58 protein-coding genes (1 of these 58 cut by a window edge) are annotated in these 54,553 nt (G+C 68.7%); 24 read left to right on the top strand and 34 right to left on the bottom strand.

Annotated features, from left to right (window positions below; translation table 11 throughout):
* From flhA to EKE94_RS16190, 5 genes are all read left to right on the top strand, one after another.
* Window positions 1-1,539: the 3' portion of a flagellar biosynthesis protein FlhA gene (flhA, locus tag EKE94_RS16210; protein ID WP_407940927.1), read on the top strand. It extends 564 nt beyond the left edge of the window; 1,539 of the gene's 2,103 nt are visible here — the last part of the coding sequence; the start codon falls outside the window, past its left edge; it ends in the stop codon at window positions 1,537-1,539.
* Window positions 1,539-2,291, top strand: coding sequence for a flagellar biosynthetic protein FliR (locus EKE94_RS16205; RefSeq protein WP_127907679.1), 753 nt, complete (start codon window positions 1,539-1,541; stop codon window positions 2,289-2,291). Before flhA ends, EKE94_RS16205 begins: the two co-directional genes overlap by 1 nt.
* 1 nt (window position 2,292) lies before the next feature.
* On the top strand, window positions 2,293-3,417 hold the full coding sequence (gene flhB, locus EKE94_RS16200) for a flagellar biosynthesis protein FlhB (protein ID WP_127907678.1): 1,125 nt from the start codon (window positions 2,293-2,295) through the stop codon (window positions 3,415-3,417).
* Window positions 3,418-3,580: 163 nt separating this feature from the next.
* On the top strand, window positions 3,581-4,345 hold the full coding sequence (locus EKE94_RS16195) for a DeoR/GlpR family DNA-binding transcription regulator (protein ID WP_127907677.1): 765 nt from the start codon (window positions 3,581-3,583) through the stop codon (window positions 4,343-4,345).
* Entirely contained in the window at window positions 4,338-5,495 is a 1,158-nt protein-coding gene (locus tag EKE94_RS16190) for an MFS transporter (RefSeq protein WP_127907676.1), read from the top strand. The genes EKE94_RS16195 and EKE94_RS16190 overlap by 8 nt, the downstream gene beginning before the upstream one ends.
* A 140-nt stretch (window positions 5,496-5,635) precedes the next feature.
* On the opposite strand, the gene EKE94_RS16185 is transcribed toward EKE94_RS16190, so the two are convergent.
* The 4 genes from EKE94_RS16185 to EKE94_RS16170 are packed head-to-tail and all read right to left on the bottom strand — an operon-like array spanning window position 5,636 to window position 8,174.
* Complete coding sequence (locus EKE94_RS16185; RefSeq protein ID WP_127907675.1) at window positions 5,636-6,274, bottom strand: MotE family protein; 639 nt, start codon at window positions 6,272-6,274, stop codon at window positions 5,636-5,638.
* Complete coding sequence (locus EKE94_RS16180; RefSeq protein ID WP_235856067.1) at window positions 6,271-6,618, bottom strand: NUDIX hydrolase; 348 nt, start codon at window positions 6,616-6,618, stop codon at window positions 6,271-6,273. The genes EKE94_RS16185 and EKE94_RS16180 overlap by 4 nt, the downstream gene beginning before the upstream one ends.
* A complete protein-coding gene (locus tag EKE94_RS16175; protein ID WP_127907673.1) occupies window positions 6,608-7,552 on the bottom strand; it encodes a FliM/FliN family flagellar motor switch protein in 945 nt (314 codons plus the stop codon). The genes EKE94_RS16180 and EKE94_RS16175 overlap by 11 nt, the downstream gene beginning before the upstream one ends.
* A gap of 7 nt (window positions 7,553-7,559) precedes the next feature.
* Complete coding sequence (locus EKE94_RS16170; RefSeq protein ID WP_235856066.1) at window positions 7,560-8,174, bottom strand: flagellar basal body-associated FliL family protein; 615 nt, start codon at window positions 8,172-8,174, stop codon at window positions 7,560-7,562.
* 144 nt (window positions 8,175-8,318) lie between these two features.
* Here EKE94_RS16170 and fliF point away from each other — a divergent pair, with 144 nt between their 5' ends.
* The 7 genes from fliF to EKE94_RS16135 are packed head-to-tail and all read left to right on the top strand — an operon-like array spanning window position 8,319 to window position 14,430.
* A complete protein-coding gene (gene fliF, locus EKE94_RS16165; protein ID WP_127907672.1) occupies window positions 8,319-9,992 on the top strand; it encodes a flagellar basal-body MS-ring/collar protein FliF in 1,674 nt (557 codons plus the stop codon).
* Window positions 9,992-10,663 (top strand): FliH/SctL family protein, encoded by a 672-nt coding sequence (locus EKE94_RS16160; protein WP_127907671.1) that lies wholly within the window; start codon window positions 9,992-9,994, stop codon window positions 10,661-10,663. The genes fliF and EKE94_RS16160 overlap by 1 nt, the downstream gene beginning before the upstream one ends.
* Window positions 10,656-11,120: a FliM/FliN family flagellar motor switch protein gene (locus EKE94_RS16155; protein WP_127907670.1), complete on the top strand. Its 465-nt coding sequence runs from the start codon at window positions 10,656-10,658 to the stop codon at window positions 11,118-11,120. Before EKE94_RS16160 ends, EKE94_RS16155 begins: the two co-directional genes overlap by 8 nt.
* The gene (gene fliP / locus EKE94_RS16150) at window positions 11,104-11,979 is read left to right on the top strand and encodes a flagellar type III secretion system pore protein FliP (protein WP_127907669.1); all 876 of its coding nucleotides are present in this window, start codon (window positions 11,104-11,106) and stop codon (window positions 11,977-11,979) included. The genes EKE94_RS16155 and fliP overlap by 17 nt, the downstream gene beginning before the upstream one ends.
* Entirely contained in the window at window positions 11,979-12,473 is a 495-nt protein-coding gene (locus tag EKE94_RS16145) for a hypothetical protein (RefSeq protein WP_127907668.1), read from the top strand. The genes fliP and EKE94_RS16145 overlap by 1 nt, the downstream gene beginning before the upstream one ends.
* Complete coding sequence (locus tag EKE94_RS16140; protein ID WP_127907667.1) at window positions 12,455-13,492, top strand: flagellar motor switch protein FliG; 1,038 nt, start codon at window positions 12,455-12,457, stop codon at window positions 13,490-13,492. The genes EKE94_RS16145 and EKE94_RS16140 overlap by 19 nt, the downstream gene beginning before the upstream one ends.
* Window positions 13,489-14,430, top strand: a complete 942-nt coding sequence (locus tag EKE94_RS16135; RefSeq protein ID WP_127907666.1) for a hypothetical protein — start codon at window positions 13,489-13,491, stop codon at window positions 14,428-14,430. The genes EKE94_RS16140 and EKE94_RS16135 overlap by 4 nt, the downstream gene beginning before the upstream one ends.
* On the opposite strand, the gene EKE94_RS16130 is transcribed toward EKE94_RS16135, so the two are convergent.
* The 11 genes from EKE94_RS16130 to EKE94_RS16080 all read right to left on the bottom strand — a co-directional run bounded on the left by EKE94_RS16130 (window position 14,421) and on the right by EKE94_RS16080 (window position 24,886).
* Window positions 14,421-15,242: a DUF1217 domain-containing protein gene (locus EKE94_RS16130; RefSeq protein ID WP_127907665.1), complete on the bottom strand. Its 822-nt coding sequence runs from the start codon at window positions 15,240-15,242 to the stop codon at window positions 14,421-14,423. The two genes, EKE94_RS16135 and EKE94_RS16130, sit on opposite strands and share 10 nt — an antisense overlap.
* The gene (locus tag EKE94_RS16125) at window positions 15,239-15,721 is read right to left on the bottom strand and encodes a flagellar biosynthesis repressor FlbT (protein ID WP_127907664.1); all 483 of its coding nucleotides are present in this window, start codon (window positions 15,719-15,721) and stop codon (window positions 15,239-15,241) included. Before EKE94_RS16125 ends, EKE94_RS16130 begins: the two co-directional genes overlap by 4 nt.
* Before the next feature lie 9 nt (window positions 15,722-15,730).
* Entirely contained in the window at window positions 15,731-16,132 is a 402-nt protein-coding gene (locus tag EKE94_RS16120; protein ID WP_127907663.1) for a flagellar biosynthesis regulator FlaF, read from the bottom strand.
* A 123-nt stretch (window positions 16,133-16,255) separates the two neighbouring features.
* On the bottom strand, window positions 16,256-17,095 hold the full coding sequence (locus EKE94_RS16115) for a flagellin N-terminal helical domain-containing protein (RefSeq protein ID WP_127907662.1): 840 nt from the start codon (window positions 17,093-17,095) through the stop codon (window positions 16,256-16,258).
* A gap of 108 nt (window positions 17,096-17,203) precedes the next feature.
* Window positions 17,204-17,614, bottom strand: coding sequence for a hypothetical protein (locus EKE94_RS16110; RefSeq protein ID WP_127907661.1), 411 nt, complete (start codon window positions 17,612-17,614; stop codon window positions 17,204-17,206).
* A complete protein-coding gene (locus EKE94_RS16105) occupies window positions 17,611-17,955 on the bottom strand; it encodes a hypothetical protein (RefSeq protein ID WP_206615102.1) in 345 nt (114 codons plus the stop codon). Before EKE94_RS16105 ends, EKE94_RS16110 begins: the two co-directional genes overlap by 4 nt.
* A gap of 17 nt (window positions 17,956-17,972) precedes the next feature.
* On the bottom strand, window positions 17,973-19,085 hold the full coding sequence (locus EKE94_RS16100) for a flagellar basal body P-ring protein FlgI (protein WP_127907660.1): 1,113 nt from the start codon (window positions 19,083-19,085) through the stop codon (window positions 17,973-17,975).
* Between the two features lie 128 nt (window positions 19,086-19,213).
* Window positions 19,214-20,272, bottom strand: coding sequence for a flagellin (locus tag EKE94_RS16095; RefSeq protein WP_127907659.1), 1,059 nt, complete (start codon window positions 20,270-20,272; stop codon window positions 19,214-19,216).
* 8 nt (window positions 20,273-20,280) lie between these two features.
* Window positions 20,281-21,690 (bottom strand): flagellar hook-associated protein FlgK, encoded by a 1,410-nt coding sequence (gene flgK / locus EKE94_RS16090; protein ID WP_127907658.1) that lies wholly within the window; start codon window positions 21,688-21,690, stop codon window positions 20,281-20,283.
* A 21-nt stretch (window positions 21,691-21,711) separates the two neighbouring features.
* The gene (locus EKE94_RS16085; protein WP_127907657.1) at window positions 21,712-23,010 is read right to left on the bottom strand and encodes a flagellar hook protein FlgE; all 1,299 of its coding nucleotides are present in this window, start codon (window positions 23,008-23,010) and stop codon (window positions 21,712-21,714) included.
* A 115-nt stretch (window positions 23,011-23,125) separates the two neighbouring features.
* Complete coding sequence (locus EKE94_RS16080; protein WP_206615101.1) at window positions 23,126-24,886, bottom strand: hypothetical protein; 1,761 nt, start codon at window positions 24,884-24,886, stop codon at window positions 23,126-23,128.
* Window positions 24,887-25,223: 337 nt separating this feature from the next.
* On the opposite strand from EKE94_RS16080, the gene flgF reads away from it, so the two are divergent.
* From flgF to EKE94_RS16055, 5 genes are all read left to right on the top strand, one after another.
* A complete protein-coding gene (gene flgF / locus EKE94_RS16075; RefSeq protein WP_127907655.1) occupies window positions 25,224-25,970 on the top strand; it encodes a flagellar basal-body rod protein FlgF in 747 nt (248 codons plus the stop codon).
* Window positions 25,971-26,007: 37 nt separating this feature from the next.
* A complete protein-coding gene (gene flgG, locus EKE94_RS16070) occupies window positions 26,008-26,793 on the top strand; it encodes a flagellar basal-body rod protein FlgG (protein ID WP_127907654.1) in 786 nt (261 codons plus the stop codon).
* Window positions 26,793-27,464 carry a flagellar basal body P-ring formation chaperone FlgA gene (gene flgA, locus EKE94_RS16065; RefSeq protein WP_127907653.1) on the top strand — a complete coding sequence of 224 codons (672 nt, stop codon included), beginning with the start codon at window positions 26,793-26,795 and terminating at the stop codon, window positions 27,462-27,464. The genes flgG and flgA overlap by 1 nt, the downstream gene beginning before the upstream one ends.
* On the top strand, window positions 27,461-28,213 hold the full coding sequence (locus EKE94_RS16060; RefSeq protein ID WP_127907652.1) for a flagellar basal body L-ring protein FlgH: 753 nt from the start codon (window positions 27,461-27,463) through the stop codon (window positions 28,211-28,213). The genes flgA and EKE94_RS16060 overlap by 4 nt, the downstream gene beginning before the upstream one ends.
* Window positions 28,214-28,277: 64 nt before the next feature.
* Window positions 28,278-29,024 carry a hypothetical protein gene (locus EKE94_RS16055; RefSeq protein ID WP_127907651.1) on the top strand — a complete coding sequence of 249 codons (747 nt, stop codon included), beginning with the start codon at window positions 28,278-28,280 and terminating at the stop codon, window positions 29,022-29,024.
* On the opposite strand, the gene EKE94_RS18725 is transcribed toward EKE94_RS16055, so the two are convergent.
* The 7 genes from EKE94_RS18725 to EKE94_RS16020 form a co-directional block, all read right to left on the bottom strand.
* Complete coding sequence (locus tag EKE94_RS18725) at window positions 29,021-29,725, bottom strand: flagellar hook assembly protein FlgD (RefSeq protein ID WP_164870991.1); 705 nt, start codon at window positions 29,723-29,725, stop codon at window positions 29,021-29,023. The genes EKE94_RS16055 and EKE94_RS18725 overlap by 4 nt on opposite strands.
* Window positions 29,726-29,745: 20 nt before the next feature.
* On the bottom strand, window positions 29,746-31,530 hold the full coding sequence (locus tag EKE94_RS16045; protein WP_127907650.1) for a flagellar hook-length control protein FliK: 1,785 nt from the start codon (window positions 31,528-31,530) through the stop codon (window positions 29,746-29,748).
* A 90-nt stretch (window positions 31,531-31,620) separates the two neighbouring features.
* Entirely contained in the window at window positions 31,621-32,295 is a 675-nt protein-coding gene (locus tag EKE94_RS16040) for a hypothetical protein (RefSeq protein WP_127907649.1), read from the bottom strand.
* A gap of 279 nt (window positions 32,296-32,574) precedes the next feature.
* Window positions 32,575-33,657 (bottom strand): flagellar motor protein MotB, encoded by a 1,083-nt coding sequence (locus EKE94_RS16035; protein WP_127907648.1) that lies wholly within the window; start codon window positions 33,655-33,657, stop codon window positions 32,575-32,577.
* 66 nt (window positions 33,658-33,723) lie between these two features.
* Window positions 33,724-34,188, bottom strand: a complete 465-nt coding sequence (locus tag EKE94_RS16030) for a MucR family transcriptional regulator (protein ID WP_127907647.1) — start codon at window positions 34,186-34,188, stop codon at window positions 33,724-33,726.
* Window positions 34,189-34,322: 134 nt separating this feature from the next.
* Entirely contained in the window at window positions 34,323-34,628 is a 306-nt protein-coding gene (locus tag EKE94_RS16025) for a MucR family transcriptional regulator (protein WP_127907646.1), read from the bottom strand.
* 94 nt (window positions 34,629-34,722) lie between these two features.
* Complete coding sequence (locus EKE94_RS16020) at window positions 34,723-35,637, bottom strand: hypothetical protein (RefSeq protein ID WP_127907645.1); 915 nt, start codon at window positions 35,635-35,637, stop codon at window positions 34,723-34,725.
* 153 nt (window positions 35,638-35,790) lie between these two features.
* On the opposite strand from EKE94_RS16020, the gene motA reads away from it, so the two are divergent.
* From motA to EKE94_RS16005, 3 genes are read left to right on the top strand one after another with little or no spacing between them, the layout of a single operon-like run.
* On the top strand, window positions 35,791-36,657 hold the full coding sequence (motA, locus tag EKE94_RS16015) for a flagellar motor stator protein MotA (RefSeq protein ID WP_127907644.1): 867 nt from the start codon (window positions 35,791-35,793) through the stop codon (window positions 36,655-36,657).
* 3 nt (window positions 36,658-36,660) lie between these two features.
* Window positions 36,661-36,903 carry a hypothetical protein gene (locus EKE94_RS16010; protein ID WP_127907643.1) on the top strand — a complete coding sequence of 81 codons (243 nt, stop codon included), beginning with the start codon at window positions 36,661-36,663 and terminating at the stop codon, window positions 36,901-36,903.
* On the top strand, window positions 36,900-37,340 hold the full coding sequence (locus EKE94_RS16005; protein ID WP_127907642.1) for a flagellar FliJ family protein: 441 nt from the start codon (window positions 36,900-36,902) through the stop codon (window positions 37,338-37,340). Before EKE94_RS16010 ends, EKE94_RS16005 begins: the two co-directional genes overlap by 4 nt.
* A gap of 33 nt (window positions 37,341-37,373) precedes the next feature.
* Here EKE94_RS16005 and EKE94_RS16000 read toward each other — a convergent pair whose 3' ends face one another.
* Both EKE94_RS16000 and EKE94_RS15995 read right to left on the bottom strand, forming a co-directional pair.
* Entirely contained in the window at window positions 37,374-37,610 is a 237-nt protein-coding gene (locus EKE94_RS16000; RefSeq protein WP_127907641.1) for an Lrp/AsnC family transcriptional regulator, read from the bottom strand.
* 98 nt (window positions 37,611-37,708) lie between these two features.
* Window positions 37,709-38,191: an Lrp/AsnC family transcriptional regulator gene (locus EKE94_RS15995; protein WP_206615100.1), complete on the bottom strand. Its 483-nt coding sequence runs from the start codon at window positions 38,189-38,191 to the stop codon at window positions 37,709-37,711.
* Window positions 38,192-38,348: 157 nt separating this feature from the next.
* Here EKE94_RS15995 and hppD point away from each other — a divergent pair, with 157 nt between their 5' ends.
* Window positions 38,349-39,461 (top strand): 4-hydroxyphenylpyruvate dioxygenase, encoded by a 1,113-nt coding sequence (hppD, locus tag EKE94_RS15990; protein WP_127907639.1) that lies wholly within the window; start codon window positions 38,349-38,351, stop codon window positions 39,459-39,461.
* 43 nt (window positions 39,462-39,504) lie between these two features.
* Window positions 39,505-39,882, top strand: a complete 378-nt coding sequence (locus tag EKE94_RS15985; protein ID WP_127907638.1) for a Rieske (2Fe-2S) protein — start codon at window positions 39,505-39,507, stop codon at window positions 39,880-39,882.
* Between the two features lie 151 nt (window positions 39,883-40,033).
* Here EKE94_RS15985 and EKE94_RS15980 read toward each other — a convergent pair whose 3' ends face one another.
* From EKE94_RS15980 to EKE94_RS15940, 9 genes are all read right to left on the bottom strand, one after another.
* The gene (locus tag EKE94_RS15980) at window positions 40,034-42,529 is read right to left on the bottom strand and encodes a cation:proton antiporter (RefSeq protein ID WP_127907637.1); all 2,496 of its coding nucleotides are present in this window, start codon (window positions 42,527-42,529) and stop codon (window positions 40,034-40,036) included.
* 413 nt (window positions 42,530-42,942) lie between these two features.
* Window positions 42,943-43,281, bottom strand: coding sequence for a RidA family protein (locus EKE94_RS15975; RefSeq protein ID WP_127907636.1), 339 nt, complete (start codon window positions 43,279-43,281; stop codon window positions 42,943-42,945).
* A gap of 65 nt (window positions 43,282-43,346) precedes the next feature.
* Window positions 43,347-44,237, bottom strand: coding sequence for a dihydrodipicolinate synthase family protein (locus EKE94_RS15970; RefSeq protein WP_127907635.1), 891 nt, complete (start codon window positions 44,235-44,237; stop codon window positions 43,347-43,349).
* Between the two features lie 20 nt (window positions 44,238-44,257).
* Window positions 44,258-45,634 (bottom strand): MmgE/PrpD family protein, encoded by a 1,377-nt coding sequence (locus tag EKE94_RS15965; RefSeq protein WP_127907634.1) that lies wholly within the window; start codon window positions 45,632-45,634, stop codon window positions 44,258-44,260.
* Between the two features lie 23 nt (window positions 45,635-45,657).
* Window positions 45,658-47,019, bottom strand: coding sequence for an adenylosuccinate lyase (gene purB, locus EKE94_RS15960; protein ID WP_127907633.1), 1,362 nt, complete (start codon window positions 47,017-47,019; stop codon window positions 45,658-45,660).
* Window positions 47,020-47,087: 68 nt separating this feature from the next.
* Window positions 47,088-48,242, bottom strand: coding sequence for a cystathionine beta-lyase (gene metC, locus EKE94_RS15955; RefSeq protein ID WP_235856065.1), 1,155 nt, complete (start codon window positions 48,240-48,242; stop codon window positions 47,088-47,090).
* Window positions 48,239-49,801, bottom strand: a complete 1,563-nt coding sequence (locus EKE94_RS15950; RefSeq protein ID WP_127907632.1) for a tripartite tricarboxylate transporter permease — start codon at window positions 49,799-49,801, stop codon at window positions 48,239-48,241. The genes metC and EKE94_RS15950 overlap by 4 nt, the downstream gene beginning before the upstream one ends.
* A gap of 9 nt (window positions 49,802-49,810) precedes the next feature.
* Window positions 49,811-50,275, bottom strand: coding sequence for a tripartite tricarboxylate transporter TctB family protein (locus EKE94_RS15945; protein ID WP_127907631.1), 465 nt, complete (start codon window positions 50,273-50,275; stop codon window positions 49,811-49,813).
* A gap of 63 nt (window positions 50,276-50,338) precedes the next feature.
* A complete protein-coding gene (locus tag EKE94_RS15940) occupies window positions 50,339-51,292 on the bottom strand; it encodes a Bug family tripartite tricarboxylate transporter substrate binding protein (RefSeq protein WP_127907630.1) in 954 nt (317 codons plus the stop codon).
* A 153-nt stretch (window positions 51,293-51,445) separates the two neighbouring features.
* Here EKE94_RS15940 and EKE94_RS15935 point away from each other — a divergent pair, with 153 nt between their 5' ends.
* Window positions 51,446-52,321 carry a LysR family transcriptional regulator gene (locus EKE94_RS15935; RefSeq protein ID WP_127907629.1) on the top strand — a complete coding sequence of 292 codons (876 nt, stop codon included), beginning with the start codon at window positions 51,446-51,448 and terminating at the stop codon, window positions 52,319-52,321.
* Between the two features lie 61 nt (window positions 52,322-52,382).
* On the opposite strand, the gene EKE94_RS15930 is transcribed toward EKE94_RS15935, so the two are convergent.
* Window positions 52,383-52,790: a DUF983 domain-containing protein gene (locus EKE94_RS15930; protein WP_127907628.1), complete on the bottom strand. Its 408-nt coding sequence runs from the start codon at window positions 52,788-52,790 to the stop codon at window positions 52,383-52,385.
* A 564-nt stretch (window positions 52,791-53,354) separates the two neighbouring features.
* On the opposite strand from EKE94_RS15930, the gene EKE94_RS15925 reads away from it, so the two are divergent.
* On the top strand, window positions 53,355-54,553 hold a 1,199-nt coding region (locus EKE94_RS15925), incomplete at its 3' end, for a choice-of-anchor D domain-containing protein (RefSeq protein WP_456237828.1).

Below are 54,553 nucleotides of genomic sequence, written 5' to 3'. Positions count from 1 at the left end.
CGCAAGGAGCTCGAGGACGAAAGCGGGTTCTTCGGCGCGATGGACGGCGCCTCGAAATTCGTGCGCGGCGACGCGGTGGCGGGCATCATCATCACGCTGATCAATGTCGTGGGCGGCATCCTGATCGGGGTCGTGCAGCGCGGCATGGGCGTGGGCGAGGCAGCGAGCGTCTTCACCACGCTCACCATCGGCGACGGGCTGGTCAGCCAGATCCCCGCGCTGATCGTGTCGCTGGCCGCGGGCCTGATCGTCACCAAGGGCGGCACCGAGGGCGCGGCCAACGAAGCGGTGCTGAGCCAGCTGGGCAAGTTTCCCAAGGCGCTCTGGATGGCGGCCGCGCTGCTTCTGGGCATCGGCCTGCTGCCCGGTTTCCCTCTGATGATCTTCCTGACCCTCGCCGCGATGATGGCGGGGCTGGGGCTCGTGATGAAGCGCAGCGCGGACGCGGCCGAGGCCGCCGAGAGGCGCCGCGCCGCGCAGGCCGAAGCCGGCCCCACCGCGGCCGAGGAGACGGTGCAGGACAAGCTGAAGCTCGACGACCTGCGGCTTGACATGGGCGACGCGCTGGTGCCGCTCATCACCAGCCGCGAGGCGGCGCTGCCGGGCAAGATCAAAAGCCTGCGCAACCTCTTTGCCACGGACTACGGCTTTGTCCTGCCCTCGGTGCGGATCAAGGACGACCTGACCCTGCCCGGCAACACCTACACGCTGGTCGTGCACGGGGTCGAGGCCGCGCGCGGCGAGATCAGGCCCACCGGCATGATGGTCATCAACCCCGCCGATGCCCCGCTCGACCTGCCGGGCGAGCGCACGAAGGAGCCGACCTTCGGGCTGGATGCGCTTTGGGTCGACACCCAGACCGCCGCCGAGGCCGAGCGCCGCGGCTATACCGTGGTCGACCCCGAAAGCGTGATCACCACCCACCTCACCGAGGTCATCAAGGAGCACATGCCCGAGCTCCTGACCTACGGCGCGACACGCGACCTGATGGACGGGCTCGACAAGAACTACCAGAAGCTGATTACCGACCTGTCGGCCGCCTCGCCCGCGATCCTGTTGCAGCAGGTGCTGCAGACCCTGCTGGCCGAGCGTGTGTCGATCCGCAACCTGCCCCTGATCGTCGAGGCCATCGCCGAGATCGGGCGGGCGACCACGAATGTCGCGCGGGTCACCGAACACGTGCGCAAGCGGCTGGCGACGCAGATCTGCCAGACCCTGACCGATGGCGGCGGCTTCGTCCCGGTCATCACGCTCAGCCCCGCGTGGGAGGCCGAGTTCACCGACGCGGTGCGGGTGAACGGCGACGACCGCAATTTCCTGATGTCGCCCAAGCGGGTGCAGGAATTCGTGCTGCAGGCCCGGCAGGAGATCCAGAAATTCGCCGCCCGCGACGAATGGCCGGCGCTGATGGTGGCGCCCGAGGTCCGCGCCTATGTCCGGTCGATGCTGGAGCGCGTCAGCCCGATGACGCAGGTGATCGCGCATACCGAAATCCACCGCAAGGCGGCGCTGCGCACGGTCGCGACGGTCGGAAGCTGATGCTGGGCGGGCTGCTGACCGCCGAGGTTCTGGGCTATACCCTTGTCTTCGCGCGGCTGGGCTCGGCGATGATCTTCCTGCCGGCCTTTGGCGAAACCGGCGTGCCGATGCGCCACCGGCTGTTCCTCGCCCTGCTCGTCAGCCTCGCCCTTTACCCCGCGACGGGGGTGGGGCCGGTCGACCTCGAACAGCCTTTGGCCCTGCTGGTCCTTCTGGGGATCGAGATCACCATCGGCCTCTGGATCGGCCTGACGGCCCGCATCCTGATGAGCGCACTGCAATTCGCGGGCTACCAGGTCGGGCTTGTCTCCGGCCTCGCCAATGCCTTCGCGCCCTCGATGGGGGCGTTCGAGGGCGCGACGCTGATCGCCACCGCGATGATGCTGGCCGCGACCGCGCTGATCTTTGCCACCGACCTGCATCACGTCATCATCCGCGCGCTGCTGATGTCCTACGAGGTCTTTCCCCCGGGCGGCCTCATGCCCGGCGACATGGCCCGTCAGACGGTCGCCGCGGCAAGCGCGAGCTTCTACATCGGGCTGTCGCTGGCGGCGCCCTTCTACCTCATGGGCCTCGTGCTGAACGTGGGCATGGGGCTGGCCAACCGGATGATGCCAACCCTGCCCGTCTTCTTCGTGGCGCAGCCGGTGCTGATCGCGGCGGGGTTCGCGGTGCTGTTGCTGGCCGCGCCGTCGATGCTGACCGGGTTCCTGGACCGCTTCGCCGACTGGCTGGGCCGGCTGGTGCTCTGACATGGCCGACGAGGACAAGAGCAACAAGACAGAGGAACCGACCGAGCAGCGCCTGCGCAAGGCGCGGCAGAAGGGCGACGTGCCCTCCTCGCGCGAGGTCGGCACGATGATGACGGTGTTCTCGCTCTTCGTGCTGACGGTCTTCGTGATCCCCTCGATTATCCCGGACCTATCGCGCGCCCTGTCCGGGCCCTTCGTGTCGGCCGGGCAAATCGAGATCGGCGCCGGGGCCGCGGGGCTGGCCGACGCGGGCCAGGTCATGGGCGGGCTCGGACGCAGCGTGGCGGTCGCGGTTGCGCCGCTTTTTCTGATCATGGTGATCGCCGCGCTTTTCGGCGTGCTGATCCAGGGCGAAACCGTTGTCGCCACCGAACGGATCCGGCCGAAATTCTCGAAGCTCAACCCGGCCAGCGGGCTGAAACGCCTGTTCTCGGCCGATGCGCTGGTCGAGTTCGCCAAGAGCGTGGGAAAGGTTCTGGTGATCGGCGCGATCACCGGGATCGTGGCGCAGCGCTACCTGGGCGGGGTCGTCACGGGCGAAGGCATGCTGCCTGAAAGCCTGCCGGACTATGCCCGCCGGGCGATCGCCGTGATCCTGATCGCGGCGACGATCTTCCTTGTTCCCATCGCGATCTTCGACATCATCTGGAAGCGGTCGCAATGGATCAAGAAACAGCGGATGACGCTGCAGGAGGTCCGCGACGAGCACAAGGAAAGCGAGGGCAACCCGCAGGTCCGCGCCCGCCGCGCCGACATCCGCCGCCGCATGGCCCGCCAGCGCATCGCCCAGGCGGTGCCCACGGCCAGCGTGATCCTGACCAACCCCACCCATTTCGCCGTGGCCCTGCGCTATACCCCCGGTGCCGATACCGCGCCCGTTTGCGTGGCCAAGGGCGCCGACCTGATGGCCCGGCAGATCCGCGAGATCGCGCGCGACAACGAGGTGCCGATCGTCGAGAACAAGCCCCTGGCACGGGCGCTGCACGACACGGTCGAGGTCGACGACCAGGTGCCGATGCAATACTGGCAGGCGGTGGCCGAGATCATCGGCTATGTCATGGATCTGCAACGCGATATCCGTAGATCCCCGCCCAAGGGTTCCGAGCTGAGGCTCGACGACGACTGACCCCCCGAACGGTGTCGACGTGCCCCGATGGCCTGCGCGCCACGCGGCGGCCGATCGGTCATCCCCCGCGCGCAAGCCGCGGGCGGCGCCTGTGTCGGCGCGGTCGGGGACTTTCGACTTGCAGTACGGCGTTTTGCAATATAATGCGTCTTTGTGCAATAATATGCGGCTTTATGCAATGGACCTGAACAACCCCGATGTGCGGCAGGATCTGATCCGGTCCCGGCTGGCCCAGACCGGTCGCCTTGTCGCGGCCGAGCTTGCGGCCGAGTTCGACATCTCTCTCGACACCGTCCGCCGCGACCTGATCCGGCTTGAGGAGGACGGCGCAGCCCGTCGCGTCCGCGGCGGCGCGGTGCCGGCAGCCGTCCCCGCCGCGCCGCTGGCCGAGCGCGTGGGCAGCGCCGCCGCCGACCGCATCGCCGAGGCCGCCCTGCCCCTGATCGCCGGCGCCTCGACCCTGGCGCTGGATGGGGGGACGACCGTCCTTGCGCTGGCCCGGCGGCTACCGCCGCACCCGGGGCGACTGGTCGTCACGCCTTCGCCGCACGTCGCCGTTGCCTGCCAGTCCCGCGGGGTCGAGGTGATGCTGCTTGGCGGCCATCTCAGCCTGCGCGGCGGCATTGCCGTGGGCGAGCCCTGCGAGGCCGCGCTGCAGGCGCTGGCGGTCGAGGTCACGGTGCTGGGGGCCTGCGGTCTCGACCCCGATTTCGGCCTGTCGAGCGACGATCTGCTCGAAAGCCGGGTCAAGCAGGCGCTGTGTTTCTCGGCGCAGCGCACGCTGGTGCTGGCCGATGCTACCAAGCTGGGCCGCCGCGCCCGGCACCGCACCCTGCCGCTGCGGGCCCTTGCCGGGCTCGTCACCGATGCGACGGCCGAAGCCGCCGCGCCGCTTTCCTCCTCCGGACTGGACATCACCCATGCCTGACCTGCGATCCCCGCGCTTTGCCGTCTCGGCGATGTTCCTGCTTAACGGGGGGCTTTTCGGCATCTGGGCGTCGCGCATTCCCGCGATCGTCGACCGGCTGGAGCTGTCCGAGGACAGGCTGGGCCTCTTGCTGCTGTGCCTCGCGGGCGGTGCGATCCTCGCCTTCCCCTTTGCCGGGCAGGCCAGCGACCGGCTGGGCGCCGCCGCCACCTCGCGCATTGCGGCGGTGGCCTACCCGGTGCTTCTGGCCTGCGTCTGCGCGGCGCCCAGCTTTCCCCTTGCGGCGCTGGGGCTCTTGCTGTTCGGCGCGGCGCATGGCGGGCTCGACGTGGCGATGAACGCGTGGGGGGCCGAGGTCGAGCGGCAGGTGAAGCGCCACCTGATGCCCGTCTTCCACGCGATGTACAGCCTGGGCGCGGGCCTGGGGGCTGCATCGGGCTATGCCGCGGTGAACGCGGGGCTGGGGCCGCTGCCGCATGCGGTGATCCTGGGCACCCTGCTTGCGGCGGTGGCGCTGGCGATGGCCTCGCGCCCATGGGAGTCGGCGCGCACCGCGCCGGCGCCGGGTGGGGTGCTGTTCACCCTGCCCCGCGGGGCGCTGGCTCTGGTGGGCCTCGTCGCCGCCGCGGGGTCTGTGGGCGAAGGCGCGATGGCCGACTGGTCGGCGGTCTTCATCGACCGGGTGCTCGGCGCCAGCCGGGCCGAGGCCGCGCTGGGATACGCCGTGTTCTCGGTCGCGATGGTCGCGACGCGGCTGTCGGGCGCGGTGATGATCGCCCGGCTGGGCGCCGCCGGGGCGACGCGCGCCTCGGGCCTGGCCGCGGCGGGGGGCGTGGCGCTGGTGATCGCCAGCCCGGCCTTCGGTCCCGCCGGGCTGGGCGTGGCGTTGTCCGGGTTCCTGCTGGCGGGGGTGGGCTATGCCGTGGTGATGCCGCTGGCGTTTTCGCGCGCGGCCGCCGAGCCCGGCACCGGGGCGGGCCGCGCCATCGCGGGCGTCGCGACGCTGGGCTATGGCGGCATGCTGCTGGGCCCGCCGGTGATCGGCTTTGCCGCCGACATGACCTCGCTGCGGGCGGCCTTCGGCATCCTCGTGGCCCTGGCCTGCGTCATCGTCGCGATGAGCCGGGCGATGGCCCCCGCCGAGGGCTGAGGCCCGCGCGCCGGGTCGGGCGCCGTGATGGGCGCCTTGACGGGCGGGCCTGTCAGATTGAAGGGGCTCCCCCGTGGGCGGGCTTCGGCGAGACGGCAGGTGGCGGGGAGGGGCCGGACCGCAGGACGAGAGGCGCGCGGTTATTGCAGCCGCACGCCTTCGAGCTTCTGGTCACCGGGCAGTTTAGAGCGTTCGAGGATGATCTTCGAGATCGCGCGCACCCGCACCGGGTTCATCGCGGCCAGGATATCCGCCGCGTCGCGTTCGGCCATGGTGCCGAAGATCATCACGGTCGCCTCGATGTCGAGCTCGTTCATGATGCCGGCCGCCTCCTTGGGCTTCATCGCGCGGTAAAGCTGCACCAGCCGGTCGAGATCGGCGGTATGCGCGGCCTCGACCCGCGCCAAGAGGCCCTCGAGCTCGCCCTTCAGCGCGTCGAGCCGGGCGGTTTCGGTCGCCACGCTTTCGGCCGTCAGGTCAAGCTCGGTCTGCCGGCTGGTGATCCGCTCTTTCTGCTCGTCCAGCAGCACGCGCTCTGCCTCGATCGCGGCCAGCATCTCCTCCGGCGTCTCGCACTGGGCGGGCGCGGCTGTGGGGATCGGCTGCGCGGCGGCAGCGACAGGGTCGGGCGCCGGATCCGGGGCCGAGGCGACGGCGGCCTGCACGAAGCTGAGCGCCTGGGCGCCGCCGGTCACGTCGCCCCATTCGGCGACCGCGACCGCCCCCTTGGCGACACCGGCCAGCGCCAGCGCGCCGATGACCAGGCGCAGGCGGCTCATGTCTGGCCGCCGCGGGTGGCTTCGAAGAAGCTGCGCACCAGATCGGCCTTGCCGTTCACGCGGGTGACGCCGGGCGGCACGATGCGCCGCTCGGCCCTGTCGGCGGCAGGCGCGGGACTTGCGGGGGCCGCGCCCGCGCGGGCCTGGCGTTCGGCCATCTCCCGCGCGACCGAGCGGAGGTGATCGACCGAGCTTTCGGACTTATCCACCGCGGCCGAGAACTCGCCGACCATCGGCTGCAGGTCGCGCAGCGTCTGCATCAGCACCCGCACCCGCCGGTCGACCAGCCACGCATAGGCCAGCGTGCCCGCGAGGAGGGCGAGGATCAGTCCGTCAATCAGCATGTTCATCATCATGTCCCTCGTTCAGTTGGGCCAGTTCCTCGGTGATCTTGAGCGCGATGGCGCCGTTGCGGCGGCGCCCCATCTCGCCGCGGAACATCACCATTCCGTTGCAGCTGACCGTCGCCGCCTGGTCGGCCAGAATGCCGAGGTCGAGCGTCTGGCCCGGCGCCCAGTCCAGCACCTGCGTCAGCGGCACGTGCACCTCGTGCAGCACCGCGGCCAGCGTGACCTCGGTTTCCTGCAGCTTGTCGGTCAGCAGGGCGCGCCAGCTGGAATCACCGCCAAGCTGGCCGCCCAGAAAGCTTTGCGTGAAGAGGGGGCGCACGGATTCGAAGGCGTTGTAGGGCAGGACAAAGGACATCCGCCCGCCGCGATCCTCAAGCCGCACGTTCAGCGTGACGCGCACGCAGGGGGTCGACGGCGCGGCCAGCATCGTCGACTGCGGCAGGCTTTCCAGCCGGTCGATGCGGAAATCGACCTTGTTCAGCTGGGCAAAGCTTTCGGACAGCGCGGAAAGCGCGGTTTCGCACAGCCGGGTGCCGATCCGTTTCTCGATCGCGGTAAAGCTGCGCGGCGTCCATTCGCGCGCCCGGGCGGACCGGCCGCCCAGCAGGATTTCGAGGACCGAGAACAGCAGCTCGGGTTCGACGGCCAGAAGCACCGGCCCGTCCCAGCTGTCCGTCTCGGTCACGGCGAGGAAGCTGGGCGAGGCCAGACCCTCCAGCGCCTCACCGCAGGAGAGATAGGCGAAATCGTCCAGAGTCACCTCGGTCGCGGCGGCGCACAGGCTCTTGATCGCGGGGGCAAGCGTCAGCAGGTAGCGTTCGAACACCACCTCCATCATCGGCAGGCGCTCGTAGCTGAGCTTCGACAGCCGGATGATGTGCTCTTCGACGCTTTCGCCTTCGGCGTTCAGGGTGGTTTGCACGCTCATCCCCGCCTCACTGGATTATCAGGTCCGAGATCAGGATCTCGGACGGCGCCTCGCTGCCCGAGATCGCCCGGGCGCGGCGCAGAAGTTCGGATTTCAGATCGTAGAGCCCGGCCGAGCCCTGCAGGTCGCGCACGGTGAGCTGGCGCAGGTAGTCCTGGAACGCGTCACGCATATAGACCTGCCGCGCCGCCACATGACCGGCGCCGTCGACCGTTTCGTCGTAGACGAGGACGGCGTCGAGCTTCAGGAACCGGCTTGTGCGGCGGCCGGTGGCGGTGACGTCCGTGACGTTCACGATGATCTCGTCGAACGGCATCAGCGTCAGCGGCGCGGGTCCTGCGGCGGCACCATGGCCGTCGGTGTGACCTGCGGCATGGCTATCCCCAGGGGCGGCGTCTGCGTCCGTGGCCTGCCCTGCGGCCGCTTCGGCGGCGGGATTGCCGCCGCCCAGACCCAGCAGTCCCAGCGCGGCCTGCGGCCCGAGTGCCGCGGCCAGACCACCCGCCAGCGCGGCGAGGCTGAGCAGCACGACCAGTGCCAGCATCCCCGCACGACGCAGCCCGCCACCCCCCGCAGGGGCCGCCGTGGGGCCGGATGTCATGTCCTCGGAGGCGACGCTCATGGCTGCTCAAGAATTGTCATGGATCGATGCTGGCAATATCGCAACGTTGATTTTTCGTGGCAAGTACTAACCAAACTATTCTTGCCTTTCCATGAAGTGTGTCCCTAGGTTCATACAAAACGGTCCATAGAAACCGGGGCAGGCGTGAAATCACTGATCGATAACCTCATGGGCCTGGGGCGTGGCCGGCTGATCGCGCTCGGCGCGACCGGGGCGGGGCTGATGCTGGCGCTTCTGGTCGGGCTCAACACCGTGCTGGCGCCGACCTACGTGCCGCTTTATTCGCAGCTGAGCCCCTCCAGCGCGTCCGAGATCCTGTCCTCGCTGGAACAGGCGGGGATGACGGCGCAGCTTTCGGCGGACGGCAGCTCGATCTCGGTGGCGCAGGACGACCTGGCGCGCGCCCGGATGGCGCTGGCCGACCGTGGCCTGCCCAACGAAGGCGTCCCGGGGTGGGAGCTTTTCGACGACTCGACCGGCCTGGGGATGAACACCTTCTTGCAGCGGGTGAACCGCCTGCGCGCGCTCGAGGGCGAGCTGGCGCGGTCGATCCAGACGATCGAGGGTATCGACGCCGCGCGCGTCCACCTTGTCCTGCCCGAGCGCGAGGCGTTTTCGCGCAACCGGCCCGAACCCTCGGCCTCGGTCATCGTGCGGGGGAGCGCCAGCCACGACATCTCGATGCGGCAGGCGATGTCGATCCGCGCGCTCGTCGCTTCGGCGGTGGCCGATCTCAGCGGCAACCGGGTGACGGTCCTGTCGGCCAGCGGCGAAACGATCCTGGCCGAGGACGGCGTCGGCGCCGCCGAGGTCACGCTGCAATCGACCCGCGCGTCGATCGAAGAGCGGCTGGCGCGCAACATCAACCAGATCCTGACGGCGCGGGTCGGCGCGGGCAACGCGCGCGTTCAGGTCAGCGTCGATCTGAACACCGAACGCCAGCGCACGGTGTCGCGCAGCTTCGACCCCGACCAGCAGGTCGCCCGCTCGGTCGAGACCCGCGAGGAAGAGATCGAGGATCGCGATGCGGCGGCGGGCAGTGTCGACGTGGGCCAGAACCTGCCCGAGGCGCTGGCCGAGCCCGCAGGCGCGGGCGCCAGCAATTCGCGCAACCGCACCGACGAGATCGTCAACTACGAGATCGGCAGCACCGAACGCGAAAGCACCCGCGAACCCGGCGAGATCGAGCGTGTGTCGGTCGCGGTGCTGGTCAACGGCATCTACAACGTCGCGCAGGGCGGCGACGTCGCCTACGAGGAGCGCGCGCCCGAAGAGCTGGAGCGGCTCGCGGCGCTGGTCCGCTCGGCCATCGGGTTCGACGAGACGCGCGGCGACACGGTGTCGATCGATAGCCTGCGCTTCATCGACTACTCGATGGATGTGGGCGACCCGGTGGGTCGGTCGGTGTCGCAGATCCTGACCGACAACCTGATGACCATCCTGCGGTCGCTCTTTGCCCTGGCGGTGATCGCGCTGATCATGGCCTTCGGCTCGAAACCCCTGCGCGCGCTGGCCAGCAGCGCCGGAGGCGGGCATCTGGCGCTGGCCGGCGCCCCGGTCGAGGCGCTGGAAGGCGGCGCGCAACGCTCGCAGCTTGCCGCACCCGAACGGACGGGCGCCGGCGGCCCGGCCGCCCTCCCCTCGCCCGCGCCGCGGCAGACCGTGCTCGACCCGGAAACGCCGGGCGGCGAGACCGTTCGGCTGGCCTCGGTCGCGGGCGACGTGGCGGCCGGACGGATCGAGGAGATGGGCGAGCTTGCCGAACGCAATCCCGATGAAGCGCTGCGCGTGCTGCGCAGCTGGCTGGCGGAGGACTGATGACGCATCCCGTATTCCAACGCGATTTCGATCTGGAGCGCGCCGAGGAGGAAGCCCGGCGCGTCCACGACGCCCGCGCCCGCCACACGCCCGAAGAGCTGGAAGAGGCCGTGGCCCGCGCCTATCGGGCCGGCCACGCGGCGGGCAAGGAGGTCGGCCGGACCGAGGGACGCGACGAGACACGCCAGACGCTGCTGGCCCGGCACGCGGAGGCGATTTCGGCAATCCAGCCGCAGGTCGACGCGCTTCTGGCCGGAACGGCCGAACATCGCGCCGCGCTCGAGGCGCAGGTGCTCGATTTCACGGTCTCGGTCTGTGAAAAGGTGTTCCCCGAACTGATCGACCACCGCGCCCGTGACCGGGCGCTGCAGCAGATCGAACGCACGATCCGCTACGCCCTGGGCTCGCCCGTGCTGCGCATCACACTGGCCCCCGCCGCGCGCGACGCGCTGGGTCCGCAGATCGAGGCGATAGTGGCCGAGACGCTCATCGGCACGCTCGACCTCTCTGCCGACCCGGACCTGGCCGAGGGCGATGCGCGGATGACCTGGGACAACGGCTTCATGGAATACAGCTTTGCCGAGATCTGCGACCGCATCCTCGATGCCGTGCGCGACCGGCAGGAGAGTTTCGAGACGACACGCGCGGCGCGGAGACAAGAACATGCCTGACGACAAGACCCCCTCGCCCGCCGACGGCGCCCCCGGCACCACGGACAAGGCCGCGACGCCCGCCGCCCGGACCGGCGGCAGCGACACCAGCGTCTTTCCCGATCTCGACGCCCCCACCAGCCCCGCGACCGGAGCGGCCGGCGAAGAGCCCACGGTAATCGAAAGCCTGACCGCGGGCCACGCCGCGGGCCAGTCCGCGGCAGGGCGCAACATCAACGCGATGCTGAACGTGGGCCTCAACGTGCAGATCGTGCTGGGCCATGCCCGCATGCCGATTTCGCAGCTGCTGGAGCTATCGCGCGGGTCGGTCATCGAGCTGGACAAGAAGATCGGCGCGCCCGTCGACCTTGTGATCAACGACCGGCTGATCGCGCGCGGCGATCTCGTCAAGGTGGGCGAGGACCGTCTGGGCGTGACCCTGACCGAAATCGTGAAGGACTATGTCTCGGAGATCTGACGTCCCGGCACTGCTGCACATCCGCGCCCCCCGTCGGTTTGCCGGCGGGGCGTTTTGTGTTGCGCTGGGTCTGATCGCCGCGCCCGCGCTGGCGCAGGAGGCGGGCGGCGATTTCCTGGGCGCGCTGTCGGACGGGCTGTCGCAGCTGGCCGACGGAAGCGGCGGCGGTGGTGACGGCGGCCCGTCCCTCTCGGGCCGGATCCTGCAGCTTCTGGCGTTGATGACGATCCTGTCGATCGCGCCGGGGCTTCTGGTGGTGATGACCAGCTTCACGCGCTTCGTCATCGTCTTCTCGATGCTGCGCTCGGCGCTGGGGCTGAACCAGACGCCGCCCAACATGGTGCTGAACGCGATGGCGCTGTTCATGACCTTCTTCGTCATGCAGCCGGTATTCGAGGACGCCTGGACCAACGGCATGGCGCCGCTGATCGACAATGCCATCGCCGAAGACGACGCGCTGGTCGAGATCGCGGAGCCTTTCAAAACCTTCATGTTCGTCAATACCCGCCCGCGCGACTATGCCCTGTTCCAGGGCATCGCCCAACGCGCCGGCGGGGATGCAGAGGCCGAGCTCGTGGCGCCCGAGACGGCGGCCGAAGCCGGGTGGCGCGAACTGGTCCCCGCCTTCATGATCTCGGAGCTGCGCCGCGCCTTCACCATCGGGTTTCTGATCTACCTGCCCTTCGTGGCGATCGACCTGATCGTCGCCAGCGTGCTGATGAGCGCGGGCATGATGATGCTGCCGCCGGTCCTGATTTCGCTGCCGTTCAAGGTGATTTTCTTCGTGCTGATCGACGGCTGGTACATGCTGGCCGGCAGCCTGATGGAAAGCTACCTGCCGCTGGGCGGAGGCGGGTGATGGCCGAGCCCGCAATCGACGATCTGCTGGCGGCCGAACTGCGCCACCACCCGCTGGGGGCCGAGATCATGGCCCGCGCGCAGGCCAGCGGCGTCGCGCTGACCGACCTTGCGGCGATGGCCCGCCTGGTCGCGGCCCTGGGCAACCCGGCCGCCCCGGGACCGCAGGCTGGCGGCCGCGCCGCACCCGATCCGGCCGAGGCGGCGCCCTTGATCCTGACGCTCGCCACGCTGCTGCAGGACGTTGCCCGCCACACGGCCCGGAAACCGGCTGGCGCGCCCCCGGACGACACGTGCGCCGACATGGACTCCGGCATGAACTCCGGCACGGACTTTGGCAGGAACCTTGGCAGCGACGCCTTCGGCGCCGACGGCGCAGGCGCGGCCACCTCCGACGCCGTGGCCCCCACCGCGACCGCCCCCCACCCCGACACACCCGCCCCGGGCCGAACCGCCCCCGACGAAGGAGACGCCGCATGGCCCTATCCAGCCTGAGACGCCCCGAGCGCCAGAAGGAACGCCGCCTGTCCGGGGCCGAGAAGGCCGCGATCGTCTTTCTCTGCCTGGGCGAAAAGCGCGGCTCCGAACTGATGAAGCGGCTGGACGAGCGCGAGATCCAGCGCATCACCCGGGCGATGACCTCGCTTGGCGTGATCGAGGCCGGGAAGGTCGAGGCGGTGATGGGTGCGTTTTCGGACGCGGTGCGCAACGGGTCGGGCGTGGTGGGGTCGGCGGCGACGGCCGAGACGCTGCTGCGCGGCTTCCTGCCCGAGGACCAGGTGACCCAGCTTCTGGCCGACGCCCGCGGGCCGGCCAAGGAAACCAACATGTGGGCCGAGTTCAGCGCGCTGAACGAAACGGTGATCGCGAACTACCTGCGCGGGGAGCACGATCAGACCGCCGCCGCGATCCTGTCCAACGTCGCCCCCGACGTGGCGGCCCGGGTGCTGCCGCTTCTCGGACCGCAGCGGATGGAGGACATCATCGAGCGCATGATCTCGATGGAGGCGGTGCCGCAGGCGATGATGCGCCAGATCGAGGAAACGCTGAAGTCCGACATCATGGCCGATGCCTCGCAGCCGACCTCGGCCGAGTTGCAGCAGCGCATGGCCGACCTCTTCAACCGGCTCGACCGGGACTTGTTCGACACGCTCTCGACCTCGCTGGAAGAGCGGGTGCCCGAGCCCTTCAACGCGATCAAGCAGCGCATGTTCACCTTCGACGACCTGAGCAAGCTGGACCCCTCGGCGCTGGCGCAGATCATGCGGCAGGCCGATGGCGACACGCTGCCCCTGGCACTGCGCGGGGCCAAGAAGGAGCTGCGCGACCAGTTCCTGCAGGCCCTGCCGCAGCGCTCGCGCGACATGCTGGTCGAGGAGATGGGCATCATGGGCCCGGTCCGCGGCCGCGACGTGCGGCAGGCGCAGTCGGTGCTGGTCGACCTGGCCAAGGACCTGGCCGAGCAGGAGATCATCCGACTGCCCGACAGCGAAGACGACGAGCTGATCGAATGACCTCGGCGCCCGAGGGCGGCGGCGTTGCGGGGGCGCGACTGATCTCGGCCCTGTCGCCGCAGCATCCCGCCCGGCAGGGCTGGGTCACGGGGCGGGTGATCGAAAGCTTTCCCGGCGGCGTGATCCGACTGGCGACGCCGCAGGGATCGCTGCTGATCTCCGCGCCCGGCGCCACGGCGGATATCGGCGCGGTGGTACGCCTGCGGCTGGACGGGACACAGGCGAATTTCGCCCCCGCCACCGCGACCGACCCCGCCACGCGGGCCGCCGACCCGCACCCCCCTGCCCCGCCGCAGATCACCGCCGCGGCGCGGGGGGTGGGCGACGCGGCCCCGCCGCTGCCGCGACTGGCCCCCTCAGAGCTGCCGCCGCCGGTGCCGATCGCGCCCTACGGCGCGCCTGCACCCGCGCTCGCCGCGCTCTTTCCCGCAACGACTTCGCCCGCCTTCGCGCTGATCGCGGGGCTCTTTCCCGTGGCCGCCGCGCAATGCCACCTCCGCCGGCTGGCCGCTGGACGGGGCCCCCGCGCACGCACCGGCGTGGCGCCCGCGGGACGGGTGGCCGAGGCCGCGGCGCTGGCGCTGGCCCCCTCGGACCGGGGCGAGACGGCCGAACCGGGGTGGCTGCGCTGGGTGATGCCGTTCTTTTCGGACGGGCAGCTGCACAGCGCCCGCTGGGGCCGCCGCCGCGACACCCCGCCGCCCGAGGGCCACGGAGGGTTAGAGGTCTATGTCGAGGCCGAGTTTCCCGTCACCGGCCAGTTGCGGCTGAAGGCAGCCTGGACCTCGGCGGGGCTGGATATCGAGGTGACGAGCGCGCGACCGCTGCCCGACCTGCTGCTCCGCGATCTCGATGTCTCGGCCGCGCGGCTGACGGGAGAGCTGGGATACCCGGTGCGGCTGAGCCACCGGATGCAGGCGGCCCCGGATCAGCCGTAGGGCCGGCGCGGCAGGGCCGAGATGGCGGTGATGTCGATGGTCTGCGGCACGAAACCCGACCGCCCGCGCACCGCCTGCGACAGCATCTGCACCGCCGCGTTGGCCCCGACGGCCCGCTGGTCCAGCGCATCCGTGACGATGGCATACTTGCGTTCAAGCTTCTGCATCTCGGCCGGATCGGCGATCTGCTTCAGGTCGAACTTGCGCTTGAAGTACGCGACCTGAGAATCGATATCCATCTGCACGGCCTCGTCCGGTATTCCCAGCGCGCGGCGCATGAAGATCGACAGGTCCTTGTCCTTCAGCACGTCGTACCAGGTGTCGATATCCGACGCCTTGCTGCGGAAATCGAGGATCGTGGCGACACTGTCGTTCTGCTCGGCGGTCTGGTTGATGAAGATCCGCTCGACATACCGGTCGACCATCTTCTCCTGCCAGAAGCGCGACGAGGCGTTCCACGACCCCGAACCGTCGGATTCGTACCCCAGTTCGCGGTACATCTCGCGGAAACGCGAGTCGGTCAGCCGATTGATCAGCGCCCGAGGCTCGGCAATGTCGCTTTCAAGAAGCTCGCGCACCATCGCCTTGCCGAAGATCTGGTCCTCCAGATCGAAGGCGCGCATGACGAAGCCGTAGACCTCGGCATCCTCGACCAGGGCGGCGGGCGTCTTGATATCGGCGATGCGGGCGCGAAAGGCGTCGATCGCGCGGGCGTGCTGCGGACGCTTCTCGATCAGCTCCAGCTGCGTCTCGCGCGTGGCGTCGGTCAGGCGCATCGCGGTGCGCGTGTCGAGCCCGCCCAGCGGGATCACGGCGTCGTCTCGTGCGTGGGGTCGGTCGCAGGGTCGGTCATGACGTCTGTCGTTGCGTCAGGCGTGGGGTCGCCCATCGCGGCCCCTGCCCGGGCATAGCTCAGCACCTCCTGCTCGTGGTCGAGCACGGGACGCAGGGCGCGCATGGCCTTGTAGTAGTCGGACTGGCTGACGAAATTGGCGGCTTCGAAGATCCGCCCCATGCTGGGCTGGCCGAAGACGGTGACCAGCGCGGCCAGCTGGCGCTGGATCAGCGGCACGACGGTATCGCGCAGCTCGGACTGGATCAGGACGCTCTGGATCAGGAAATAGACCTTGCGGACGGGCGTCACCTCGCCATCCGCCTCAAGCAGATCGTGACCGCGCACGATATCGGCGCGGTTCTCGATCGTGATCACGTGGCGCCGGTCCGAATTGCGGATGACGCAGCCGTTGACCACCACCCGTTCGCCGGGCTTGAGCGTCAGCTTGAGGGCCATGCGCGCTCCTCAGACGGCGACGGGACCGGGTTCCTGCCCCGACAGACCGTCCACTATACTGCGGTTGACCGCCACCAGGGCCGCCACGCCCGAGGCGCCGCCGACGACCGAACTGGTCTGACGCTCGATCCACATCGCGACTGACACGAGCGACGAGCGCAGGTTCTCGGGCAGGCTGTTGCCGCCGGTCATCAGGTCGTACTTGAGCGCGCTCCACAGCGCCACGTTCTCGTGCAGCGCGTCGCGCAGGCCCGAGGACAGGATCTGAAGCTTTTGCACACCGCTTTCGGCCGCGTCGAATTCGGCGGCGAAGCGATCGAGCTTGCCGGTGACCTGCGACATCAGGCGGCGTTCGATCTGGCGGGGTGTTTCGGTGTCGCGCATGGTGCGCTTGTAGGCTGCAATACTCATGTAAATCACCTGGAATGCTGGGGCGCTGCGGCCGGGACCGCGGGCTTAGGAACCGGGCAGAGGCACGGGCCTCCGCCGCGTCCGCCCGGCCGGAACTTCGGCCGGGCGGTCGGGGGCCCGGTCTTAGCGGAACAGGCTCAGGATCGCCTGCGGCGCCTGGTTGGCGATCGACAGCGATTGCGTCGCCAGCTGCTGCTGGACCTGCAGCGACTGCAGGCGCGCGGCCTCTTCTTCCATGTCGGCGTCAACCATGCTGCCAACGCCGGCGTCGATGCGGTTGGTCAGTTCCGAAAGGAACCCCTTCTGCGTCTCGATCGACTTCTCGGCGATGCCCAGCGCCGTGGCCGAACCCAGCGCCGTCTGCAGCTGCGTTTCGGCGGCAACCAGAACGGCCTTCATCGCGTCCGCGTCCGCGGGCGCGGTGACATCCAGCGCGGACATCGCGGTGTGGATGGCGCCAAGGTCCTGCTGGTCAAAGGTGAAGGTCGTGGTGTCGAGCGTCGCACCGGTGCGGTTGATGCCAGTGACGACCGTCTCGGTGGCGGTGCCCTTGACCAGCGACCGGCCGTTGAAGGTGGCCTGGTCGATCGTGGTTTCCATCTGCGACGCGAGTTCGGTCAGTTCGCCCTGGATGTCGGCCAGCGCGGCCGAATCGCCAAGGCTGCCCTGGGCGAAGGCGACGCGCTCGACCATTTTCTCGGCGATGTCCGACACGGTTTCAGCGCCCAGACGGGCGGTGGCGACGGCGTTCTGGCGCAGGGTCAGGCTTTCGTCGATCGCCTTGTACATGTTGCTTTCGGCGTTCATCGTCTCGGAAATCGAGAAATACGCCGCGTTGTCCTTGCCGGACGTGATCTTGAGGCCCGTCGAAATCCGGCCTTGGGTCGACTCGAGGTTCGAGTTGATGTTGCGCAGGGTCGAGAGGGCTGCGGTCGCGGAATTGTTGGTGAGAATGGAAGACATTATACTGCTCCGGTCCTGTTCTGGTTTGGATGATCGTCTTTCTGACGAAAAGCGGCAGCTGCCGCGTTAACCTTGCTAAAGGTTAAAAGTGGTCGAAATCGGGCGAACTTAGTACGAATTATCTACCTTGTGGTGGCTGGGTCCGGACGCGGGTTGCGCCGGTTCACTGGCCATCCCCTTGGCGGTGTAAGTGCCCGATAGCGAATGACGTTTGCGGATGCGGGCGAACTCGGCCGCGATCTCGCCGGTGGCTTGGGCCAGGCGGGACAGCGCGCGTTCGCTGCGGGTGATGCGGGGGCGCAGATCGGCCAGCGCGGCGCGGACCTGTGGGTCCTCGGCCAGGGACGGGTCCAGCGCGGCGTCAAGCCGGGTGGCCGCGTCGGCCTTGGCCTCGGCCAGCGCGGCGGCGGCCTGCGGGTCGCGGGCGGCAAAGGCGGCCTCTTCCCGGTCGAGCAGCGCGGACATCTCTAGGATGGCGTCCAGCGCCGCAGCGGAAGGATGGGTGATCGTGTCGCTCATCCGTTGCCCCCTGCCAAGGCGGGCCCGGTGCCCCCGCGTTGGGTGCCCACACGTTCGGTCCCCGCGGGCCCGTAGGCGGCGATCTTCGACTGCACGCTCTGCGCGATGCCGGTACGGCCCTGCCCCGCGATCTCGTCCGCGACGGCGCGGGCAAGGAAGCTGCGCCATGTCTCGGCGGCCTGACCTCCGGCGAATTCGCCCAGATCGACGCTTTTCATCATCTCCTCGACCGCCTGGGTCAGGAACACCGACTCGAAATCCCGGGCGACGGCGTCAGCCCCGGCCGCTGGCCGGGCGGCGGTGGCCGGACGGGCCTGCGCGGTGGCGGTCAGAGTGGGCATATCCGCGGCGCCGGGCATCAGATGATCTCCAGATCGGCATGAAGCGCGCCCGCGGCCTTGATCGCCTGCAGGATCGAAATCGTCTCGGTCGCGCCGACGCCGATGGCGTTCAGCCCGTCGACCAGGCGTTGCAGGCTGACATCCCCCTCGATCACCGTGAACTTGGCCTCGCGCTCTTCGACGCGCACCTCTGTCTGGGGCACCACCACGGTTTCCCCGATCGAGATCGGTTCGGGTTGGCTGACCTCGATATCCTCGCGCACGATGACGGTCAGGCCACCCTGCGACACCGCCACCTGGTCGATCCGCACGTTCGAGCCGATGACGATGGTGCCCGAGCGGGCGTCGATCACCACCTTGGCCACGCTGTCGGGCGCGACGCGAAGCCCCTCGATCTCGGCGATCAGCTCGGGGATGTCGGCCTTGCCCGGGCGCTGCACCTCGATCGTGGTGGAATCGAGTGCCGCCGCCCCGCCGCCGATCGCGGCGTTGATCGCCTGTTCCACGCGGTGGGCGGTGGTGAAGTCGGGCGTGCGCAGCGCGACGCGGATCGAATCGAGGCTGGAGAGCGCAAAGTCGACCTCGCGCTCGACCGTGGCGCCGTTTTCGATGCGCGCGACGGTCGGCACGCCTTCGACGATACTGGCGTTGACGCCCTGCGCGGCATAGCCCGCGACCGCGATGGGCCCCTGCGCGACGGCGTAGATTTCGCCGTCGGCCCCCGACAACGGCGTGACGATCAGCGTCCCGCCCCGCAGAGAGGTCGCATCGCCCAGCGACGACACGACGACGTCGATCGTGCCGCCCAGCCGCGAAAACGGCGGCAGCATCGCGGTGACCATCACCGCGGCGGTATTCTCGGTCCTGATCTCTTCGTTGGCGAGGTTGCCGACACCCAGCCGTTCCAGCATCCCTTCGATCGAGGCCTGGGTGAAGGGGCTGTTGCGCAGCCGATCGCCGGTGCCGTTCAGGCCGACGACAAGGCCATACCCCACAAGCTGGTTTTCCCGCACGCCTTCGAACGTCGCGATGTCCTTGATCCGCACGTCCGCCGGCGCGGGCCCGCCCGCGGCGAGGCCGACGGTCAGCGCAGCGAGCGCAAGCAGAAGATGGAGCGGGCGGAACGGCATGGCGGGGCGCGGGATCCTGTTCGTGTCGATGCCTCCATTAAGCTTTGTCGATGGATAGGCATCAAGTAACTTCGATTAATTCTACCGATAGTGTTGCATCAATTCATGCTTCGCTCTGCCAAAGCGAATCAATCCATGTAGGATAGAAAGCTCATCCGCGAGAGCATGGCCGACACCTGGTAGGAGGCCTGCAGCCGCGTCTGAAGGTCCGTCAGGCGCGTCGCCGCCTCGAAGGGATCGACATTGCGCAGGGTGCCAATCTGCTGCTTGAGCAGGTCCGACCGTGTTTCCTGCGTCTCGATGGTCTCATCCAGCGTGGCCTGCTGGCTGCCCAGGCGCGTCTCGGCCGCGAGCAGGGCGGTGCTTCCCCGCGACAGCGCCCCGACCGCGGCGTCCATCCACCCGGCATAGGCCTCGGGGTCCTCGATGGCGGCAGGATCGGCGCCCGCGATCATCACGAGGCCCTTCAGAATGTCGCGCGCCGCAGGCGCGTCGGCCGAAAACCCGGAAGCGAGCCGCGTCGTCTCGTCGATCCGCGCGCCGGTTCCGCCGTCCTCCGCGCGCGCCCCCAGGTAGAGCGTGCCGCGGTAGCCCGGCCCGGCGCCGGTATCGTTGAAGAAGCCGTCGATCGCCTGCAGCGCGGCGTCGACATCGGCTTGCGTCCTGAGCGGCCCGTCGATCAGCGCCGCCAGCGTGTCGCGCGGGGTCTGGCCGGTGGCGGGATCGGCGGCGTCAAGCTCGCGCAGGGGGGCGGTGTCGGTTGCGGCGCCGGCAAAGAGCGTGGCGCCCGCGAAGCTTTGATTCAGCATCGGCACCAGCCGCGACAGGGCGGCATCGGCGGCGGATTTCAGGCTGCGCACCGTTTCCGTGGGCTGATCGCGGTTGGGCACGCTAAGCGCGAGCACCTCCTCGGCCACGCCGCGCGCCGATTTCAGAACGTCCGCCTCGTACCCCAACCGCCCGGCCAACGCCTTGTTGCCGGTGACGAAGCCCTCGGTCCGCTGCAACAGGGCCTGAAGCTCGATCGCCTCGGCCGACTTGTGGCCCAGCGCGCGATAGAGATCCGCCTTCTCGCCGGTCGAGACCTCTTGTGCCGCGCGCTCCATCTGCGCCCCGAGGTCCGAGATCTGGCGGCGATGCGTGAGGTTGGTGAACAGCGACGGCAGGCTGCCGGAAATGGCTGACATGATGCCCCTCAGGTTGCCGCGATCAGGGTGTCGAGCATGTTGGCCACCGCGCTCATCACCTTGGAATTGGCGGCGTAGCTCTGTTCAATCAGCATCAGCTGCTGCAATTCGTCGTCGAGGTTCACGCCCTCGGCCGCGGCGCGCGAGGTCTCGACCGCCTGCACCCCGACCGAGATCGCGTCGGCCTCGTCCAGCGCTGCGGTCCGCAGACCGGCATGGGCCGACACGACCGCCGCCGCGAAATCGCCCGGTGTCAGGTCCTGCCCCAGCCCGGCGGCGGGGTCGAAGCGCTGCGGCGTGCCAAGCGCGCGGGCAAAGGCGTCGATCTGATCGGTCGCGCCCACGGGCCCCGGGGCCGCGGCCCCGACCCCGTCGCGCAGCCGCCAGAGGGCGCCGCCTGCCCCGGGCCGCACCGCGTCGTTCACCGCGATGCGACCTGCCAGCCCCTCGGGATCCCCCAGGGGCAAGCCTGCATCGGTGAAAAGCCCCGGCGCGCCGCCGGTGCGCGAGGTGTCGGCAGCCTCGAACGCCTGCACAAGACCCGCGGCCAGGCCGTCAAGCTGGGCGCGCATCTGCGGCAGGTCGTCCTGCAGTATCCCCATCCGCCCGGCCAGCGACCCCTGGTCAAAGGCATTCGCGGTGGCAGAGCCCGGAGTCACGTCCCGCTCGCCCGCCATCAGAAGGCCGGTATCGGCGCGATAGGCCAGCGGCTGGGTCCGCGCGCCTTCGACCAGGGCCGTGCCGCCGGTCGTGGTGATGGTGTAATCGCCGGTGCGCGTGGTCGCCACGTTGATGCCGAGATAGCCCGAAAGCGTGTCGATCTGCTCCGCCATCTGGTCTTCGAGCGTGGCGCGCTTTGCCGTCTGATCGGGCTCGTGCGACAGGGCTACGTTCAGCCGCGAGATCGTGTCGAGCGTGTCGTTCACGGAGGCGACGTCGCGCCGGATCCCCTGGACCAGATCCTGCTTCATCTTGTCCAGGCCGTCACTGGCCCGCCTTAACGAGCCCACCAGCCCCTCGGCCGCCGACAGCACGCCCTGCTGCGCCGCGGGTTCGGACGGAGACAGCGACAGGGTGTCGAAGGCGGTTTGCAGGCTGGCCAGCCGTCCCGGGATCGCCGTGGCATCCCCCGGCTTGCCCAGCCCCGCGACATAGGGCTGCAACGTTTCGGCCCGCGCCGCCTGTGTCGCCAGCCGCGCGGTTTCGGTGCGGTGCATCTGCGACAGCGCGGCGTCGGCCTCGCGGCGGATGCCGGTAATCGTCACGCCAGCGCCGGTGCCCGACGACGCCATTTCTAGCCCGCGGCGCGCATAGCCCGCCCGCCCCGCGTTGGCGATGTTGTCGGACGTCAGTTCGGCCCAGCGCGCAGAGGTCTGCAACCCGCTGCGGCTGGAAAGGAAGGCAGAGGAAAGGCTCATGATCCCGGTCCCTCAGGCGCCTCAGCGCTTCAGGCGCATGGTTTCGTCCAGCATCTCGTCGACCGTGGTCACGATCTTGGCGTTCGAGGAATAGGCCCGCTGGGTCTGGATCAGGTCGGTCAGCTCCTCGGCGATCTCGACGTTCGACCCTTCGAGAGAATTCGCGGCGATGGTGCCCGCGGTGCCGGCCCCCGCCTCGGAGATCCGCAGGTTGCCCGCGCTGCGCGTCAGCTGGTAGGCGTTGCCGGGCGCGGTCAGCATGCCGTCGGGGTTGGTCACCTCGCCCACCGGGATCTGGTACAGCGCCTTGCGGTTGCCGTTGTCGAAGACCCCGTACAACACGCCCTCTTCGTCGATCTCGGTGCGGACCAACGTGCCCGTCTGCGCCCCGTCCGCCGTGATCTCGGGCGCGGTGTAGTCGCCCGAGAACTGGGTCATGCCGCCGAAGGTGTCGGGCGCGCCGATCGTGACCTCGAGCACCTGCGGCTGTTGTCCGTTATCGACGGTGATGGTGGCGATCCCGGTCTGCGGGTCGAAGTCAAAGGCCGCGGGCGCCGCGGCGAGGTTGGTGGCGTTGGCATAGGCCTGCGGCGCGCCCGCAAAGGCGCCGGCGTCGTGAAACCCGACATCGACGCTGCCCAGGGGCTGCCCGCCCTCGACATTCACGGTCAGCGTCCACTGGTTGGGATCGACGCCAGGCTGCCACGAGAATTCCAGCCGCTGCGCGGCGCCCAGCGGCGAATAGAACTCGCCCGTCGACACGAAGGCATCGCCGGGCTGGGCAAGGCCGGTGGCCTGCGACGGCAGGTTGCCCGCCATGTCCATTTCGCTGCTGGCCGACCCCGTCATCTGGCCCGAGTTCAGGTTCACGGTCTGCAGGTCGTCGAACTGGGTGCGGTCCACCTGGCCGATGGTGTTGTCCGACCCGTAGGGATAGCCCGCCAGGTAATACCCGGCCGAGTTCTTCAGGTCGCCATTCTCGTCGGGGCTGAAGGCGCCGGCACGGGTCAGCATGTAGTTCGCGGCAACCGGGTCGTTGGGATTCTTCGAGACGATGAAGAAACCGCCGCCCGAAATCGCCATGTCCGTGGACCGTGTCGTGGTCCGCAGGACCCCTTCGTTCGCAACCTCGGACCCCTGCACGGCGCGCACGCCGGACGAGGTTCCCTGCCCACCGGTGGTCTGGGTGACGAGATCGGCAAAGCCGCGCTTGTAGCCCACGGTGCTGGCGTTCGCGATGTTGTCGGAGATCTTGCCCACCCGGGTGGAGTTGGCGATCAGGCCGCTGACCCCGGTGTTCAAGGCGTTCGTGATGCTCATGATTACTGCCCCTCGTTCCTTGGGTTTGCGCCCATTAGTTCTTGGTTAATCTTAAAACAGGTCCATCGAGGCGAAAGATAGGCGCGACTCGCGCAATACCGCGATGATTGTCCGGTCACTGTGTCCTTGCCGCCTCAATCTCGCGCAGCCGGTCAAGCGTCCTGCCCGCCGCCTGCACCCGGTCCAGGGCCTCGGCACGTCGCAGCGGCAGCAACGCGTCCTCGGGTTCGGTCAGGTCCGCGGCGATGTCGCCGTATTGCGGCAGAAGCGCGAGGTCGGGAAAGGTCGCCGCCGCGCGGCGCGCCAGCTGGGTATCCCCCGACCGGTAGGCGGCGAGGAACAGCCGCACCGCGTCGGCCGAGGTCAGCGTCCCCTCCCCTGCCTGCCACAACGCGGCGAACCCGTCGCGCGCGCCGGCCCAGTCGCCCGCGGCGAAATCGGCCTCGGCCAGAAGCCGTCGATGCGCGGTGCTGCGCGCAGAGACAGGGCGCGCCCGCAGGTCCGCGGTTCGACCAGTGGCCCGGCCCAGCCGCACCTCGAGCGCCGCAAGCTGGTCGGACAGCGCGGGATCCGCGGTGTCGAGCCCGCGGTCGATCAACTCGGCCGCCGGGTCGGTCTGGCCCCCGTCCAACAAAGCCGCGATGCGTTTCAGCCGCAGCGCGTCCAGCCGCGCGGGCGGCACGTCCTCGATCTCGAGATCGCGTTTCAGCGACAGGCGGTCGGACAGCGCGGCGTATTCGTCGGCGGCAAGGCTGGTGGCCCCTAGGGCATGCATCCGGTCCGCCCAGCTTTCGGCCTCGGCGTCGAACCCGGGTTCGAATTCGTAGTAGCGGCCGATCTGGCGATGGCCGGTCATGAACTGCGACGCCCCGATCCGCCCCGAGGCCCCGTCACGGTAATAGTCGCGGATCAGGCTGCGGGCCTGCTGGCGGGCCAACGCCGCGGCCTCCTCGCCCGCGAAATCCTCGATCACCCGGCCCAGCGTCTGCAAGGCGGCGACGGGCGCATCGCGCGACCGGTCCAGTTCGGCCAGCGCCTGCAGCGCCCGCAACGACAGCGGCCCGCCGCGCCAGCCCGTCGCGATGGCGGTCAGCATTTCGCGCGCCTCGGCGTCGTCGATGGTGCCGGTGGCCTGCCCGATCCCGACCAGCGCCAGCCGCGCCCGCTGCGCGTAGGGCCCCTGCCGTTCGGCGGCATCGGCATAGCTGTCGAAGGCCAGCAGCAACTGGCCCGTCCGCTCGGCCGCGAGACCCAGGAGGAAGGGATGGGCGGGCCCGGCGCGCAAAATAGGGTAGGCATCGAAGCGGGCCGCGATATCGTGGGCCAGGGCCCAGTCCTCGACCTCGATCGCAAGCTCCAGAAGCAGCGGCAGCGCGTGTTCGACCAGCGGCGCCGGGTAGCTGTCGAGCAGGGCGAAGGCGGCGCCGAGGTCGGGCGCCGCGCGCGCCACGTCTCTGCGCCGGATGGCGTCCAGCACCGCCCAGAACGGCCGGTCGGGCCATTCCGCTACGGCCAGCGGATTGCCCGGCGCGGGCAGAGGCGCGGTGTCGGGGCCGAGGATCGTCACCGCCGCGTCCAGCGCGTGCCACCGCGCGGTCTGCCGCGGGCCAAGGTCGCCGGGCCCCGCGGCATCCAGGATCGACCGTGCCTCGGCCCGCAGGACATGGGCCACGAAGAATTCCGCCAGATCCATCCGCGCCTGCGCCAGGGCCGCCGTGCGGTCGCCCGGTCCGTCGGGCGCCGTGGCGAGCCGGTCAAGCAGGCCGGCGCGGTCCTCCAGAAACGTTTCGCGCGAATAGAGGCCCAGGACGAAGCCCTCGGGCGCCACGGCCGCGCCCGGCGTGGTCCCGGCTTCGCCTTGGGGCGTCGCAGGCACGCTCTCGGGCGCTATGGGCCCGCCCTCCCCCATCACGGCCCCGGCAAGCGGGCCGTCGCGCCCCCCCGAGGGGTCAGGGTCGGCCAGCACCGATGCGGGCGCAAGGATTGCACACGTCGATACAAGAACAAACCCGGCCGCAATGATGGAATAATGACGCACTCGCCCGTCTTCTTTATCGCTAATCTTGCATAACCGTAAATAGCGCGGCAGCCTGTGCACAAGAACACTTGCCCCGGCACGATGAATTCCTTGCAAAGCGGGCCCGGAAAGACACGCCGCACGGCTGCCCCCCAGGGGCGCGCGCCGGCCAGGACGGAAGAGAGGAGATCCCCGGATGGACACATCGTCCTATGTCCCGCTGTCCCTCGCGACCGCGATGCGGCGCGAACTGGACGTGTCGGCCAACAACATCGCCAACGCCAATACCACCGGCTTCAAATCCGAACGTATGCTGTTCGATTCCTATCTCGAAGCCTCGGGCGGCGGATCCGGCATGGACGACACGGCCTACGTGATCGACCGCGGCTCGTTCCTGGACGACCGGCCCGGCGCAATGGTGCAGACGGGCAACCCGCTGGACCTGGCGTTGCAGGGCGCGGGCTGGTTTTCCTACCGCGGCGCTGACGGCCGGCAGAGCTTTGGCCGCGACGGGTCGTTTTCGATCGATGCGCAGGGCAACCTTGTCACCCAGTCCGGCGCGCAGGTGCTGGACCCGGCCGGCGGCGCCATCGCGATCCCCCCGGACGCGGCGGGCGGCGTGCAGATTTCGCGCGACGGCACGATCACCGATGCGCAGGGCGGGGTCATGGGGCAGGTCGGCGTCTTCGACCTGCCCGACCTGCAGGCCTATACCCGGATCGGCGCGGGCCAGTTCATCGCCCCCGACGGCGGGGCCGCCCCCCTGCCCGCCCGCGACACCGAAATGGTGCAGGGCGCGCTGGAGCAAAGCAACGTCGAACCGGTGGTCGAGATGACGCGGATGATGGACATCCAGCGCGCCTACGAACGCGCCGTGAAATTGATGGATGGCGAGGACGACCTGCGCCGCGACATGCTGCGCCGGCTCGGCCGGATCACCTGACCCCTCCCCACCACCTGCCCCGGAAAAGGAGACACGCATGAAGGCCCTTGGAATCGCCGCGACCGGCATGCTGGCCCAGCAGACCAATGTCGACGTGATCTCGAACAACATCGCCAACGCCAACACGACGGGGTTCAAATCGTCGCGGGCGGCGTTTCAGGACCTGGTCTACCAGACGATGGAGCGGGAGGGCGCGCTGACCTCCGAGCAGGGCACGACCCGGCCCACGGGCGTCGATATCGGCCTTGGCGTGCAGCCCGCGGGCACCGTGCGGCTGAACACCCAAGGCGGGCTGATGGCCACCGAGAACCCCCTCGACCTGGCGATCGACGGGCGCGGCTACTTTGCGGTGATGATGCCCGACGGCGGGCAGGCCTATACCCGCGACGGGTCGTTCCAGCTGTCGCCCGAAGGGCAGATCGTGACGCTGCAGGGCTACGAGATGGACCCCGGGATCAACGTCCCCGAGGGCACCGTGAACATCGAGATCAGCGAGGAAGGCACCGTGTCGGCCTTTATCGAAAACGATCCCAACCCGGTCGAGCTGGGGCGCCTGACGATGTCGACCTTCGTCAACGAAGGCGGGCTGAAACCGGTGGGCAACAACCTGATGCTGGCCACCACCGCCTCGGGCGATGCGCAGGCGGCGAACCCGGGCGATCCGGGCGTGGGCATCGTGCGGCAGCGGCACCTCGAGGGGTCGAACGTCAACATCATCCAGCAGATCACCGACCTGATCTCGGCCCAGCGCGCCTACGAGATGAACTCGAAGGCGATCGAGACCGCGGACCAGATGCTGTCGACCGCGAACCAGATCAAGTAATGCGCCGTCTCGTCCTTCTGCTCTGCCTTCTGACCGCGCTTGGCCCGGCGCTCGGCGCCGCCGCCCGTGCCGAAAGCCTCGCCGTGCTGATCGAGGAGAAGGCGCGCGAAAGCTATGGCCCCGAGCTGCCCGACAGCGGCGAATTCGACATCGCCGTGCAGGGGGGCGAGGCCGGGGATGCGGTAATGCTGTCGGCCTACTGGATGGATACGGCCACGGGACAATTCGTCGCCAACGCCGTGCGTCCCGACGGGCAGGTCAACCGCGTGGCGGGGCTGGCGATGCTGACGATGCCGGTGCCGGTGCCGACGCGCCGCCTGATGCCCGACGCGATCCTGACCGAGGCCGATATCGAAACCATCCGGCTGCCGCACGGACGTGTCGGCGCCTTTGCCGTCACCGACGCGCAGGCGCTGGTGGGGCTGCAGGTGCGCCGCGTGCTGACCAAGGGCCGCCCGATCATGCAGCAATCCGTGATGCAGCCGCTGGTGATCGACCGCGGCGACCGGGTGTCGATCCGGTTTGCCGACGGAAAGCTGAAGCTGACCGCCCCCGGCCGCGCGCTGGCCGACGCGCATCGCGGCCAGCAGGTGAAAATCGTCAATCTCGTCTCGAACACCTCGATCGTTGGCATCGCTGTCGGCGAGGGCGAGGTGGAGGTCCGCAAATGAAACCCGCCCTTCCCCTTCTCGCGCTGCTGACCCTCGTGGCCTGCGGCAACCGCGACGTCTTCGATCGCGATCCGCAAACCTCGGACCTTGTCGTCGGGCCCGGCACGATCCCCGAGGTCGCGCGCGTGCAGGTTCCGATGCCGCCGCCCGAGGTGCCGCGCCTGCCCTACCGGGCCGAAAGCGCCTCGCTCTGGCAGCGCGGGTCGGACGGGTTCTTCAGCGACCAGCGCGCCGAAGAGGTGGGCGACATCCTGACCATCCTGATCGAGATCGACGACGAGGCGCAGCTGCGCAACGCCACCTCGCGCCAGCGGACGGGCGGCGGGCAGATCGGGTACCCGAAGCTTTTCGGCTACGGCACCCAGATCGACCGCATCCTGCCGGGCGTCGGCCCCGACGACCTGCCCTCGGGCGACCTTGTCGACATATCCTCCTCGACCTCCGCCAACGGCAGCGGGTCGATCGGACGGTCCGAGACCATCAACCTAAAGGTCGCGGCGCTGGTGGTGCAGAAACTGCCCAACGGCAACCTCGTTGTCGCCGGACGGCAGGAGGTGAAGGTGAACCAGGAGCTGCGCGAACTGCGCGTCGCGGGCCTGATCCGACCCGAGGATATCGGGCTCGACAACACCATCCCCTACGAGAAGATCGCCGAGGCCCGCATTGCCTACGGCGGGCGCGGAGAGTTGTCGCGCCAGCAGGTGCGCGGCTACGGCGAAGACGTCATGGACGTAATATTGCCCTATTAACCACCGATTGACGCCGTGAAGGGCAGGCACATCCGGGGCAAGCAAACCTCGGGTGCCGCCTGACATGAAGAAGATCCTGATCGCCGCGCTGGCCCTGCCTGCCACCTGTTTCGCCGCAGGATATGGCGCGGGGCACGTCCTCGGTCCCGAAGCGGGCACGGCATCGCATGCCGAACCGGCCGGCGACTCCTCGGTCGATTCCTCCGAGGCCTCGCCCGACGCCGCCCCGCAAACGGCCCCGCACGAGGGGCAGCAGGCCGCGGGGGCGCCGCCCTTTCCCGAACCGGCCGTGTCCGGGCCGGCAGACGCCGCGATGCACGCCCAGCCCGCCCCGCAGCACCCCGCGGCCCATGGCGACGCGGGACATGACACCACGCATGCCGAAACCGCCGAACTCCATGCCCGAGGCCCCGCGCCGCACGGCACAGCCCCCGACCCGGGGTCACATACGGCCAAGGTGACCGGCATGAACCCCGCCACCCAGGTGCCCGCCGAGGTGGTCAAGCTGGGGCGGATGACCGTCCCCGTCTACAAGAGCGCGACGGTCACCTACGTCGTCGCCGATTTCGGCATTGCTTTTGAAACCGCCGACCGGGCCGCGGAATACCGGGTCGTCGAAAACGCCACGCGGCTGCGCGACGCAATCCTGCGTTCGATGCACGACGCGGCCGCTCTGCCCGTGATGCAGGGCGCCTCGATCGACAGCGAGGTGCTGTCGAGCTCGATCCGAACCGACCTCGGCCGCGACTTCGCGGGCCTCGACGACGTGCTGTTCCTGTCGCTTTACAAGATGGACGTGCCGCGCAGCTAGCCGCCGGCGTGGATCGTCCAGAGCTGCGCCGACGGCACGACCTCGCCGTTGCGCAGGGTCAGCATCCCCTGCCCCTCGACGAACTCGACCGACTCGACGCCGGTGCGGGCCACCCCGGCATAAGAGATGCGCTCGCCCTCGGCGTCGCGCGCCTCGATCTCGACCGTGAAGGTGTCGTCGGGCACCGGCAGGCCGGCATTGTCCAGACCGTCCCACACCATGTCGAGCCGCGTCTCGCCCTCCGTCGGCAGGCCGGTGATGCGCCGGATCTCGGTGCCGTCCGCCGACCGGATGACCGCGTCGACCTCGTCCGCCGCACGGGCCAGCTCGTACTGATAGCGCCCCGCGCCGTCGCGCAGTTCGACCATCTGGGTGGGCAGCGTCACCTCGCGCCCGATCAGCTGCATGTCTGCCATGGCCGAGACGTTGCCGAGACGGGCGGCGATGTCTTCGAGGTTCGAGTTGGTCTGCACGGATTGCTCGACCTGGCTCAGCTGCGCCAGTTGGGTCACGAAGGTCGTGGAATCCATCGGCGCGAGGGGATCCTGGTTGGCGACCTGCGCCGTCAGCAGCTTGAGAAAGCTCTCGTAGTCGCCCGACAGCTTGCTCATCGCGGATTGCGCGGCGCCGCCGCCAGGGGTGCCCTGCGTCGCCGTGTTGGCGAAGGGCAGGCCCTGAGCGGTGCTGGGATCGATGGCCATATGGCGCCTCCTTTGCGGGATCAGGTAAGGATATCCAGCCGCCCGGGCCCGGGAAGGGGCCGGTGCGCGGCGGGGATCTGGGGGGCCAGCGGGGCCTCGGACAGCGCGTCCGGGGGCGTGGCGGGCGAAACTGCGCGGCCTTGGTCAGGCGCGCCGCGGCGTCCCTGTCCCATGCTTTCATAGCCGACCTCGCCTCCGCTCGGCGCCATGCCCGAGCTTTGCAGAAGCGTGGCGAGGCCATCGCGGTCCTGCCGCAGCGCTGCAAGCATCGCCGGATTCTCGGCCCGCAGGACGATGCGCAGCTTGCCGCCATCGCCCGGTGCAAGGTCGATTTCGACATCCCCCAGCTCGGCATGCCCCAGGTCCACCCGCAGGGTCTGCCCGGCAAGCGACGCACGCCGCAACTGCGTCTCGGACCCAGCGGCGCCTGCCTGCCCGGATGCGGGCTGGTCTGGCGCGGATTGGTTGGGGACCGCCTGATCAGAGGGCGGGCCGGCGGGGGGTGACGCCGCCCCCGGATGCGTCGGCACCGGCGGCATGGCCGTCGGCAGGGGCTGGGACTGGGCGACGGACGTGGCGCCCGGCCCCGGCCCGTGTGACTGGGCCTGGACGGCATCGCGAAGCGCCGCAACGATGGCCTCCCGCACCTTTGCTCGCGTCGCGGGGGAACGGTCCGGTTCCACCGCATCCTCCGTATCCGGCGCTTTGGCAGCGGGGGCCTGCGCAGCCGGGTCCCCGGGCCGCCCTTCGGTGCCTGCACCGCGCACGGCGCCCAGACGCGGCGCCGTCAGGGCGGGTGACACCCGGTCGGCCCCTGTGCCCGGGACGGTCAGGCCCAGCGTCGCGGGCCCCAGTGTCGCGGGCGCCGGTGTTGCGCTCGGGTCAGGCGTCGACTGCGGCGCAGCCACCCGAGGCTGCGGATTGGGGGCCAAGGCTGGCTGACTCTCCGCACGCGCAGCGACGGCGGGGGGCTCTGCTCCCTTGCCCGATGCGGCCCTGGCAGAGTCGCTCGGCAGGCGCGGAGCGGCTTCGGATGACGGGGCCGTGAGGGCCGATGCACCGCGGCCATCCGGATCATGGGCCACCGACCCGGGCGCTTGCTGCGCCTCGGTCGTGGCCGGTGCGGGCATCTGTCCAGCGGTACCGGCACCCTGCGTCGGACCCATCGCCTCTGCCCCCGCGTGGGGCGCCCCGGCCACCGCCTGCACGGCACCGGCCCGGCGCGGCGGCTGAGCGAGCATGCGGTCGAACAGGTCGCGAACGGGCCCGGGCGGCACCGCGAAGGGGGCCGCCGCGTGTCCCAGAAGCCCGGCCGCGACCTTCGCGACATCCCGCACCGCGTCGCCGGAGACGGCCATGGGTGCGGAGGTCCCGGCCGTGTCCAGAAGCCCGGCCAACCTCGCCTCCGAGGCCGCGAGATTGGTACGCATCACGCCGCCCAGGTCCACGCCGCTTTCATCGGATACCGCTTGCACCGTCTCGCGGAACTGGGCGAGCGCGAGGCCCGCCACACCGAGCACCTCGTCCTGCCCCGCCGTGGGCGGCAGGTCTGCAAGACCGGCCTGCACGGCATCTTCCAGATCAGCCAGCGCCGCCGACAGCCGATCCCGCATCGCCGGGTCGGACAGGGCGAGGCCGGCAGGTGCGGCCAAAGGCTGGGTCGCCGGCATGGCATCATGAGGAAGAAGCCCCGCGAAGACGGCTCCGGCGGCGGACTGGCGACCGGCAGCGGGGGCCGCTACGGTCGATCCGGCGCCGCCCGCCCCAGCATGGGACGGCACGACCGTGCTCAGGGTCGGCTGCATGGATAAATCCAAACTATTCTTGTCTTCGCTCGGCCCGACTATGCAGAGCCGATAGGGCGGGACCAAGCATTACTTGGCCCCGCCCGCCCATCAGGACATCCGATAGCCGCTTTTGTGAGACACCGCGCCCTGGCTGCCGAGCTTTGCGCCGACGCCGTCGGCGAGGCAGGCAAAGACCTCCTCGCTCGACCGGGGGCTGGTATCGGCCAGCGTCACGGCGGCCTCGATCCGGGACAGGTCGGAGACCGAGAACCCGGGATCGAGCGCCCTGAGAAAGGCGCGGGTCTCGGGCGAGGTCAGTGCCTCGGGCCCCGAGAACAGGCCGGTCTCACAGACCCCCGTGGCCTCGGCCCCGGACCAGTAGCGTCCCAGGCCGCGCGCCAGGCCGTCGTGAAACTCGGCCGGTCGCACGCCCAGCGCCGACAGCCGGGGCGTGTCGGACAGGCGCCCGAAGCCACAGGCCATAAGGTAGAGCGCGTCGGTTTCCCGCTCCAACGGAAAGACCCCGCGCCGCATTACGCAAAGCAGGATTTCGGCCAGGATCCGCCCCAGGTGCCGCGACCCGGCACGCGCGTGCGGATCTATTCCGGCAGGTTCGATCACCACGAGCGTGCCATAGGACACGTCGAGGTCCATCTCTTCCGCCAGAACATCGCCCAGGGACAGGGCCGGCATAAGCTCGGCCTCGTCCGACAGCACGACGGGCGCGCCGATCCCGGCGGTCGCGGTCAGAAACAGGGTTTCCGCGGGGACGAGCGCCTGCAATTGACGCCTTCGCACACGTACGTCAGGTCCGGCCGCGGGACGGAGTCCCCCCTGCCAGATCGTCTTCAACAACTCAATTCTACGCATCAGGTTTTTTTTATCCTGCTCGATGCATTGCCTCGAGAATGACACTATTGCGAGAATTGCCATGCGTGAAGCCGTTCGATTCGGCCCGGCGCAAGAAAATTTCCGGACTGACGCTTTGCCACACCAGTCGCGAGCGGTCCGGCAAGGCTGTCCGACACCCGGCCCACAGTCGCGGATAGCCCGGCGGCCGCCTCAGTCGGGGTTGGGCGCCGGGGCTGTCGGGCTGCCGCCGCCCTGCCCTGCCGGGGCCTGCGGCGTCTCGGGGTATTGGACGAGGATGCTGATCCGCCGGTTCTGCGGCGCCCCCGGATGCGCGGCATCCAGCGGGCGGGTGTCGGCGAGGCCGGAGATCCGGGCGATGCGGGCCGGCGTCACGCCGGTATCCAGAAGAATGCGCCGCGTCGCGTTGGCCCGGTCGGCGGAAAGCTCCCAGTTGCCGTACCCCGCGGCGGCGTTCGAAAAGGGCACGTTGTCGGTATGGCCCGAGATCACGATGGACTGCGGCAGGTCGGCAATGGCCGCGCCGATGATCTGGACTAGCTCGCGCGTCTCGCCATCGATCCGTGCACTGCCCGAGGCGAACATCGACCGGCTCTCGGCGTCCAGAACCTCGACCAGAAGCCCCTCGGGCGTCTGCCTGAGACGGACGTTGTCGGTCAGGTCGCGCAGCTCTTCGTGGTTACGGATCGCCATGCCGATGCGGTCGGCCGCGGTATCAAGCTGGACACGGGCGGCATCGGGCTGCCCCCCGTCCGCTGGCCCGGCCTCGGCCTGCTGCGGATCGACGGCCTCCGCGGTGGCGGCGGACGCCGCGCCGGCGCCAGGTTCGGCCGCGCCGTGCCCGGCCTGCTTCAGCGCCTCGTCGACCGGCGTCCCATCGGGAACCGTGGCATATTCCACGACGACATGGGGCGCCTCGTCCCGCAGGCGGCTGTCGAAGACGGCCAGCGGATTTTCCTGCCCGAAGCTCGGCAACTGCACCTCGCTCTGCGGGCCGTCCGTGCCCGACAGGGTGCCCTCAGCCCCCAGCACCATCCCGTCGAGAAGACCATGCCCCCGCCCCCCGGCGTCCGAAATGGCGGGGGTGAAGTAATCGGCGAGGCCGCGCAGCTTTTCCTCGTCCGAGGCCGCGAGGATCCACAACAGCAGGAAGAACGCCATCATCGCGGTCATGAAGTCGGCATACGCCACCTTCCATCCGCCGCCATGATGGCCATGATCGGCGTCGTCCTCGATGCGCTTGATGATGATTGGCGGCGCCGATCGGTCAGCCATGATGTCCCGGACAATAGGGCGAAGATCGGCGCCGCGGCGGCGGGCCCGTGGCCCGCCAGCGGCGCCCTACCCCGCGGTTTCGCTCTTGGCCGCGCGCGCCCCGGGGCTGCGGCGGTATTTGCCGAATCCAGCCTTCTTGGCGTAGGCGGCCTTGCTGTCGCTGTAGCTGGGCGCGACCAGCGGCATATCCTCGGGCAAGCCGAAACGCGCGCGATACTCGGCCTCGGTCAGGCCGTGTTCGGCGCTCAGGTGCCGCCGCAGCATCTTGAACCCCTTGCCGCAGCACAGGCAGTAGACGCGGTCGCGCGTCACGGCCTTTTCGGGCGGCAGGGCGGGTTCGACCGCGGCCTGCGCGGCGGGAAGGCCCATGTCCGCAAGCGGCGCGGCAGCCCCCCTAGCGGCCCCGGTCACCGTCCCGCGCAGGCGGGCGAACAACGTCACGATGTCTGTCTGCGACACGTCGGGCCGGGTCGCGTAGGCAGCGACGATCCGTCCGATCGAGTCATGGTCTGTCTGGCCGATATCCGCCATCAATCCGGTCCCCCAACCGTCGTTGATACTGCCGTGAACTTCGTGCGGCGCCCCCGGGGAGTCAATGCAAAGGCATACATAATATAACACTCCCTCCAAGTATTCGCCCTGAAGTCTAGGCAAATTGCATCGAATTAGGTGGCTCTGTCCTTCTGAGCCAAAGATTGTTCCTTCATCTGGCGGTAAATTGCGGCAACCATGGGGTATTCCGAGGGCAGCCCCCATTTTTTCCGGTATTCCTGCTGGGTCATGCCGAGCTTCTGCTCGATATGCCGTCCCAAACAGACCAGCCGCGCCCCGGTTTCCAGGCAAATCAGGTAGTTGGGGGTCACGCTTGCCTCGACCGGCACATGCGGGACGGGACGCGGCCCGTGACGCAGGCGCCGGGGGAGCACGCGAAACCTTCCGAAGATCCGGCCAAGGTGAAACGAAGCAGGCATGAAAGTCTCGTAATCACCCCATGCGGGGCTGGAAAGTGAGAGCGCGGCGACCGGCGAAGACCGGCCAGCGCGTCGGCGGCAACCTGCCCAGGGCTTAGAAGGGCGCGATGATCTTCCTGCGCTTGCGCGGCGGTTCGGTGGTGGTGGCGGCTGTGGCCGGCGCCGCCTCAAGCGTGCGCCCCGGCGTGACGAAGATACCGCCCGCGGTCACGGTCAGGTGTCCGGCATGGACCCTGCGCCGGAACCGCCCGGCCAGCTGCTCGGGGAAAAGCTCGGCCGGCATGTCCAGCGTCGCGGGATCGCCGGGCTGCCAGTCGGGCCCGAAGCTGCCACGCGGGATGACGAAACGCGTAAAATCGTCGCGAAACGCGACCTCCTGCACCAGAAGAGGCAGGTCCGTCGCGGCGCTGTCGTCGTCTTCCAGCACCAGCCGGATCCGTCCGCCCTGTGCAAACAGCCGCCCCGTCAGGAAATCGCATTCGGGCTGCATCCCCGGGTCGGCGCGGTAATAGCCCACCGGCACCCCCGCAGGCCCCCAGCCCAGGTCGGCGCGAGGCGCGGCATCGGGTTCGTGCACCTTGGGCCCATGGATCGCAAACTCGTCGATCAGCCGCCGCGCGCGGTCGGGGTCTAGCCCGGTCAGCGCATCGGGGTCCAGCCCCTCTTCCCGCGCGAACCGGTAGTTGATCGCGTAGTCCAGCGCCGCTTCGGTCAGGCGGTCGGCCTCGGCCACCAGTCCGAACAGCTTGCGTTCCTCGGAGAACAGGATGCGGCGCGTGGGATAGCCCTCGACCTCGGGCGAGACGGCGAAACTGCCCGGCGCGCGGCCGAAGACGGCGGCGATCTTCTCAAGTATCCGGGGCGTCTCGTCATGGTGGAACACCACCAGTTCGCACCCGCCCCCGGCGTCGAGGCAGATGGCGAGGTTCATCAGCTCGGGCCAGTCGGGGCGCACCGACGCCACGTCCCCGGCGTCCAGAAGATATGCGAGGTTATCTGTCGCGGTCATCGCACACTTCACGATCAAAAGGATTGTTCTACCATCAATTCTTGTTTTGAAGGATAAACTTGTCAATACTGCTTGCGGAAGGCGACGATACCGACAGAGCAAGCGGACCTTTCGACATCACGTCGCACGGCAAGAATACGGGCAGGAACAACCATGACCATGATCCTCGGGCTGGTGATCGTCTTCGGGCTGGTCTTCGGCGGCTTCATCCTGTCGGGCGGCAAGATGGACATCGTGCTTCATGCCCTGCCCTTCGAGGGCATGATGATCGGCGGCGCGGCGGTCGGGGCCTTTGTCATCGCGAACTCGTTCACCGTGGTGAAAAGCTCGCTCAAGGGCATCGGCAAGGTGATGAAGGGGCCGCGCTGGAAGGCGCAGGACTATACCGACCTTCTGAACCTGATGTTCGAGCTGTCGCGGCTTTACAAGTCCAAGGGCATCCTGGCGCTTGACGCGCATATCGAAAAGCCGCGCGATAGCCCGATCTTCCAGCGCTATCCCCGCATCCTCAAGGACCATTTCGCCACCGACCTCATCACCGACAGTTTTCGCATGTTGGCGATGCAGTTCGACGACAAGTACGCGACCGAGGACGTGATCAATCGCAAGATCAAGAAGCACCACCATGAATCCATGGCCTCGGCCACGGCGATCCAGACCATGGCCGACGGCCTGCCCGCGATCGGCATCGTCGCGGCCGTTCTGGGGGTGATCAAGACGATGTCGTCGATCGACCAGCCGCCCGAGGTGCTGGGCGGCATGATCGGCGGTGCGCTGGTGGGCACCTTCCTGGGCGTGTTCCTTGCCTATTGCATGGTGCAGCCGATCAGCGGACGCCTGAAGCAGATCGAGGATGAAGACAGCGCCTTCTACCTGATTATCCGCGACATCTTCGTGGCGATGGTCGCGAACCACCCGCCCTCGATCTGCGTCGAGATCGGGCGCGGCAGCATCCCCACGGCAAAGCAGCCCGACTTCTATTCAGTCGAGGCCGCGCAGAAAGAGCTTCCGGCGGCCTGAGCGATGCGTCTTGCGCCTCTCTTCCTCTGCCTCGCCTGCGCGCTTGGCCCGGGGCCTGCCGCGGCCTCGTCTCCGCCGCCCGCGCCCGAGGCGGGGGACGAAGAAGAGGCCGGCCCCACCCATGTCACGCCGCCCGCAACCCGCGATCCCTTCGTGCCCGAGATCCTGGCCCGGATGCGCGCCCGTCTGGTCGAACAGGCGGCAGAGACGCAGGCCCCGCCCCCTGCCCCGGAGACAGGCCATTGACCCCCGAGAACCGCCGCATCGCCGCGCTCGACGTGCTCGAACGCCTGCGCCGTCACGAGATGGAAGAGGAGGCGCGCGAACTCGGGCAGCTGCGCGGCCGGATCGCCCAGCACGAACAGACGCGCGACGGGCTGGAACGGGACCTGCGCGACGAAACCCGCGACAGCACGCTGGAATCGGCGCGCTACGTCGCAGATTACGTCCGCGCGGTGCGGGCGCAGATCGTCACCCACGCGCAGGCGATCGCCGCGCTGGAAGCCAAGGCCGAGGGGCTAGAGGACCGGGTGCGCGCCCGGTTCCGGGACATGCGCACCATCGGCACGCTGTCGGCACGCGCCCGCAGCCGACGCGCTGCCGAACATGCCCGACGCGAGGCCGAGGAGATGGCCGAGATCGGCCTGCAACGCTGGCAGCGCGACCCGCGCCGGACCACTTAGTCGCGCCCCGCCGCCCCGCACGCGCCCCCGGGATCAGAAGGCGGTGAAGGTCAGCGTGGTGACCGTGCGCTCGATCCCCTCGACGTCCAGCAGGCGGTCGTTGATATACTTGCCCACGTCCTCTTCGTCGGGGATGTAGAGCTTGAGCAACAGGTCGAAATCACCGCTGGTCGAATAGAGCTCGGAGTGGATTTCACGCAAGGCAATCCGGTCGGCCACCTCGTAGGTGGTGCCGGGGCGGCACCTGATCTGCACGAAGACGCAATGCATCCGGGATGTCCTTCTCTCCAATTGCCTGTCCGCCTGACTAACGTCCGCGGCGGCGCAGGTCCATATGCCCGCCCCGATCCGCTAGGCCTCGAAGCCGCCTATCCGCCACGCCGGTCGACCTGGTCCATGTCCAGCCCCGCCCGGTCCGCGACCGTCTTCAGCACGATGTCCGACCGCACCTGCGCCACCTGCGGATGCGGCAGCAACCGGTCATGGATAAAATGCGCAAAGCTCTCCAGATCGCGCGCGCGAACGTCGAGCACGTAGTCGGCATCGCCCGACACCGAAAACGCCGACTGCACCGAGGGCTGCCGCGCGATGAACTGGGCAAAGTCCGTATCCCGTTCACCGCCATGCGCCTGCAGGTTCACCCGCACGATCGCCCGAAGACCAAAGCCCAGCCGCCCGGCATCGAGCCGGGCGCCATAGCCTGCGATCACGCCGGCCTTTTCCAGCGCCGCGCGCCGCCGCGAACATTGCGAGGGAGACAGGTGCACCCGCTCGCTCAGCGCGGCATTGGTCAGCGCGCCGTCGGCCTGCAGGGCACGCAGGATCGCGATATCGAAGTCATCCAGGGTCATGGCCCGCACGATACCACGATCCCGCGCGCGAATCGCGCATGAATTCCACCCTATGCACACGTTTCACGCGCCGGAGCCGCGACAGCCCCCGCGATTGCACGCCTTTTGCGGGCGCCATGTGGAACACTGGTCGAAAGTTTTTGAGAGGAGGAGACCCATGGGACCTTTCCCGCACGACGCCCCCAAGGCCGAGATCACCGAGGCGAACCCCGCCGGTACGGATGGCTTCGAATTCGTCGAATACGCGCATCGCGACCCGGCGGTCCTGGACCGGGTTTTCCGGCAGATGGGCTTCACCCCCGTCGCCAAGCATCGCACGAAGAACATCACGCTCTACCGCCAGGGCGACATCAACTACCTCCTGAACGCCGAACCCGACGGCCACGCGGCCCGGTTCGTCTCCGACCACGGCCCCTGCGCCCCCGCGATGGCATGGCGCGTGGTCGACGCCCAGCACGCGTTGAAGCGCGCGGTCGAACTCGGGGCCGAGGAATACACCGGCCCGGGCAAATCGCTGGACGTGCCGGCGGTGATCGGCATCGGCGGCTCACTGCTCTACTTCGTCGACACCTACGGCGCCGAAGGGTCGGTCTATGACGAAAACTTCGATTGGCTGGGCGAACGCGATCCGCGACCCGAGGGCTTTGGCTTCTATTACCTCGATCACCTGACCCACAACGTGATCCGCGGCAACATGGACACGTGGTACCGGTTCTACGCCGACACCTTCAACTTCCGCGAAATCAAGTTCTTCGACATCAAGGGCAAGCAGACCGGCCTGACCAGCCGCGCGCTCACGTCGCCCGACGGCAAGATCCGCATCCCGATCAACGAAAGCGCGGACGAGAACAGCCAGATCGAGGAATACCTTCGTGAATACAACGGCGAAGGCATCCAGCACATCGCCATCGCGTCCGAGGACATCTATGCCGGGACCGACGCGATCTCGGACGCGGGCATGGAATTCATGCCGCCCCCGCCCGACACCTACTACGAGATGAGCCACAAGCGTGTCGACGGCCACGAAGAGCCGATCGAGCGGATGAAGCGGCACGGCATCCTGATCGACGGCGAAGGCGTGGTCGGCGGTGGCCAGACCCGGATCCTTCTGCAGATCTTCTCGAAGACCGTGATCGGACCGATCTTCTTCGAGTTCATCCAGCGCAAGGGCGACGACGGGTTCGGCGAGGGCAATTTCCGCGCGCTCTTCGAATCCATCGAAGAGGACCAGGTCCGCCGCGGCGTGCTCAAGGCCGAGCCCGCGGAATGACCGCCCGCGGGACCCCCTCGCGGGTCGCCTGGCCGGCTTTTCAATGAGCTGGCTAGACTACAGCACGGCGCCGCCCGACGGGACCTTCGTCTGCGCGGCCTCGGATCTGGGCGACACGCCGGGGGCCGCGCTGGCCCTGACGGTCGTGTCCGACCGCGGCCGCTTTCCCCTGATCCTCGTGCGCAGCCCTGCGGGGCTGCGCGCCTATGTCAACGCCTGCCCGCACCAGTACCTGCCGCTGGACCACCGCGGCCCGCAGATCGTGACCTCCGACGGCCTCCGCCTGCAATGCACCTCCCATGCCGCGATGTTCGACATCGAAACCGGCGCGGGCGTGGGCGGCCCCGGCCTTGGCTGCAGCCTCGACCCCGTGCCCATCCGCACCCAAGGCCAGGCCGTGGTGATCGGCCCCCCGACATGACCAGGGCGGCACGGCCCGGGCCTCCGCACAGCCCGGGCCCTTTCTTCTCTTCGAAAATACTCCCGCCGGAGGCACCGCCGGCGCGCTCACGCGCCGGCCACGCATCGGTGTCGCGCCCCGGGCGCGTCCCTTTTCGTCCCCTCAAGCGGTATCACAGGTTCAGATGCTCCAGCGCGATCCCGCGCTTCACGGCGCTCTCACGCACCGCCTCGCGCATGCGCGGGCTGCGGCTCAGCAGCCGCCGAAAGGACCTTTCGTCAAGCAGAAGGAGCGTCGAGGGGGCAAGCGCCGTCGCCTCGGTGCGCCGCGGGCGTCGCAGCAAAAGCGACATCTGCCCGAACATCTCGCCCCGGCCCAGTCGCCATGTCTGCCCCGCGGCCTTGAGCTCGACCGCGCCCGAGGCGACGAAATAGACCCCCGTCGCACGTTCGTCGCGCGCAATCACGATGTCCCCTGCATTGACGTAGCGGGTGACGAGCACCCGGCCCAGCCGTTTCAGCGCCGTCTCGTCCAGCTCCTGAAACAGCGGGAATTGCTTGATCACCTCCGACCGCTGCACCGCCACGTCCAGCTTCGGACGGCGCTCGGCCAGCGCGCGCCGTCCGGCCAGCTCCTGCATCAGGGCGGTGTGCAGTTCGGCCCCGATCAGCCCGTCCTCGCGCATCGCGTCGTATTCCCGCTCTTCCAGCCGCAGGGTGGTGCGGCGGATGAACCGGCGCTCCAGCTCCTCCGCATAGCCCGGGTACTGCAGCCGCAACCCCTCCAGCGCGCTGTCCAGCCCCTCGGCCCGGCGGCCCAGTAGCTCGGCCAGAAGCTCGGCAACCCGGCGGCCGTGGACGCGGCGGATGCGGCGGTCGGTAAACCCCTCGAGGTCCTGCAGGATCAGCCGCTGCGACAGCAGCCGCTCGAACCGGTCCGCGGTCATCCGCGCCAGCGGCCCCGAGAGCCCCAGCCGACGATGCAACGCCACCGCGACGCGGAACGGCAGGGTAAAGGCGATGCTGCCCCGCGCCGCCCGCTGGTAGCCATGCCGCCCGCCCGACCGCGTCGCCTCGATCAACCGGTCGGCATCGGCGAGCGCGCGCTCGGCCTGCCGGGTCGATATTACGCGTTCGCGGATCCGCGCAAGGATCAGGTCGCGTTCGGCCCCCGCCAGCGCCAGCAGGCCCAGCGTCACCCGGTCGCGGTCGAGGATCTCGGTCGCCTCCTCGGCCGCCGTGACAACCCTGTCCAGCCGCTTGCCAAAGCTCTTGGCCTCGGAGCGGACGATATCCCGGCTGAGGTCATAGTTGTCGGTCGCCCGGGCGACCTCTTCGCGCACCGTCTGCAGCGACACCGCGACCACCAGTTTCGAAAGCGCCTGGTCCAGCGGAGAGAGCCGCGCCAGGCCGAGGCGTTCGATGACCGACCGCAGCGTGGTCCCCTGCACGATCAGGGTGAAGAGGGTAAATCCGGTGGCCAGGATCCCGACCTGCCGCTTGATCTCGATCGGGACGCGCAGGCTTTCGGTCACCGCCAGCGCCAGCGCCAGCGTCACCGCACCGCGCAGCCCGCCCCACAGGATCGCCGCGCGATAGGGCGGCTCGATCACCGGCGACAGGCGCACCGCGCTCAGCAACGGCAGAAGACCGAAGAGGATCCCCCCCCGCGCGGCGACGGCGGTCAGGATGACGACACCGATCAGCATCAGGTCCGAGGGCCGCACCTCTTCCAGCAGGCGCGGGATCAGGAGAGCGGCGAGGATGAAGATCAGCGCCCCGGCCCAGTGCGCCAGAAGGTCCCAGACCTCGCGCAGGTTGGTCCAGCTCTTGGGGTTCAGCCGTCCGGGCCCGGCAAGGTTCAGCGTCAGCCCGGCGGCGACCACGGCGATGACGCCCGAGGCGCCGACCAGCTGTTCGGCGGCAACATAGGCAAGGTAGGGCAACGCGACCGACAGCGAGATCTGTGCCAGTTCGAACCGCCGGCACAGCATCATGGTCCCCAGCGCGATGTGCCCGAAGGCCCAGCCGGTCGCCGCCCCGCCCGCAACCAGCGCCGGAAAGCGGAAGATCGCGTCCTGAAGACCGGGGTCCGGCACGCCCAGGCTGACATAGCCGATGAAGAGCCCGAACAGCGCGATGGCCGCGGCATCGTTCAACAGGCTTTCGCCCTCGATGATCCGCGCCAGCCGCCGCGGAGCCGAGATCGAGCGGAAGATCCCCACCACGGCCGAGGGGTCCGTCGTCGACACGATCGCGCCGATCAGCAGGCAGGCCGCAAGCGGCAGGCCGCTGGTCCACCCCAGCGCGATCCCGATGGCGAGGGTGGAAAACAGCACCGCGATGACGGCAAGAACAAGGATCGGCACCCAGTCGTCCAGCATCCGCCGGATGTTGACCCCCAGCGTCGCCTGGAACAGCAGCGTCGGCAGGAAGACATAGAGGAACACGTTGGCACGTATCGGCAGGCCGAGGATCGCCTCGGCCACCGGGTTCAGCGCGTCGGTCAGGTCGGTCGCCAAAAAGAAACTGGCGCCGATCCCGATCAGGGTGCCAAGCACCGCGAGGATCACGCTGTAGGGCAGCCGCAGCCGCCCCGCCACGGGTTCGGCCACGCCGATCACGAAGAACAGCGAAGCGACCACGGTGACGATGAAGATGATGCTCATGCCGATTGGTTAGCGCATGAAGATGGCGGACGGAACGTCGTGACGCGCCCATTTTTGGCGGGATCACGCCCTTCTTATCCCGCGGGGCGGACGGCGCGGCGGAGAGCTGAGATTTCGTGCATCCCCGGCACCGTGCGGCGGGTCCCGAAGCCCATCCCGAAGCTCCTGCGCGGCCCGCCCTACCGACCCCGCATGTCGCCCGCGGACCTGCGTGCAGACCTGCGTGCCGTCCTGCGCGATGGCCGAACCGGGCGCTTCGCCCATGGGCCGTCTCATACCGCGAAAGGCACGGCTGCCGCATGGCCGATCGCCGTGCCGCCCCCGGGGGCGGGGCGGAGGTCGGGCCCCGCGACGGGCTGCGCCGATTTGCCCCTGCCCGAGGCCCGCTTGGGCGGCGGGGCGTATCGCGGCGCCTAGTAGGCGGCAGTGACGATGATTTCGACCTTCAACTCGGGCCGGGCCAGCTTGGCCTCGCCGCAGGCGCGGGCCGGCGCGTGCCCCTCGGGCACCCAGGCATCCCAGACCGCGTTCATCTCGGCGAAATCGGCCATGTCGGCGACCCAGATGATGGCCTGCAGGATCTGTTCGCGCGACGATCCCGCCTGCGCCAGCAGCGCATCGACGCGGGCAAGACAATCCCGCGTCTGCTCGGTGATGCTATCGCCTGCGCCGACCTGCCCGCAGAGGTAGACCGTGCCGTTGTGCTTGACGATCTTGCTCATCCGCTGGCCGGTCTCGATGCGTTCGATCATGGGGTCTTCTCCGTTTGGGCCCGGGTCCCGGGGTCTGGTCTGGAATGGCGCGGGGCGCGCCGGGGTCAGAGCGTGCCGCAGCGTTCAAGCGCGGCGGCGATCCCCGCGATCTCGTCCGGCTCCAGCCGGCGTTGCGGCGGCAACGGATCGCCGCAGTCGAAGCCCTGCAGCCGCAGGCCCGCCTTGATCGCGGCGGCGAGGTTGTAGCGCGCGAAGGCCTCGTTCAGCGACCAGAGGTCGCGCTGCAGCGCCATCGCACCGGCCCAGTCGCCGGCCCGGCACAGGTCGTAAAGCCGCACGCTTTGCTCGGGCGCCACGCAGGACGGCCCGGCCATCCAGCCAAGCCCCCCGATCAGCATCACCGCCGCGGTGATGTGCGATGACGCCGCGAAGACCCCCAACCGCCCCTCGCATCGGTTCAGCACGCTCAGAAGCTGCCCCGTATTGGTCGACGCGTCCTTCAGGTACCGGATGTTTCCGTGATGCGAGAGCCGCTCGACCACCGGCAGGCTCAGGTCGGCGCGCTGGAAGTTGGGGTTGGTATAAAGCGTCACCGGCGCGTCGGCCGCGTCGGCGATGGCGGTGAAATAGGCCTCGACGCCTGCGTCGTTCAGCGGGAAATAGGCCTCGAGTATTGCGAGGATGCCGTCGGCGCCGATCTCGCGCCAGCGGCGGGTCTGGGCCACGGCATCGGCGGTGGTGGTGGCGGCGACGCCCGCGATCACCGGAACCCGGCCGGCGGCGGCCTCGACCACCGTCTGAACCACCGCCTCGCGCTTGGCGAGGTCGAGATAGGCGAATTCGCCGGTCGACCCCAGCGGCGCCAGCCCGTGCACGCCCTTGCCGATCAGGTGCTCGGTCAGGCGGGCCAGCGCGTCGCGGTCGATCTCGCCTGCCGCGTCGACGGGCGAGGCAAGATAGGGGATCACCCCGTGCAGAGTGTCGGCTGACGTCATGGGTATCTCCCTTGGTCCGGTCAGAGCACCAGTTCGCGTGTCAGGTCCGACAGATCCCCCAGCTCTTCGAGCGAGGCAAGCTTTTCGACCAGCGCGTCGGCCCGCGCCGCATCGACGATGCCGTCGACGTTCTGGCGGAACTTGCCGGCCACCTCGGCATCCGAAAGCGGCGCATCGGGGTTGCCGCGGTTCACCGCGACGCGTTTTTCGATCACCCGCCCGTCGGTCAGGGTGACGACGAGATGGCCGGGGAAGTATTTCGGAAACCCGGTCGTGCCCTTCTCGGCATCCTCGTAGGTGACGCGACGGGCCAGCGCCAGAAGATCGTCGCGCGCGATCGAGGTCGCGTCAAAGGATCCTTGGGTGACCTGCCCGTCGATCAGCCCCGTGGCGACGAGGAAGGGCAGGCTGAACTTGGCGCCATAGGCGCTGGTCGGCACGTACTTGGATTCGATCGGCTTGCAGACGAAGCCTGCCGCGACCTCGTCGATGATCGCGTGGATGCCCTGCACGTCCTCCGCCGCGATGCCGTCGGCCCGCAGCCCGATGGCGCAGTCGATGGCGCCATGGGCGAAGTGGCAGCAGGGATAGGGCTTGATCGACACGCGCTCGGTCTCCCACCGGGTGCCCAGATCGGCCGACAGCTGCGCGGCATCGGCCAGGTCGGGCAGGCCGTGCGTCGACAGAAGGCCGTTGGCGCCTTCGAAGACGGTCTGCGGCCCGGTGGCGCCCGCACGGGCGAGATACGCGATCTCCATCGCGTTCCGCGCGGCCCAGCCGACGTGGTAGCCCTTGGAGGACGACGAGTTGGTCAGGAACTCGGTGACCCCCGAGGCCTGGCTGCCCGCCAGCCCGAAGGCATGGGTCATCTGCTCGGCCGTCAGGCCCAGCAGCTTGCCCGCCGCCGCAGTGGCGCCGAAGACGCCCGCGATGGCGGTAGAATGGAAGCCGCGGTTGTGAAAGCTGTTGCCCGAGGCGATGCCGACGCGCGCCGCGACCTCCCACCCCGCGACAAAGGCCGCCTGCACGTCGCGGCCGCTGGCCGCCGTCTCTTCGCCCAGGGCCAGCACCAGCGGCGTCAGGATCGCGCTGCCATGCACGATCGAGGCGGTGTGCGTGTCGTCGAAATCCAGCACGTGGCAGGCCACGCCGTTGACCAGCGCGGCATAGGGCGCCGACAGCCGCACCGGGCTGCCGATCACCGGGTGATCCCCCAGCGCCGCAGGCATCGCCGCGATCCCGTCCAGCGCGGTCTGGAAGTTGGGGTGGCGGCTGCCGGACAGCCCCACCCCCAGCGTGTCGGTCATCAACTGCCGCGCCCGCGCCCGGGTCGAGGCGGGGATCGCCTCAGACGCCAGGTCGCAGACAAAGGCGGCCAGCTCTTGCGAATGGGTCATGTGCTTTCCGCCTTTCGTGTCGTTCAGATCCGGCCGCCCGCGCGAACCGCGGCGACGGCCTGATCGGCCAGATCGGGCGCCTGCCCCACGTAGGTCGTGGGGTCGAGCAGCGCATCGAGCTCGGCCTCGGTCACCGCCTCGCGGATCTTGTCGTTGGCCAGAAGCGCCTCGCGGAAGTCGATGCCGCCCTCGATGCCATGCATCGCGGCCTCGTAGACCTCTTCATGCGCGGTCTGCTTGCCCATCTTGTCCGACAGCGCGAACATAACACGTTCGGCCAGCGCGTAGCCGCGCAGCAGGTTGAGGTTGGCCAGCATGCTGTCCTCCTTCACCTCGAGGTCGGAGAACACGAATTTCAGGTTCTCCAGCACCACCGACATCATCAGGCAGATCTCGGGCAGGACCTTCCATTCCATCTTCCACACGGCACCGTCGCGCTCGTGCTCGTGCTTGGTGATGTCGGACAGCATGTTGATGTTCGACTTCAGCGTGTTGCTGACGGTGACCGAGTTCTCGGTCACGGCCGGGTTGCGCTTGTGCGGCATGGTCGAGGACCCGACCTGCCCCTTGCCGAAGGGTTCGGCGATCTCGTCGAACTCGTTATGTGCGAGCAGCAGCAGCTGATTGCCGATCTTGTTCAGCGTCGCGTTGATCCCGCCCATGACCGAGCCGAATTCGTAGAACCGGTCGCGCGCCGCCTGCCACGAGATGTTGGGCGTGCCGAGGCCGAGACGGTCGTTGATCGCGCGCTCCATCTCGTTGGCCTTGGGACCGAAGGACGCCTTGGTCCCCACCGCGCCGACGATCGAGCCGACGAAGACGCGGGCCTCCATCTCGTCCAGACGTTCCAGATGGCGGTCGATCTCGGACAGCCAGATCGCGGTCTTGAAGCCGAAGGTCACGGGGATTGCCTGCAGCGACAGGGTGCGGCCCATCATCGGCGTGTTGCGGTGCGTTTCGCTCAGCTGCATCAGGTCGGCGGCGATCGTCTTCAGATCGCGGCGGATGATCCGGGTCGCCTCGCGCAGTTGCAGCACCAGCCCGGTGTCCATGATGTCCTGCGTTGTGACGCCGAAATGGACGAACTCGCCCGCCCCGCCCTCGCACGCATGTTCAAGCGCGCGCACCGTCGGCACCAGCGGGTGCTTGGTGATCTTGAGGTGATGCAGCACCAGCTCCTTGTCGATGGCGTCGTAGCTGGACTTGGCGGCGATCTCCTGCGCGGCCTCGGCGGGGATCATGCCCAGATCGCCCTGCACCAGCGCCAGCGCGGCTTCGACGTCCAGCCAGGCCTGCATGCGGGCCCGGTCGTTGAAGACGTCGCGCATCTCTTCGGTCGACCATGCGTTCATCAGCAGTTCGGAATCGAAAACGCTCGTTCCCATCGTAATTCTCCTAAGGTTCATTCTGGTCGGCGGGCCCCGCGCGGGGGCGCCACCGCTGGAAAAGGCGATCAGGCCCGGTCGAAGGACGCTTCGAGGTCGGCGATCAGGTCGCAGGCGTGTTCAAGCCCGGCGTGAAAGCGGATCATCTGCCCGGCGCCGCGGTCGGGGCGCGGAAAGCGTCGGCCGCTGTCCGGCGCGGCGGGCATGGCAAGGCTTTCGAACCCGCCCCAGGAGCTTCCGACCGAGAACAGCCGCAGCCGGTCGACAAAGGCCTCGGCGTCGAACCCCTCGCGGAAACCGACGGTCAGAAGACCGTTGCAGCCGCAGGCGTCACGCGCCCAGATGCGGGACCCTGGGTGGCCCGGCAGGCCGGGATGCAGCACCTCCGCCACCTCGGGCCGGGTCTGGAACCACGCGACCAGCCGGTCGGCATTCTCGCCGTGCCGCTCCATCCGCAGGCCCAGCGTACGCAGGCCGCGCAGGCAGGCATAGGCATCGTCGGGGCCAAGCGTCTGGCCGGTCATCGCCGTGTGGCGCCGCAGCGCATCGACCGCCGGGCCGCGCGCCGCGACCGCGCCCATCATCGTGTCGGCATGGCCGCCGATATACTTCGTCCCCGCCACGATCGACAGATCGCACCCCAGCGCCAGCGGGCGGTAAAGCCAGCTTGATCCATAGGTGTTGTCGGTCGCGACGATCAGCCCGCGGTCATGCGCATCGCGGCAAAGCGCGGGCAGGTCCATCACCTCGTAGCTTTGCGAGGCGGGGCTTTCGGCCAGCACCATGCGGGTGTTGGGGCGCACGTAGTCCGACAGGTCGATGGTGTCCCACGGGAAGTAGTCGACCTCGACCCCGTTGCGCGCCAACACCGTGTCGCAATAGCTGCGCGTCGCGGGAAAGATCGTGTCGACCACCAGCAGGTGATCGCCCGCACCCAGGTAGGGCGTCAGCGCGCCCGCGACCGCGGCGACACCGGTGGGAAACAGGAAACAGGCCTCGGCCTCTTCCAGATCGGCCAGAGCGGCGGCCAGCTGGTGCGCGGTGGTGGTGCCGCGCCGCCCATAGGACAGCACGGCATCGTCGGTGGCCCGCGCCGCCTTGGTCGCGCGGTAGGACTCCACCGTGTCGTGCAGGATGGTCGAGGCGCGCATGATCGGCGGGTTCGCCGGCCCGGGCGTCGCGGTCCGGCCGTAGTGCATCAGTTTGGTTTCGCGCTTCATCATCCGTTGTCCTTCGTGGCGGCGGCGGCCTTTGCGGCGCGGGCGCGGTCGCGCAGGCCCATGGCCGCGGGCACGATCCACAGAAGCGCCGAGGCGACCATCATCCCCGCGCTGATCGGGTGATTGACCGCGTCGAAGAAGATCAGCCAGTCGCCGTTCGAGATCCGCAGCGAGTTGTTGAGAGAGGATTCCAGCTGCGGCCCCAGCACCAGCCCCAGGATCGCGGGCCCCAGCGGGATGCTGGCCAGCCGCATCACGTAGGCGACGACGCCCGCAGCGATGGCCACCCACATGTTGAACAGGTTGGCGCCGTCCGAATAGGCGCCCATCAGGCACAGCATCGCGATGACGCCGACCATCGCCTCCTTGCGGATCGCGAATATCGACCGCGACACGGTGCGCAGCACCACCCAGGCGACCGGCCAGAGCAGCAGGTTGGCGAACAGGAAGGACACGATGATCATCCACGCCACGTTGCCGTGCTGGGTGAACAGAAGCGGCCCCGGCACCATGCCGTGCAGCGCCAGCGCCCCGATGAACAGCGCCGAGGTCGAGTTGCCGGGGATCCCCAGCGACAGCAGCGGCACCATCGAGCTGGCGGTCACCGCGTTGTTCGCGGCTTCCGGCGCGGCGACGCCCTCGGGCGCACCATCGCCCCAGGTCTCTTCGCCGGGCTGGCCTTCGAACTTGCGACGGAAGCGGCGCGCGGCCTGGTCGTAGGCGAGGAAGATCGCCATCAGCATTCCCGCGCCGGGAAGCATGCCGATCACGTTGCCGATTGCGGCGCTGGTGCCCCAGACCGGCGTGAGACGGCGCATCAGCCCCTTGGGCAGGCGCAGCGACCCGATCTTTGGCAGCGACTCCGGCCCCGCATCGGGATCGCGGGTCTTCATCACGTCGGCCTTGAGGTCGAGCATCGCGGCGATGCCGAAGAGCCCGACCAGCAGCGGCACGAAGGGGATGCCCTCGATCAGGTTGATGTTGCCGAAGGTAAAGCGCGCGGCACCGGTCATCGGGCTGAAGCCGATGGTGGCGACCAGAAGGCCGATCAGCGCCGCGATCACACCCTTGACGATGTTGCCCCGCAAGAGCCCGACGACCGACGACAGCCCCAGGATCGCCAGCGCGAAGTTCTCCACATAGCCGAATTCGAGCGCGACCCGGGCCAGCGACGGCGCGAAGAGCAAAAGCACGATCGAGCTGAGGATGCCGCCCACCACCGACGAGGTGATGGCGATCGACAGCGCCCGCCCGGCCAGACCCTTGCGCGCCATGGCGTGCCCGTCCTCGGCCGTCAGCAGCGACGACGCGGTGCCCGGCACCTTGAGCACGATGGCCGGGATCGCGCCGCCCGTGGCGGCGGCGCAGTAGACGCCGACCATCAGCGCCAGCGCGGTTTCGGCAGGCATGGAGAAGGAGAAGGGGATGAAGACGGCAAAGGCGATGTTGTCGTTGATGCCGGGGATCGACCCCACGACCATGCCGGCCATGACACCGACCAGCAGCATCAGCGCGACCATGGGATCGGCCAGCGTCTGGAAGCCCAGAAGAATCATGTCCATGTCAGGTCCTCACAGGATCCAGGGCGCGAGCGTCTCGGGCAGACGCACGCCGAGGCCCAGCACGAAGGCCGCATATCCGACGGCCGTGATCAACACGGCGTAGATGGCGGCCACCAGCGGCGGACGGACGCCGCAGATATAGAGAAAGGCGCCCTGCATCAGCAGCGTCGGCAGGACGAACCCCAAGCCCGCCGACAGCGCGACGATCCACGCCACGATCAGCAGCGCCGACAGGCCCGCGACGCGCGCGGGCAGCGAGAAGGAGACGCTTTTGGGCTGCGAGATCACGACGCGCAGAACCAGCACCGCGCCGAAGACCATCAGCAGCACCGACAGCGCCAGCGGATAGCTGCGCGACATCGCGTCGAAGCCACTGGCCATGGCCGTCGCCGCCGCACCTATGACGACAAGCGTCAGGCCAACCCATGTGTCGCTGTGCCGCCAGAAACCGGCGGATCCGTGGGGCCGTGTCATTGCACGTGTTACCTTTCAGGCAAAACGGCCCCCCGCCGGTGCGGGGGGCCCGATGGCCCGGCCTTACTGGCCCAGGCCGGCTTCTTCGATGATTGCCGAAGTCTGCTCGGCGTAGTTGTCGACGACGAAGGAGAACCCGTCAGAATCGCGGAAGGTCGGCGTGTAGCCCGCCGCTTCCATCTTCTCGACATAGGCCGGGGTTTCCGAGACCTGCTGCATGAGGTCCGACAGGTCGGCCACGACCTCGTCCGGGGTGCCCTTGGGCACGGCCCAGCCGCGGAAGGTCGCCCAGATCGGGATGTCGATGCCGGCTTCCTCGAAGGTCGGCACGTCGGGGTAGTCCTCGCTGCGCTCTTCCGACGCGATGGCGAGGATGCGGATGTCGCCCGACCCCATCTGCGACGCGGCTTCGCCCAGCGGCCACAGCGCCGCGTCGGCATGGCCGCCGGCGATGGCCTGCACCTGCGCGCCGAAACCCTTGGTGGGGATGTAGCTGAACTCGAGCCCCGTGGCGCGTTCGATCGCCAGGCCCGACATGTGGTGCGAGGTGGCGATGCCCGCGACGACGACGTTCATCGTCTCGTCCTCGGCGGCGGCCAGGAACTCCTCGGCCGTCTCGAAGGGCGACGACGCAGGCACGGCGATCACCTCGGGGTCGAGGTTGTAAAGCGCGACCGGCCGGAAATCGGAGACGGCGTAGCCGGCGCCCTTCATCTGCGGGTTGGTCACGACCGAGCTGGTCATCGCCAGAACGGTATAGCCGTCGGGATCGGCCCGCGCCACGGTCGTCTGACCGACGACGCCGCCGCCGCCCGCGCGGTTGACCACGTTGATCTCGGCCCCTTCCAGGATGGTGTTCGCGGTCTCGGCGATGATGCGCGAGGTGACGTCGACCGACCCGCCGGGATCGAAGGGCACGACCAGGTCGATATCGCCCTCGGGGTAGGATTGCGCGACCGCTGTGCCGGCCATGAGGACCGCCGTCAGCGAAACCGCGGCGAGGTTGAGATGTTTCATGCTGTTCTCCCCTGTGTTGGGTCTTGATCTCCCCACCCCGGACCGTTGGCCCGGATCGGGAAACAGGACGTCCGGAGCCTTAGACCAACCGGACGTATTTGTAGAATTAATAATTTGGTGATTTACATAAGCCAGACCGATAGGTGATTTGCGATGCGCCCTGATTTGCAGCTGTCTCAGCTGAAAACCCTGATTGCAATCGATCAGCACGGCAGCTTCACCGCCGCGGCCGAGGCGCTGGGACGGTCGCAATCGGCGATCACCCAGCAGATGCAAAGCCTCGAGGATGCGGTCGGCCGGCCGATCTTCATCACCGTCGGGCGCAGCCGCAGGCTGACCGAGGCCGGGCGCGCGCTGTTGCGCCACGCGCGCGAGATCGTGTCGATGTGCAACCATGCGGTGCTGTCTGCCGAACGCAGCCACGCCTCGGAAACGGTGCGGCTGGGCGCCCCGCTTGAAATCGCGAACGCGATCCTGCCGGGTATCCTGCAGGAGTTCGCCCGGCGGTATCCCACCAACCGGATCATCCTGCAGATCGACCGCAGCCGCGCGCTGATGGAGGCGCTCGAGGATGGGCGGCTCGACATCGCGATCAGCACCTGGCGGCTGGGGAGCCGCGAGGGGCGCCTGATCAAGCTGCTGCGCGCCTACTGGATCGCCGCGAAAAGCTGGGAACTGCCGAAGGGCGAGGCGCTACCGCTGGTCCTGACCGACGATCCCAGCATGTTCCGCCGGATCGGGCTGAACGCGCTCGACCTGGCCGGCATGCCCTATTACGAGCGGCTGACGACGGCGAGCCCCACGGGCGTGCGCTTTGCCGTCGAGGCAGGGCTTGGCCTGACGCCGCGCACGCTGAGCGCGTTCCGGTCGGACGTCCGCATCCTGGGCCCCGACCTCGGCCTGCCATCCCTGCCCCGCGTGTCCTACTACCTGCATGAATCGCTGGTCCGCGCCGGCACCCATGTCGACGCGCTGCACGACATCATCCTGGATCACGAGATGCTGAACCGTCCCGAACGCCCGTCCTGACCGCGGCGGGAAGGCCGCGCAGGCGCGACGCCCTTGCCGTCAGGGCATGGCGCGCGACGAATCAGGTTTCGGACACCGCCGCGTCGGCGCCGGGAACCCGACCGAACCCGTACATTCCCTTCGCCCACTGGTAGCCGATCAGAAGCCCCTTCATGCGCGGCAGAACCGGCAGGGCGACCGCGATCGCGATGGCCGACAGCAGCAGCGCCAGCAGAAGCGGGTCGTCGCGCAGGTAGCCGAAGGCAAAATGCAGGGCGAAGCCCATGATGTGCCCGACGACCAGGATCGTCAGGTAGGCGGGGCCGTCATCGGCGCGGTGATGATAGAGTTCCTCGCCACAATTCGGGCAGGTGTCGTTCACCTTGAGATAGCGCGCGTAGAGGTGGCCTTCGCCGCAGGCGGGGCAGCGGTGGCGCAGCCCTCGCAGCACGGCGGTCTTGGTCTCGCGCTCGTCGACGGCGATGGTCATCTCATCTCTCCCCGATCGGGTCATGACAGGATGGATATACCCATGGCCCACGCATTGTTGAAGATGCGCGCGCGCCACGGTGCTGTGGCATAATCGCCCAACCCGCCCCGGCCGCAGGCCCGGCGCCCGCCGGCGCTGCGGTCTTGCGAAGAGGACCGATGCGGTCGCGGGCCATGCAGGCGGAGATGTCGCAGCCCGACCCCTACCACCCGAGGCCGCTCGACAAGGTTCAGGGCGCCGAAGCCACACTTCCGCCGCCACTTGGCCGATAGCTAGCAAATTAACCAAAAGTTCGTTGGTGAGATGCATGGCTCTGTGCAAGATCGTCTGACTGCACGCTAGAATAGCATTCCACCGAATCCCTGCTCGCCCAAGTTGCGCCGCAATTTGACCACCGGAGAAACGACGTTGCCCCAAGATCACGGTAAATCGCGAGCGGAACTCGACGCCGGAGACATCAACGTGTTCACGAACCTCCCTAACCAAGCACGCCCCGCCGATGCCAGGGCAGTCTCCCGGGCCGCACGGCAGCTGCGGGTCTGGATCTTGGGGCTTCTGGCGCTGATGTTCTGGATCGGGACGGCGCCCGCGTCGTCCGCCGCGGTCACCGACTGCCCCACTGTCGGGTCAGGCGAGCAAATCGCGCTGAATTTCACGGATGACAATTGCTTCAACTTAGACAACGACCCAACTCCGCCCAACACTGATTACTCAGAAGACTTTCTTCTCATCGAGGACCAAGGCAACCAGAGTGGCCTCACCAATTTCGACTTGTATGAGGATTCCACCGACCCTCGTATCTTGTCGATATCAGTGGATTCGGTTGCCATCGGCGCCGGTGGCAACATTTACACAACGGACTGCTCGTCCGGCTGCGAAATCACCGGATCGCATGGCGGCGCGTCGATCCAAAGCTTCACCTACACCTACTCCAGCAGTACCGACTCAGGCAGCATAGGCTCCTCCGCGCCTTCGGCCCCGGAAATCGAGATCACGAATTCCGATAGCGGAAGGTCGGTGGCCGATGGCAGCACAGACACCCTCACCTCGACCGCCGCGGCGGGGACGCCTGAGACCGTCACCTACACCATCAGGAACACTGGCGACGCACCGCTGACACTGACAACGCCCACCGTCGGGGGCAACGTCACGAACCAAAGCAACGTCACCGTCAACAACCTGACGCTCGGCGCGACCAACATCGCGCCGTCGAGCTCCACCACCCTGGTGGTGAACTACACCCCCACGCTGGCGGGCAGCTACGGCTTCGATCTGTCGCTGGCCAATAATGACGCCGACGAGAACCCCTATAACATCGCCGTCTCCGGCACCGCCACAGGCGCGCCCGAGATCGCCGTCTCCTCCTCCGAGGGCGGCACCGTCACCGATGGCGGCACCGACGCGCAAGGGAGCGAAGCCGCGGGCGTCCAGAAGACCGTCACCTACACCGTGACCAACTCNAACTCCGGCACAGACGACCTGACCCTCGCCACCGCGACATCCTCCAGTGCCTCCAACGTCACCGTCGACGCGATCTCCGCGCCCGGCGCCACCACGGTTGCGCCCGGCGGCAGCACCACCTTCACCGTGCAGTACACGCCCACGCTCGCGGGCGCCTTCTCCTTCGCCCTGAGCTTCACCAACGACGACGCCGACGAGACCCCCTACGACATCGCCGTCTCGGGCACCGCCACCGGCGCGCCGGAGATCGCGGTGTCGTCCTCCGAGGGTGACGAGGTGGAGGATGGCGGCACCGACGCGCA

This window comes from Mesobaculum littorinae (genome assembly GCF_004011175.1).
In the GTDB taxonomy this organism is placed as follows: Bacteria; Pseudomonadota; Alphaproteobacteria; order Rhodobacterales; family Rhodobacteraceae; genus Tranquillimonas; species Tranquillimonas littorinae.
This window is presented reverse-complemented; position numbering and strand designations above follow the sequence as displayed.

Excerpts from the sequence above, each read along its gene's own strand:
- EKE94_RS16205 (WP_127907679.1), top strand. The coding sequence starts at position 1,539 with ATGCTGGGCGGGCTGCTGACCGCCGAGGTTCTGGGCTATACCCTTGTC.
- flhB (WP_127907678.1), top strand. The coding sequence starts at position 2,293 with ATGGCCGACGAGGACAAGAGCAACAAGACAGAGGAACCGACCGAGCAG.
- EKE94_RS16195 (WP_127907677.1), top strand. The coding sequence starts at position 3,581 with ATGCGGCTTTATGCAATGGACCTGAACAACCCCGATGTGCGGCAGGAT.
- EKE94_RS16190 (WP_127907676.1), top strand. The coding sequence starts at position 4,338 with ATGCCTGACCTGCGATCCCCGCGCTTTGCCGTCTCGGCGATGTTCCTG.
- EKE94_RS16185 (WP_127907675.1), bottom strand. The coding sequence starts at position 6,274 with ATGAGCCGCCTGCGCCTGGTCATCGGCGCGCTGGCGCTGGCCGGTGTC.
- EKE94_RS16180 (WP_235856067.1), bottom strand. The coding sequence starts at position 6,618 with ATGCTGATTGACGGACTGATCCTCGCCCTCCTCGCGGGCACGCTGGCC.
- EKE94_RS16175 (WP_127907673.1), bottom strand. The coding sequence starts at position 7,552 with ATGAGCGTGCAAACCACCCTGAACGCCGAAGGCGAAAGCGTCGAAGAG.
- EKE94_RS16170 (WP_235856066.1), bottom strand. The coding sequence starts at position 8,174 with ATGAGCGTCGCCTCCGAGGACATGACATCCGGCCCCACGGCGGCCCCT.
- EKE94_RS16160 (WP_127907671.1), top strand. The coding sequence starts at position 9,992 with ATGACGCATCCCGTATTCCAACGCGATTTCGATCTGGAGCGCGCCGAG.
- EKE94_RS16155 (WP_127907670.1), top strand. The coding sequence starts at position 10,656 with ATGCCTGACGACAAGACCCCCTCGCCCGCCGACGGCGCCCCCGGCACC.
- fliP (WP_127907669.1), top strand. The coding sequence starts at position 11,104 with ATGTCTCGGAGATCTGACGTCCCGGCACTGCTGCACATCCGCGCCCCC.
- EKE94_RS16145 (WP_127907668.1), top strand. The coding sequence starts at position 11,979 with ATGGCCGAGCCCGCAATCGACGATCTGCTGGCGGCCGAACTGCGCCAC.
- EKE94_RS16140 (WP_127907667.1), top strand. The coding sequence starts at position 12,455 with ATGGCCCTATCCAGCCTGAGACGCCCCGAGCGCCAGAAGGAACGCCGC.
- EKE94_RS16135 (WP_127907666.1), top strand. The coding sequence starts at position 13,489 with ATGACCTCGGCGCCCGAGGGCGGCGGCGTTGCGGGGGCGCGACTGATC.
- EKE94_RS16125 (WP_127907664.1), bottom strand. The coding sequence starts at position 15,721 with ATGGCCCTCAAGCTGACGCTCAAGCCCGGCGAACGGGTGGTGGTCAAC.
- EKE94_RS16120 (WP_127907663.1), bottom strand. The coding sequence starts at position 16,132 with ATGAGTATTGCAGCCTACAAGCGCACCATGCGCGACACCGAAACACCC.
- EKE94_RS16115 (WP_127907662.1), bottom strand. The coding sequence starts at position 17,095 with ATGTCTTCCATTCTCACCAACAATTCCGCGACCGCAGCCCTCTCGACC.
- EKE94_RS16110 (WP_127907661.1), bottom strand. The coding sequence starts at position 17,614 with ATGAGCGACACGATCACCCATCCTTCCGCTGCGGCGCTGGACGCCATC.
- EKE94_RS16105 (WP_206615102.1), bottom strand. The coding sequence starts at position 17,955 with ATGCCCACTCTGACCGCCACCGCGCAGGCCCGTCCGGCCACCGCCGCC.
- EKE94_RS16100 (WP_127907660.1), bottom strand. The coding sequence starts at position 19,085 with ATGCCGTTCCGCCCGCTCCATCTTCTGCTTGCGCTCGCTGCGCTGACC.
- EKE94_RS16095 (WP_127907659.1), bottom strand. The coding sequence starts at position 20,272 with ATGTCAGCCATTTCCGGCAGCCTGCCGTCGCTGTTCACCAACCTCACG.
- flgK (WP_127907658.1), bottom strand. The coding sequence starts at position 21,690 with ATGAGCCTTTCCTCTGCCTTCCTTTCCAGCCGCAGCGGGTTGCAGACC.
- EKE94_RS16085 (WP_127907657.1), bottom strand. The coding sequence starts at position 23,010 with ATGAGCATCACGAACGCCTTGAACACCGGGGTCAGCGGCCTGATCGCC.
- flgF (WP_127907655.1), top strand. The coding sequence starts at position 25,224 with ATGGACACATCGTCCTATGTCCCGCTGTCCCTCGCGACCGCGATGCGG.
- flgG (WP_127907654.1), top strand. The coding sequence starts at position 26,008 with ATGAAGGCCCTTGGAATCGCCGCGACCGGCATGCTGGCCCAGCAGACC.
- flgA (WP_127907653.1), top strand. The coding sequence starts at position 26,793 with ATGCGCCGTCTCGTCCTTCTGCTCTGCCTTCTGACCGCGCTTGGCCCG.
- EKE94_RS16060 (WP_127907652.1), top strand. The coding sequence starts at position 27,461 with ATGAAACCCGCCCTTCCCCTTCTCGCGCTGCTGACCCTCGTGGCCTGC.
- EKE94_RS16055 (WP_127907651.1), top strand. The coding sequence starts at position 28,278 with ATGAAGAAGATCCTGATCGCCGCGCTGGCCCTGCCTGCCACCTGTTTC.
- EKE94_RS18725 (WP_164870991.1), bottom strand. The coding sequence starts at position 29,725 with ATGGCCATCGATCCCAGCACCGCTCAGGGCCTGCCCTTCGCCAACACG.
- EKE94_RS16045 (WP_127907650.1), bottom strand. The coding sequence starts at position 31,530 with ATGCAGCCGACCCTGAGCACGGTCGTGCCGTCCCATGCTGGGGCGGGC.
- EKE94_RS16035 (WP_127907648.1), bottom strand. The coding sequence starts at position 33,657 with ATGGCTGACCGATCGGCGCCGCCAATCATCATCAAGCGCATCGAGGAC.
- EKE94_RS16030 (WP_127907647.1), bottom strand. The coding sequence starts at position 34,188 with ATGGCGGATATCGGCCAGACAGACCATGACTCGATCGGACGGATCGTC.
- EKE94_RS16025 (WP_127907646.1), bottom strand. The coding sequence starts at position 34,628 with ATGCCTGCTTCGTTTCACCTTGGCCGGATCTTCGGAAGGTTTCGCGTG.
- EKE94_RS16020 (WP_127907645.1), bottom strand. The coding sequence starts at position 35,637 with ATGACCGCGACAGATAACCTCGCATATCTTCTGGACGCCGGGGACGTG.
- motA (WP_127907644.1), top strand. The coding sequence starts at position 35,791 with ATGACCATGATCCTCGGGCTGGTGATCGTCTTCGGGCTGGTCTTCGGC.
- EKE94_RS16010 (WP_127907643.1), top strand. The coding sequence starts at position 36,661 with ATGCGTCTTGCGCCTCTCTTCCTCTGCCTCGCCTGCGCGCTTGGCCCG.
- EKE94_RS16000 (WP_127907641.1), bottom strand. The coding sequence starts at position 37,610 with ATGCATTGCGTCTTCGTGCAGATCAGGTGCCGCCCCGGCACCACCTAC.
- EKE94_RS15995 (WP_206615100.1), bottom strand. The coding sequence starts at position 38,191 with ATGACCCTGGATGACTTCGATATCGCGATCCTGCGTGCCCTGCAGGCC.
- hppD (WP_127907639.1), top strand. The coding sequence starts at position 38,349 with ATGGGACCTTTCCCGCACGACGCCCCCAAGGCCGAGATCACCGAGGCG.
- EKE94_RS15985 (WP_127907638.1), top strand. The coding sequence starts at position 39,505 with ATGAGCTGGCTAGACTACAGCACGGCGCCGCCCGACGGGACCTTCGTC.
- EKE94_RS15980 (WP_127907637.1), bottom strand. The coding sequence starts at position 42,529 with ATGAGCATCATCTTCATCGTCACCGTGGTCGCTTCGCTGTTCTTCGTG.
- EKE94_RS15975 (WP_127907636.1), bottom strand. The coding sequence starts at position 43,281 with ATGATCGAACGCATCGAGACCGGCCAGCGGATGAGCAAGATCGTCAAG.
- EKE94_RS15970 (WP_127907635.1), bottom strand. The coding sequence starts at position 44,237 with ATGACGTCAGCCGACACTCTGCACGGGGTGATCCCCTATCTTGCCTCG.
- EKE94_RS15965 (WP_127907634.1), bottom strand. The coding sequence starts at position 45,634 with ATGACCCATTCGCAAGAGCTGGCCGCCTTTGTCTGCGACCTGGCGTCT.
- purB (WP_127907633.1), bottom strand. The coding sequence starts at position 47,019 with ATGGGAACGAGCGTTTTCGATTCCGAACTGCTGATGAACGCATGGTCG.
- metC (WP_235856065.1), bottom strand. The coding sequence starts at position 48,242 with ATGATGAAGCGCGAAACCAAACTGATGCACTACGGCCGGACCGCGACG.
- EKE94_RS15950 (WP_127907632.1), bottom strand. The coding sequence starts at position 49,801 with ATGGACATGATTCTTCTGGGCTTCCAGACGCTGGCCGATCCCATGGTC.
- EKE94_RS15945 (WP_127907631.1), bottom strand. The coding sequence starts at position 50,275 with ATGACACGGCCCCACGGATCCGCCGGTTTCTGGCGGCACAGCGACACA.
- EKE94_RS15940 (WP_127907630.1), bottom strand. The coding sequence starts at position 51,292 with ATGAAACATCTCAACCTCGCCGCGGTTTCGCTGACGGCGGTCCTCATG.
- EKE94_RS15935 (WP_127907629.1), top strand. The coding sequence starts at position 51,446 with ATGCGCCCTGATTTGCAGCTGTCTCAGCTGAAAACCCTGATTGCAATC.
- EKE94_RS15930 (WP_127907628.1), bottom strand. The coding sequence starts at position 52,790 with ATGACCATCGCCGTCGACGAGCGCGAGACCAAGACCGCCGTGCTGCGA.